General features: G+C 57.2%; 47 protein-coding genes (1 of these 47 only partly in view). 13 read left to right on the plus strand and 34 right to left on the minus strand.

Features of this window, described 5'->3' with window-relative positions:
* Positions 1 to 159 precede the first annotated feature (159 nt).
* The 5 genes from rimO (at position 160) to G8770_RS04890 (ending at position 6,018) form a co-directional block, all read left to right on the plus strand.
* Positions 160 to 1,605 carry a 30S ribosomal protein S12 methylthiotransferase RimO gene (gene rimO, locus G8770_RS04870; protein ID WP_167182548.1) on the plus strand — a complete coding sequence of 482 codons (1,446 nt, stop codon included), beginning with the start codon at positions 160 to 162 and terminating at the stop codon, positions 1,603 to 1,605.
* 21 nt (positions 1,606 to 1,626) lie between these two features.
* A complete protein-coding gene (locus G8770_RS04875) occupies positions 1,627 to 2,430 on the plus strand; it encodes a TatD family hydrolase (RefSeq protein ID WP_167182551.1) in 804 nt (267 codons plus the stop codon).
* A gap of 28 nt (positions 2,431 to 2,458) precedes the next feature.
* Positions 2,459 to 4,135 (plus strand): aminotransferase class V-fold PLP-dependent enzyme, encoded by a 1,677-nt coding sequence (locus G8770_RS04880; RefSeq protein ID WP_167182554.1) that lies wholly within the window; start codon positions 2,459 to 2,461, stop codon positions 4,133 to 4,135.
* Between the two features lie 297 nt (positions 4,136 to 4,432).
* Positions 4,433 to 5,497: a GGDEF domain-containing protein gene (locus G8770_RS04885; protein ID WP_167182557.1), complete on the plus strand. Its 1,065-nt coding sequence runs from the start codon at positions 4,433 to 4,435 to the stop codon at positions 5,495 to 5,497.
* A 176-nt stretch (positions 5,498 to 5,673) separates the two neighbouring features.
* Complete coding sequence (locus G8770_RS04890; RefSeq protein WP_167182560.1) at positions 5,674 to 6,018, plus strand: nuclear transport factor 2 family protein; 345 nt, start codon at positions 5,674 to 5,676, stop codon at positions 6,016 to 6,018.
* Positions 6,019 to 6,049: 31 nt separating this feature from the next.
* Here the strand turns inward: G8770_RS04890 and tcdA are convergent, their stop codons facing one another.
* On the minus strand, positions 6,050 to 6,934 hold the full coding sequence (tcdA, locus tag G8770_RS04895) for a tRNA cyclic N6-threonylcarbamoyladenosine(37) synthase TcdA (RefSeq protein WP_167182563.1): 885 nt from the start codon (positions 6,932 to 6,934) through the stop codon (positions 6,050 to 6,052).
* Positions 6,935 to 7,257: 323 nt separating this feature from the next.
* Between tcdA and G8770_RS04900 the strand changes: the two genes are divergently transcribed.
* Complete coding sequence (locus G8770_RS04900; protein WP_167182566.1) at positions 7,258 to 8,499, plus strand: hypothetical protein; 1,242 nt, start codon at positions 7,258 to 7,260, stop codon at positions 8,497 to 8,499.
* 114 nt (positions 8,500 to 8,613) lie between these two features.
* Here G8770_RS04900 and G8770_RS04905 read toward each other — a convergent pair whose 3' ends face one another.
* The 3 genes from G8770_RS04905 to G8770_RS04915 form a co-directional block, all read right to left on the minus strand.
* Positions 8,614 to 9,198: an HD domain-containing protein gene (locus G8770_RS04905; RefSeq protein WP_167182568.1), complete on the minus strand. Its 585-nt coding sequence runs from the start codon at positions 9,196 to 9,198 to the stop codon at positions 8,614 to 8,616.
* Between the two features lie 200 nt (positions 9,199 to 9,398).
* Positions 9,399 to 9,629, minus strand: coding sequence for a hypothetical protein (locus G8770_RS04910; protein ID WP_167182571.1), 231 nt, complete (start codon positions 9,627 to 9,629; stop codon positions 9,399 to 9,401).
* A gap of 334 nt (positions 9,630 to 9,963) precedes the next feature.
* Positions 9,964 to 10,335 carry a glutathione S-transferase N-terminal domain-containing protein gene (locus tag G8770_RS04915; RefSeq protein ID WP_167182574.1) on the minus strand — a complete coding sequence of 124 codons (372 nt, stop codon included), beginning with the start codon at positions 10,333 to 10,335 and terminating at the stop codon, positions 9,964 to 9,966.
* Between the two features lie 142 nt (positions 10,336 to 10,477).
* On the opposite strand from G8770_RS04915, the gene G8770_RS04920 reads away from it, so the two are divergent.
* Complete coding sequence (locus G8770_RS04920) at positions 10,478 to 10,756, plus strand: peptidylprolyl isomerase (RefSeq protein ID WP_167182577.1); 279 nt, start codon at positions 10,478 to 10,480, stop codon at positions 10,754 to 10,756.
* A 7-nt stretch (positions 10,757 to 10,763) separates the two neighbouring features.
* On the opposite strand, the gene G8770_RS04925 is transcribed toward G8770_RS04920, so the two are convergent.
* The 4 genes from G8770_RS04925 to G8770_RS04940 all read right to left on the minus strand — a co-directional run bounded on the left by G8770_RS04925 (position 10,764) and on the right by G8770_RS04940 (position 22,348).
* Positions 10,764 to 17,015, minus strand: a complete 6,252-nt coding sequence (locus G8770_RS04925; protein WP_167182593.1) for an alpha/beta fold hydrolase — start codon at positions 17,013 to 17,015, stop codon at positions 10,764 to 10,766.
* A 228-nt stretch (positions 17,016 to 17,243) separates the two neighbouring features.
* The gene (locus G8770_RS04930) at positions 17,244 to 19,004 is read right to left on the minus strand and encodes a hybrid sensor histidine kinase/response regulator (RefSeq protein ID WP_167182596.1); all 1,761 of its coding nucleotides are present in this window, start codon (positions 19,002 to 19,004) and stop codon (positions 17,244 to 17,246) included.
* A gap of 453 nt (positions 19,005 to 19,457) precedes the next feature.
* Positions 19,458 to 20,768 (minus strand): methyltransferase, encoded by a 1,311-nt coding sequence (locus tag G8770_RS24070; protein WP_167182599.1) that lies wholly within the window; start codon positions 20,766 to 20,768, stop codon positions 19,458 to 19,460.
* Positions 20,769 to 21,439: 671 nt separating this feature from the next.
* A complete protein-coding gene (locus tag G8770_RS04940; protein WP_167182602.1) occupies positions 21,440 to 22,348 on the minus strand; it encodes a LysR substrate-binding domain-containing protein in 909 nt (302 codons plus the stop codon).
* Between the two features lie 180 nt (positions 22,349 to 22,528).
* Here G8770_RS04940 and G8770_RS04945 point away from each other — a divergent pair, with 180 nt between their 5' ends.
* Both G8770_RS04945 and G8770_RS04950 read left to right on the plus strand, forming a co-directional pair.
* On the plus strand, positions 22,529 to 23,119 hold the full coding sequence (locus tag G8770_RS04945; RefSeq protein ID WP_167182605.1) for an FMN-dependent NADH-azoreductase: 591 nt from the start codon (positions 22,529 to 22,531) through the stop codon (positions 23,117 to 23,119).
* Positions 23,120 to 23,514: 395 nt separating this feature from the next.
* Complete coding sequence (locus tag G8770_RS04950) at positions 23,515 to 23,880, plus strand: hypothetical protein (protein WP_167182608.1); 366 nt, start codon at positions 23,515 to 23,517, stop codon at positions 23,878 to 23,880.
* 214 nt (positions 23,881 to 24,094) lie between these two features.
* Here the strand turns inward: G8770_RS04950 and G8770_RS04955 are convergent, their stop codons facing one another.
* Both G8770_RS04955 and G8770_RS04960 read right to left on the minus strand, forming a co-directional pair.
* The gene (locus tag G8770_RS04955; RefSeq protein WP_167182611.1) at positions 24,095 to 25,207 is read right to left on the minus strand and encodes an alpha/beta fold hydrolase; all 1,113 of its coding nucleotides are present in this window, start codon (positions 25,205 to 25,207) and stop codon (positions 24,095 to 24,097) included.
* Between the two features lie 12 nt (positions 25,208 to 25,219).
* Positions 25,220 to 26,308 (minus strand): DUF2817 domain-containing protein, encoded by a 1,089-nt coding sequence (locus tag G8770_RS04960; RefSeq protein ID WP_167182613.1) that lies wholly within the window; start codon positions 26,306 to 26,308, stop codon positions 25,220 to 25,222.
* A 238-nt stretch (positions 26,309 to 26,546) separates the two neighbouring features.
* Between G8770_RS04960 and G8770_RS04965 the strand changes: the two genes are divergently transcribed.
* The gene (locus tag G8770_RS04965) at positions 26,547 to 28,001 is read left to right on the plus strand and encodes a TrkH family potassium uptake protein (protein ID WP_208022063.1); all 1,455 of its coding nucleotides are present in this window, start codon (positions 26,547 to 26,549) and stop codon (positions 27,999 to 28,001) included.
* Between the two features lie 169 nt (positions 28,002 to 28,170).
* Here G8770_RS04965 and G8770_RS04970 read toward each other — a convergent pair whose 3' ends face one another.
* The 23 genes from G8770_RS04970 to G8770_RS05080 all read right to left on the minus strand — a co-directional run bounded on the left by G8770_RS04970 (position 28,171) and on the right by G8770_RS05080 (position 51,513).
* Positions 28,171 to 28,548 carry a YkvA family protein gene (locus tag G8770_RS04970; protein WP_167182616.1) on the minus strand — a complete coding sequence of 126 codons (378 nt, stop codon included), beginning with the start codon at positions 28,546 to 28,548 and terminating at the stop codon, positions 28,171 to 28,173.
* Between the two features lie 268 nt (positions 28,549 to 28,816).
* A complete protein-coding gene (locus tag G8770_RS04975) occupies positions 28,817 to 30,238 on the minus strand; it encodes an NAD(P)(+) transhydrogenase (Re/Si-specific) subunit beta (RefSeq protein WP_167182619.1) in 1,422 nt (473 codons plus the stop codon).
* Positions 30,239 to 30,250: 12 nt separating this feature from the next.
* Positions 30,251 to 30,535 carry an NAD(P) transhydrogenase subunit alpha part 2 gene (locus G8770_RS04980; protein WP_167182622.1) on the minus strand — a complete coding sequence of 95 codons (285 nt, stop codon included), beginning with the start codon at positions 30,533 to 30,535 and terminating at the stop codon, positions 30,251 to 30,253.
* An 11-nt stretch (positions 30,536 to 30,546) separates the two neighbouring features.
* Positions 30,547 to 31,809: a Re/Si-specific NAD(P)(+) transhydrogenase subunit alpha gene (locus tag G8770_RS04985; protein WP_341771079.1), complete on the minus strand. Its 1,263-nt coding sequence runs from the start codon at positions 31,807 to 31,809 to the stop codon at positions 30,547 to 30,549.
* 734 nt (positions 31,810 to 32,543) lie between these two features.
* A complete protein-coding gene (locus G8770_RS04990) occupies positions 32,544 to 33,326 on the minus strand; it encodes a hypothetical protein (protein WP_167182628.1) in 783 nt (260 codons plus the stop codon).
* A gap of 234 nt (positions 33,327 to 33,560) precedes the next feature.
* On the minus strand, positions 33,561 to 34,787 hold the full coding sequence (locus G8770_RS04995; protein ID WP_167182631.1) for a beta-ketoacyl-ACP synthase: 1,227 nt from the start codon (positions 34,785 to 34,787) through the stop codon (positions 33,561 to 33,563).
* Positions 34,787 to 35,512, minus strand: coding sequence for a 3-oxoacyl-ACP reductase FabG (gene fabG / locus G8770_RS05000; RefSeq protein WP_167182634.1), 726 nt, complete (start codon positions 35,510 to 35,512; stop codon positions 34,787 to 34,789). The genes G8770_RS04995 and fabG overlap by 1 nt, the downstream gene beginning before the upstream one ends.
* Positions 35,513 to 35,636: 124 nt before the next feature.
* The gene (locus G8770_RS05005) at positions 35,637 to 36,083 is read right to left on the minus strand and encodes a hotdog family protein (protein ID WP_167182637.1); all 447 of its coding nucleotides are present in this window, start codon (positions 36,081 to 36,083) and stop codon (positions 35,637 to 35,639) included.
* Positions 36,080 to 37,396, minus strand: a complete 1,317-nt coding sequence (locus G8770_RS05010; protein ID WP_167182640.1) for a beta-ketoacyl-ACP synthase — start codon at positions 37,394 to 37,396, stop codon at positions 36,080 to 36,082. The genes G8770_RS05005 and G8770_RS05010 overlap by 4 nt, the downstream gene beginning before the upstream one ends.
* A 38-nt stretch (positions 37,397 to 37,434) precedes the next feature.
* Complete coding sequence (locus G8770_RS05015; protein WP_167182643.1) at positions 37,435 to 38,265, minus strand: DUF3261 domain-containing protein; 831 nt, start codon at positions 38,263 to 38,265, stop codon at positions 37,435 to 37,437.
* A complete protein-coding gene (locus G8770_RS05020; protein WP_167182646.1) occupies positions 38,262 to 39,512 on the minus strand; it encodes an NAD(P)/FAD-dependent oxidoreductase in 1,251 nt (416 codons plus the stop codon). Before G8770_RS05020 ends, G8770_RS05015 begins: the two co-directional genes overlap by 4 nt.
* A gap of 28 nt (positions 39,513 to 39,540) precedes the next feature.
* Positions 39,541 to 42,129, minus strand: a complete 2,589-nt coding sequence (locus G8770_RS05025) for an MMPL family transporter (RefSeq protein WP_167182649.1) — start codon at positions 42,127 to 42,129, stop codon at positions 39,541 to 39,543.
* Positions 42,129 to 42,818 carry an outer membrane lipoprotein carrier protein LolA gene (locus tag G8770_RS05030; RefSeq protein ID WP_167182652.1) on the minus strand — a complete coding sequence of 230 codons (690 nt, stop codon included), beginning with the start codon at positions 42,816 to 42,818 and terminating at the stop codon, positions 42,129 to 42,131. The genes G8770_RS05025 and G8770_RS05030 overlap by 1 nt, the downstream gene beginning before the upstream one ends.
* Positions 42,815 to 43,276: an acyl-CoA thioesterase gene (locus tag G8770_RS05035; RefSeq protein WP_167182655.1), complete on the minus strand. Its 462-nt coding sequence runs from the start codon at positions 43,274 to 43,276 to the stop codon at positions 42,815 to 42,817. The genes G8770_RS05030 and G8770_RS05035 overlap by 4 nt, the downstream gene beginning before the upstream one ends.
* A 2-nt stretch (positions 43,277 to 43,278) precedes the next feature.
* Positions 43,279 to 44,814, minus strand: coding sequence for an HAL/PAL/TAL family ammonia-lyase (locus G8770_RS05040; protein WP_167182658.1), 1,536 nt, complete (start codon positions 44,812 to 44,814; stop codon positions 43,279 to 43,281).
* A 13-nt stretch (positions 44,815 to 44,827) separates the two neighbouring features.
* Positions 44,828 to 45,769 carry an LpxL/LpxP family acyltransferase gene (locus G8770_RS05045; RefSeq protein WP_167182661.1) on the minus strand — a complete coding sequence of 314 codons (942 nt, stop codon included), beginning with the start codon at positions 45,767 to 45,769 and terminating at the stop codon, positions 44,828 to 44,830.
* 11 nt (positions 45,770 to 45,780) lie between these two features.
* Entirely contained in the window at positions 45,781 to 46,617 is an 837-nt protein-coding gene (locus G8770_RS05050; RefSeq protein ID WP_167182663.1) for a glycosyltransferase family 2 protein, read from the minus strand.
* Positions 46,614 to 48,659: an ApeI family dehydratase gene (locus G8770_RS05055; protein WP_167182666.1), complete on the minus strand. Its 2,046-nt coding sequence runs from the start codon at positions 48,657 to 48,659 to the stop codon at positions 46,614 to 46,616. Before G8770_RS05055 ends, G8770_RS05050 begins: the two co-directional genes overlap by 4 nt.
* Entirely contained in the window at positions 48,652 to 49,245 is a 594-nt protein-coding gene (locus tag G8770_RS05060; RefSeq protein WP_243760292.1) for a COG4648 family protein, read from the minus strand. Before G8770_RS05060 ends, G8770_RS05055 begins: the two co-directional genes overlap by 8 nt.
* Before the next feature lie 130 nt (positions 49,246 to 49,375).
* Positions 49,376 to 49,627, minus strand: coding sequence for an acyl carrier protein (locus tag G8770_RS05065; protein WP_167182669.1), 252 nt, complete (start codon positions 49,625 to 49,627; stop codon positions 49,376 to 49,378).
* Between the two features lie 11 nt (positions 49,628 to 49,638).
* The gene (locus G8770_RS05070; RefSeq protein WP_167182672.1) at positions 49,639 to 49,899 is read right to left on the minus strand and encodes a phosphopantetheine-binding protein; all 261 of its coding nucleotides are present in this window, start codon (positions 49,897 to 49,899) and stop codon (positions 49,639 to 49,641) included.
* On the minus strand, positions 49,859 to 50,662 hold the full coding sequence (locus G8770_RS05075; protein WP_243760299.1) for a lysophospholipid acyltransferase family protein: 804 nt from the start codon (positions 50,660 to 50,662) through the stop codon (positions 49,859 to 49,861). The genes G8770_RS05070 and G8770_RS05075 overlap by 41 nt, the downstream gene beginning before the upstream one ends.
* 2 nt (positions 50,663 to 50,664) lie before the next feature.
* Complete coding sequence (locus tag G8770_RS05080) at positions 50,665 to 51,513, minus strand: beta-ketoacyl synthase chain length factor (RefSeq protein ID WP_167182675.1); 849 nt, start codon at positions 51,511 to 51,513, stop codon at positions 50,665 to 50,667.
* A 289-nt stretch (positions 51,514 to 51,802) separates the two neighbouring features.
* Here G8770_RS05080 and G8770_RS05085 point away from each other — a divergent pair, with 289 nt between their 5' ends.
* Together G8770_RS05085 and G8770_RS05090 are read left to right on the plus strand one after the other, a co-directional pair.
* Entirely contained in the window at positions 51,803 to 52,237 is a 435-nt protein-coding gene (locus tag G8770_RS05085) for an excinuclease ATPase subunit (protein ID WP_208022064.1), read from the plus strand.
* Positions 52,238 to 52,356: 119 nt separating this feature from the next.
* Positions 52,357 to 53,175: a 4'-phosphopantetheinyl transferase family protein gene (locus tag G8770_RS05090; RefSeq protein ID WP_167182679.1), complete on the plus strand. Its 819-nt coding sequence runs from the start codon at positions 52,357 to 52,359 to the stop codon at positions 53,173 to 53,175.
* 20 nt (positions 53,176 to 53,195) lie between these two features.
* On the opposite strand, the gene uvrA is transcribed toward G8770_RS05090, so the two are convergent.
* Positions 53,196 to 56,021, minus strand: a complete 2,826-nt coding sequence (uvrA, locus tag G8770_RS05095; protein WP_167182682.1) for an excinuclease ABC subunit UvrA — start codon at positions 56,019 to 56,021, stop codon at positions 53,196 to 53,198.
* A gap of 659 nt (positions 56,022 to 56,680) precedes the next feature.
* Between uvrA and G8770_RS05100 the strand changes: the two genes are divergently transcribed.
* Positions 56,681 to 57,671: the 5' portion of a PEP-CTERM sorting domain-containing protein gene (locus G8770_RS05100; RefSeq protein WP_167182685.1), read on the plus strand. The gene runs 113 nt beyond the window's last position; only the first 991 of its 1,104 coding nucleotides appear in the window; the start codon lies at positions 56,681 to 56,683; its stop codon lies off the right edge, out of view.

The following is a 57,671-nucleotide window of genomic DNA, read 5'->3' on the forward strand; positions in this document are numbered from 1 at the left end:
GGCTGGGCGATGCAATCAGCCGGACTGTGGCGTTTGCGTTCAACAGTGAGGTGTTTGGTTGATTTTTATACACTTTGGGCTGGGGTTTGCTGGCGCTTCGGGTATAATCCGCCGCTTAATGCCAATCCCTATTGTTCACCCCGAGATGTTGAGACCTCAATGAGTGTAGAAAGCTTTGATCCCAAACCGTCAGCAGACCTTAAGCAGGTTGCCGATACCCAGACCACCACTCTTGAGACATCAGTGAAAACCCTCGAGGCGAACCGGTCGGTTACTGCAACAGCGGGCTCCCGGGTGGGTTTTGTCAGTCTGGGCTGCCCCAAGGCGCTGGTGGACTCCGAGCGGATTCTGACCAAGCTCAAGCTGGACGGTTACGAGGTGGTGCCCAGCTACGAAGACGCCGATGTGGTGGTGGTGAATACTTGTGGCTTCATCGACAGCGCCAAGCAGGAATCCATGGACGCCATTGGCGAAGCGATGCGTGAAAATGGCAAGGTCATTGTCACCGGCTGTATGGGCAAGGGCAGTGATGCCGAGGCGATCAAGGCGGCCAACCCAGGGGTGCTCAGTGTCAGCGGACCGGCCGATTACGATCAGGTACTGGAATCGGTTCATAAAATCATTCCACCCTCCCCGGAGCAGCACAACCCGTTGCTGGACCTGGTGCCACCGCAAGGGGTTAAGTTAACCCCCAGACACTATTCCTACCTGAAGATATCCGAAGGTTGTAACCACCGCTGCAGCTTTTGCATCATTCCCGCCATGCGCGGCGATCTGGTCAGTCGTGCGTTGACGGACGTGGTCACCGAGGCGAAAAAGCTGGTGGCCGGCGGCACTCAGGAGTTGCTGGTGATTTCCCAGGACACCAGCGCCTATGGCATCGATGTGAAGTTCAAACTCGATTTGTCCGAAGGGCGGGAAACCCGCATGCAGGACCTGGCCGTGGCACTGGGGGAGTTGGGCGTCTGGGTGCGCATGCACTATGTCTATCCCTACCCGCATGTGGATAAAATGATACCGCTGATGGCGGCGGGCAAAATCCTGCCCTATCTGGACATTCCCTTTCAGCACGCCAGCCCGCGCATTCTTAAATTGATGAAACGCCCGGCGCACAGTGAAAAGGTGTTGGGTCGCATTAAGCAATGGCGTGAAATCTGTCCGGACCTGGCCATTCGTTCCACCTTTATTGTGGGCTTTCCCGGTGAGACCGAAGAGGAGTTCCAAATGCTGCTGGACTTCCTCGAAGAGGCACAATTGGATCGCGTCGGTTGTTTTAAATATTCACCGGTCGACGGCGCCAGCGCCAATGATCTGCCCGACCACATACCGGAAGAGATTCAGCAGCAGCGCTGGGAGCGCTTTATGGAGACCCAGCAGCGCATCAGTACCGCGCGCCTGCAGCAAAAGATTGGCCGTACCCTGGAAGTGCTGATTGATGACGTGGATGAGGAAGGGGCCATTGGCCGCACCTACGCCGACGCTCCGGAAATTGACGGTGTGGTGTACCTGAACGAAGAGTTTGACGTCAAGGTCGGCGACCGGGTGGCCGTGACCATTGAACACGCGGATGAATACGACCTGTGGGGTTCCGTCGTTCGCCCCTAAGCGCAAAGGCGAGGTGCAGATTTGATCGATAGCCATTGCCATTTTGATTTTGAGGTCTTCGATGAGGAGCGTGCTGCGACACTGTCGCAGTGTGCAGAAATCGGCGTCGATGGCATCATCGTTCCTGGTACCCACCCCAAACAGTGGCCACCGATGCTGGAGTTGGTGGTCGCGGCATCGACATCTGCCTGTGGCTTGTGGGCTGGGATAGGGTGTCATCCCTGGTGGGTGGCAGATGCCGCCATGGAAGAGGAACAGGAGTCAAAACTCACCGAACATCGTTTCAAAGAGCGGTTGTCGCACCACCTCAATCATCCTCGAGTGGTGGCGGTCGGGGAGTGCGGTCTGGATGGCAGTCGCGAGCTCTCTGTGCACGAACAAACGCCAGTCTTTGAATGGCAGCTGCAGTTGGCGGATGAGTATCGCCTGCCATTAATAGTGCACGCCCACAAAGCCCATAACGACGTGTTGCGCTTGTTGAGCCGTTATAACCTTCCCGCCGGTGGCGTAATTCACGGGTTTTCGGGCAGTCTGGAGCTGGCACAGCAGTATTGGCGGCTGGGGTTTTATCTGGGGGTTGGTGGTACCATCACCTATGAGCGGGCGCAAAAAACCCGCCGCGCTCTGGCGCAGATGCCACTGGACAGTCTGTTGCTGGAAACCGACGCGCCGGACATGCCATTGAGTGGTTTTCAGGGGCAGCCCAACTCCCCCTTGCAACTGCCTCGTGTGGCTGAATGTCTGGCGGCGTTGAGGGCTGAGTCTCTAACCCAGGTACAGAACCAAACCCGACACAATACGTGTCGGTTATTTGCGTTACCCTGATTCATACAGCGATTGAACAATACTTTTTATGAGCTTTGACAGCGCCGCGTTTAAACAGCAGTTCCCTTTATTTTCGCACCCTGAAAATGCTCAGTTGGTGTATCTGGATAATGCCGCCACTACCCAGCGGCCACAGTGTGTGATTGATGCCATGAGTGACTTTTACAGTCGCTACAATGCCAACACTCACCGCTCCAGTCACCGCCTCGCCCGCGCCGCCACCAGCATGGTGGAACTGGTGCGTGGGCAGGCGGCGGATTTTCTGAATGCCCGCAGCCGTGACGAAATCATCTTTACCCGCGGTGCGACGGAAGGCCTCAACCTGCTGGCGCAGAGCCTTGGTAAAACCCTCAACCCGGGTGATCAGATTGTGCTGTCAGCGGCGGAACACCACGCCAATCTGGTGCCATGGCAAATGGTGGCGGAGCAGTATCAGCTGCAGCTGCGCTTTTTGCCGGATGTGTTGGGCGAGCCGCAACTGGGCCAGTTGCCGCACATGCTGTCGGATAAAACCCGAGTGGTGGCCCTGTCAGCAGCGTCCAATGCGCTGGGTTTTCGGGTGGCGGTGGAATGGGTGAAACCACTCTTGCCCGAGCACTGCCTGCTGGTGGTGGATGCCTCCCAGCGTCTGGCCCATGAAGAGCTGGATGTGCAGGCGCTGCAGTGTGATTTTCTGGTGGGGTCGGCACACAAGTTTTATGGCCCCACCGGTATCGGTTTGCTGTATGGGCGTGCCGAGAGTCTGCACGGCTTGCCACCCTGGCAGGGCGGCGGCGAAATGATTGCAAATGTCAGCCTGACGGGCAGTGACTACGCGCTGGCGCCACATCGGTTTGAAGCGGGCACGTCATCGCTGGCGGCGATTGCCGGGCTGGGGGCCTGCCTGACGTTTTTGCAATCGCAGGATCGCCAGGCCATGGCCACTTACGAATCCCATTTAACTCGTTATTTGCACAGTGAATTGACGCGGCTGACCGAAACCATGCCGCTTAAATTGCTCACCACTCATCGCAATAATGTCGGCATTGCGGCGCTGGTGTGTCGGCCGGAGAGTTCGCTGTCAGTGAGCGATATGGCTCACTGGTTGGATGAGCATGATATTGCTGTGCGCGTAGGGCACCATTGTGCCCAGCCCTTGATGGAGGGCCTGGGGCTGTCCGGCAGTTTGAGAATTTCCCTGGCCGCGTACAATGATCGTGCGGATGTGGATGCGTTGATTCAGGCTTTGGAAAAGCTGCCCTTTGACGCGGATGCTCTGGCAAGGCCGCCGAGCGCAGAGGGGGAGTGGGTCGGTGATGACCTGAGCAGCGTGTCCCTGTCCGATCTCGCCGATCAGCCCAGCTGGCAGAAACGCTATCGTCAATTGACCCGTTGGGCCAATCTGCTGCAGCCCAAACCGCAAATCCGCCAGACTGAAAACCGGGTTCACGGTTGCGAGACAGAAGTGTGGCTGGTGCATCAGCAGCGAGGCGAGCGACACTGTTTTGCTGTGGATACCGACTCCCGCGTCATTCAGGGGCTCTCCGTGCTGTTGCTGGTGTTGCTGGATAACAAAACCACCGAGCAGATCCTGGCTCTGGATGTGAATCAGGTGTTTATGGACCTGGGCCTGGAAAAGTATCTCAGCGAATCCCGCAGTAACGGCTTTCGGGCCCTGTTAGAGCAGATGCACGACCTGGTGCGGTCTTCCGTTCGCCCTGATTGAGGGGCCGTTTTTCCTGCTGGATAAGCCCCTCTCCCCCATTGGCAGGCCTGTTGGTCTGCTGTCACCTTTTTCCAAATGTGGAGAACTGTGTAAAAAAGCGTCTATACTTGCCTTGAGTCATTACAGATGTTGTTTTTATACGCTTTTTGACATAACGGAAAGCCGATCCCGGAACCCTGTATATAATTGTAGGGTGCATGAGGTTTATGACCATGCCGGGTGACATCAGAGGCTTTTTGAATGATTAACCTAGAGTCCGTTGGTATGCGTTCTTTTTGGGGTGTTTTTGTTCGGTGGATGACACCAGATCTGCAGGATAGAGAAGTGGATGAGGTGTCGAACAAAATCTATCTGATCAACCTGTTCGGCTGGGTGGGGGCTGGCATCACATTGGTGCTGGGGGTGAATGCAATATTCCATCAAAACCTGTTTTTAGCGGGATGCCTGTTACTGGTCTCCTTTGCTTATTTGATGGTGTATGTGTTGTTGAAAGTCTTCAACCCCGAAAACACTTACGTTTATTCTGCTTCTCTGATCTTGTCTGTGCTGTGCATTCTGATGGTGTACTTGGTCTACACCGGCGGGGTTGCCAATACCGGCCCGCTGTGGATCTATCTGCTGCCGCCGGTGGCGATGTTTTTTACCGGCATGAAGCGGGGGCTGGTGGTGGTCGGCGTATTTACCGTCGTTGTCTGGTTTATGCTGTTGTACCGGGATGGGGCACTGTTGAAGGCGTCGTATCCGGTTGAGTTCAAGTTGCGTCTGCTCTACTCCTTTTTGACCGTGGCGTTTCTGTCTGCAAGCTATGAGTTCTCCCGTCAGGTGGCTCTGCGACATTTTCAACGTCTCAATGACCAGTTTCAACGTCAGGCGCAAAAAGATTTTTTAACCGATTTGTTGAACCGCCGCGGCATGATGGAAGCGATTGAGCGTGAATACCACCGCTCTCGCCGTTTCGATCACGACATGTCGCTGGTGTTGTGTGACGTCGATTATTTTAAGCGGGTGAATGATCAATACGGGCATGAAGCAGGTGATTATGTGCTGAAAAGACTGGCGTCAGTGTTGTTGGAAGAGTTGCGGGGCCAGGATCAGGTCTCCCGCTGGGGCGGCGAGGAGTTCATGATTTTGTTGCCGGAAACCGATGCCAGCAATGCCGAGTATCTGGCTGAGCGGTTAAGGTTGAGAGTGCAGCAAACGATTTTTGAATACAATGGGCAGCGCATTCCGGTCAGTATCAGTTTAGGGGTGTGCAAAGCGGATACCAATGAAAGCGTTGCGGATGTGATTAGAGAAGCCGATAAACATCTTTATATGGCAAAAGACAGCGGTAGAAACAAAGTGGTCACCAAACGACGTTAAGAGCCGAGGTGTTTTAAAAATATTTTCCAGCAAATATTATTAAACACAGGAACTTTGAACGCGCCTGCCGTGTTGGATTGATGTTGTAACAGGGTTTTGTAATGACCTTAGCATGAACACCTTTAGCGTTGCCGTGCGAGGTGTTTGCCGGGGCGCAGCCGAAAGGATGGGACAATATGACAACAGCGTTCACCAGTGAGCATCGCAAGGCCGTGGTTGAAGACTATTTTCAGTGCCTGCTGCACGGAAACATATCCGCGCTGCCCGTCACCAGTGATTATGTGACACAGAGTCCGATGTCCGGCAGGCTCAGTGGCAAGGCGGCCCTGGATTACCTCGAAGAGATCGGTCGCGAGATGAGCGACATTCGCATCGTTCGATGCATTGCGGAAGGCGATACCCTGGCGGTGCAGTACGATGAAATCAGTGAGGATCTGGTGCTGCCGGTGTGTGCTTTCATTGACTTTCGCGGTGATAAAATCTGTTCTACCCAGGTTTTCTTTGACAGTGCGGCGCTGTAATCGCCGGACGTGCCTTATGGCTCGCAGACCTTTACGCCGGTTCTGGCGGTTGCGACTTTCTTGCCTGCTTGTGTAAAAAACGCTCCAGTGCCCGCGACACAGCGACAAACCCAAACGTGGCAGTGACCATCGTGGCGGCGCCAAAGCCGCCGCTGCAATCGAGTTTGGTGCCGGCTTGCAGGCCGGATTTTGCCTGGCAGGTGCCGCCGTCTTCTGCGGGGTAGGTCATTTGTTCGGTGGAATACACGGCCTCAATGGAAAATACCCGTTTCGGGTTGCGGGAAAAGTTATGCCAGCGGCGCAGGGTGTTGCGGGTTTTCGCCAACAGTGGGTCGTTGGTGGTGCGACTGAGATCGCCGCTGATGATTTGGCGGGGGTCCAGTTTGCCTCCGGCAGAGCCGACGGTCAGAATGATTTTTTTGTGGCGTTTGCAGTAATTGATCAGGGCCGCCTTTACATAGGCGGCGTCAATGGCGTCAATAACCACAGATGCATCGCGGGGGATCAGCTCATCCAGATTGTCGGTTTCTAAAAATTCGTCAACCGCATTGACCTTGATGTCGGGGTTGATGTCTTTCAGGCGCTCCGCCATGACGGCGATCTTTTGCTGGCCGACCGTGCTGTTCAGGGCGTGGATCTGACGATTGGTGTTGGTGATGCAGATGTCGTCCATATCAATCAGGGTGATTTCACCGATGCCGGAGCGCGCCAGGCCTTCGGCTATCCAGGTGCCCACACCGCCAATACCGACCACCACAAAGTGGCTGCCGTGGAATGCGGTCAATGCAGCGTTGCCGTACAGACGGGCTATACCGCCAAAACGCTGACGGTAACCTTCAGACAGCCCCTCTGCAGAGGGGCTGTCTGCGGCGGCCAGAGGGGCAGAAGGGGCTTGGTTGGGCTCAGGGTGGTTCATAGCGAATTTCAGGGTCGGTCTCTGTGGCGATGGCCATTGGTATCGGTTGCGCGCGAATTTTATCAAAGTCGCTGCAAAACCCCTAATACCTGTAACGGTAAGGGCTGCAATGACGTTGACCCCCCGCGTTTCACGCTGAGCATGGTCGCGGGCTCCGTTGAACCAAGGTGATGACTTTGTGGTCATAGTAGGAATTCGCCTTCTGGATCGGCATGTTTGAACGGATTTTCTTGTTTTTCAGTGGTCTGGCGATATCATTGTGACCCAACAAGCAGTGAATGTTTGAAACCGCTGGCAGATGAATATCAGGAAAACAGAAGCACATGACGAACCACCGCAATAATCCCGCGCCCTTGTTTAATCGTATCCGGGATGTTTTTAAACACGGCTTTACCATCGATTGGGTGACGGCCAGCTTTATCTCCATTACCCACGTTATTTGCCTGATCGCCACGCCGATTGCCTACGTGTACGCCCCCGAAGGTTTTTGGAAAATCATGTTGGCCTGGACTCTGATTCACGCGTTTGTTGGTTGTATCTCTACCACGGTCTACTCCCATCGACTGGTATCGCACGGTGCGGCTAAATACGTCAGTTGGCCGGTACATATTGTGTTTGGGTTTATTGGCCAGGTGATGGCGATTCAGGGCAGTGTGCGTCGCTGGGCGGCGATGCACGTGATCCATCACGGTGTTGATCGCAGTGGCCATCATCAACTGGACCCTTACAGCGCCACCTGGTTTAACAGTGGCTGGCGCAATTTTCTCTGGTCTCACGTGTTGACCTACTTCTTTCACCACCCGAATACGGTGGCACAGGAAAAGGCTTTTCAGGCCAAAAACGCCACCCCCCTGGTGTGGCAGGATAAGCTGTACCTCCCGTTACTGGTGGTTTTGAACTTTCTGTTGCCGCTGATTCTCGGTTACGTCCTGACCGATTCGGTGGTGGGCGCGCTCTGCCTGATGGTCGCTTCCATTGGCGGTTTTATTCTGGCGCAACACAATACCTGGACCGTCAACAGCGTGACCCATATGTGTGGGTTTACCAAGGGGGCCTTCAGCTCGGCCAAGAACAACTATGTGTGGATGGGGCCCATGGGGGAGGGGAATCACCATGCGGACCACCACGACTTTGCCCGCGATTACCGCAATGGCTTTGGCTGGAGTGGTTGGCTGCTGGACCCGACCCGTTATGTGATCTTGATGCTGCGGGGATTGGGCCTGGTAAAAGGCTTGCAGCGGGCGACCAAGCGCCAGGAAGCCGAAATTATTGCCCGGCGTGAATTGTACAATGCCCAGGTCAGAACTCAGCCCACCCGCTGGGAGACCTGGGAAGCCAAGCTGGAAGCGCGCAAGGCCGAGTGGTTGGAAGCGACGCACCAGTGGGAGGCGTTCAAGGCTCAGCGTATGACCCTCAAACGTATGTCCCTGCCCAAGTTTGAGTTGCAGCAGAAGCTGGATGCGCTGAAGCTGGAGATGGAGGTCGCCCGACGGGCCATGCGGGCGCGCAAACAAGCGTTTTTTGATGCCATCTACGAAATGCGGGTGATGCAGTACGCGAGCTAGACCGGTGAGAGGTGCAGTGGCACCGAACGGATAAAAAAGAGCGGCCGGTGCCGCTCTTTTGGGTTTTGAGGCTGTCGTCAGTCTGCCCTGTGTGGGTAACCTGCGACGGGTGAATCAAGCGGCATCTTCGGCGCTGTTGTAGATCGATTTGCGGACCTTGCTAAACACCTTTTCCACCATCGGCACAAAGTATGCCAGCGGTTCGCTGGCATACTCGGGATCAAAGCTGTTTTGATCGTAGCGGTGACAGAAATCCACACAGGCCTGAAAATACGGCTCATCTTTAAACTGGTCGCGCAGGTTGCGGTCCAGGCCGAGAAAGTCAAAGAAATAATAACCCTGAAAGATGCCGTGGTGCTTGACGATCCAGTGGTTCTCTTCGGACACATAGGGCTCCAGTAATACGGCGGCGACGTCGGCGTGATTGGCGGGCCCCAGGGTGTCGCCAATGTCGTGCAACAGGGCGCAGACAACGTATTCATCATCGCGGCCATCGCGGTGGGCGCGGGTGGCGGTTTGCAGGCAGTGCTCGAGGCGATCGATCGGAAAGCCTCCGTAGTCGCCGCGTAAAATTTCCAGGTGCGTCAGGATCCGCTGCGGCAGTTGTCTGGAAAACCCCTCCAGGTGCTCGGCAATAATTTGCCAGTCTTCGGCAGTGCCTTCTGTCATGGCTGTGAATTTGGCTTGTTTCTCGGTCATTCTCAGTCTTCCTGTCACGTTGAAGGTTGATCTCTGTCACTGAGTCTATTGCAGGTTGCTGGTTTTCAACAGTCGCAGACGTGACCGTTTTGGGGTGTTGTTCGGCGGGACATAGAGGGCAGGTCGACCCCGCCGGCCTTTAAAGCACTGCGGCTTAACAGGCGGCGGTCATCTCAAGGGCAGGACACGGAGCTCAGGCTCTAATGCTCAACGATGTGTATTTCCTTGAAGCCGATGTCATGGGCGGCTTCTGAGGCGGCGTCCAGGGAGGTAAAATGACAGGCGTCGCCGGTGGTGGTGGTCAGGTGCAGGGTTCTGCCCCAGAGGTCGTGACAGTCAATGTGCCAGCTGCCGTCTTTATTGTCCGCGACGGCCATGACGTCGGTGATGCGGCCGATTTCATAGAGGGTGCGCATGTGTGACAGGTCCATAGTTCTCTCCTAAGCCCGAATAGGTTGTCAGATTGCTGTTTATTATGAGTGCGTTTTAAGTATAGAAAGGATTTCTGAATGTACAGCAAGCAATTTAGGCGAAAATGACCAGAAACAGACGACACCCCAGGGTACCCTCTCTTGCTGCGCAATTCACCGTGCAGGGAGGTGACAATAGAACAATAGGCAGGTGACAGGTGACAGGTGACAGTTTACAGGAGATAGGAATCCCCCAATGTGCCTGCGCAATTCACCTTGCAGGGGGCAGCTGACAGGGGGCTCCGCTCAGGCCTGAGCGGCCGGGAGCGGAAGTGGGTAGCCGGATCGGGGTGCTTCAGGCGAAGCGTTGTTCCAGGTAGCTGATGATGTCGCTGGATTCGTACATCCAGCGGACGTTACCCGCTTCTTCAATGCGTAGGCAGGGTACTTTCACGGCGCCGCCTTCGGTTGCCAGTTCCTGGCGGAAAGGGCTGCCAGGCTTGGCATTGCGGGTATCAATGGGCAGGTTCAGGCGGTGGATGGCGCGTCGGGTCTTGACGCAAAACGGGCAGGCGTAAAATTGATAGAGCGACAGGCCCTGGGTTGCCTGAGCGACCTGAGCCTGTGCCTCCGGACTGCGCTTCAGTTTGCGGGGGCGGGTGATCCAGTCGATCAGGATAATCAGTCGGCCAAGGCCTTCGCGGATCAGTGTGACAAGCAACTTCATGGGATTCCTCTAATCTTTACGCCAGAGCTGTCTGGATTCAACGAAACGGCGCGCAGTATAATGCAAACCCGAGTGTGACGCAGTCCTTGTCTGGCGAAAGGACTGTGAAGCCGACGCCATTAATTCTTGAGGTTTAGCCGTTATGCCCATTGCCTGTGCCCGACATATTTTGGTGAAGTCCAAAGCCGAGGCCGAAAAGCTGAAGCAACAATTGGCACAGGGGGCGGATTTTGGCCAGTTGGCCAAAAAGCACTCACAGTGCAATTCGGCCAGGCAGGGCGGTAACCTGGGCGAGTTTCGCCCCGGCCAGATGGTCAAGGCGTTTGACAACGTGGTGTTTAAAAAGCCGGTGTTGACAGTCCATGGCCCCATTAAAACCCAGTTTGGTTTCCACCTGATTGAGACGATCTATCGGGATTGACCCGGGGTTAAGAGGTGCTCAGGCTCTGCTCCCTGACCATCTCCCAGCGCTGTCGCAATCGGTTTTCGCCGCTCGCCGCTTCGGTCGTGGACGCCTCGTCGGCGCGGTCCGGTACCCGGTCAAACTCACACTGCAGTACCCAGCGTTGATTTTCCTGTGCCACGGTCAGCAGCGCAAAGCCATCACCGGGGTAGAAGCGTGTCTTCACCTCGCACTGAAGGTCACTGTCACCGGGGACCTGGAAGGATTCGTGGCCGGCAAACAGGTCCGGTGTGGAATTCACAAAGGTAAACGGTGAGTAGAGCCCCGAGCTGTGGATTGAGTGCACGCGCGTGCGGGTATTGTGGCCGGCGTGGGTCAGGTCAATGTCGACGGTGCTCGACAGGTGCTCGTCTCCGGACAGGAACACCAGATTGGTGAGGTTGTGTTCGGCAATGAAATGCAGCAAGTCGTGCAGCGTGCTGGGGTACCCGTCCCAGGCATCTGAGTGAATGCTGCCCGGGTGAGCGCCTGAAGCGGTTGTGCCGGCGGTTGACCGCAAGCGTCTGGGCAACAGCATGGAAGGGGACAGGATAAACCGTGGCCGTCCATCGCCGGGTGCGTTTAACAGCCAGTCTTTCAGTGCGCGCAATTGCTCATCGGACATCAGCTGGGCGCTATTCAGGTCGGCGATGGCCTTTTCAGGGCGCTCATTGTCCCGTGCAGAAATCTTTCGGCCTTGCCGCTCGGTGCGGCTGTCGACCATGAAAAAATCCAGCCCTTGTTGGGTGAAGGTGTACCAGAGGGGCGTTTTCTCCAGGTCCTGGATGTTCGGTGTCTGGTGCAGATTGCGTTGAAAGTTGAGATACGCCCGTTTGCCATCCGCCAACAGCGCTTTTTCACCCAGCTCGCTTTCACTTTGATCCCAATCGTTTTTCAGCTCGTGGTCGTCCAGCATCATAAAGCTTGGCAGGCGGCGCAGGACAGACTTTACCGGTCGCTGATGCAGCCATTTGTGATAGGTGGCGGTAAAGCGATCGTAGCGGTCGATGGGGTCAAACAGTCCCGCACTGGCATCGGTGTAGACCTGATCGCCGGCCAGCACGATAAACTGGGGTTTGAGCTCTGTGCTCGTCCCAGAAGCTGTCACTTGCGACTGCGGGGTTTGAGCGGTCGCAGAAGCGCCGCAGGCATCGAGTCTCGCGCTCAAGCGCCGATAGGCGCGGTACGCCACTTTGCGGTCGAGCATGCCTGGCGCGTACTGGCACGCGGCCAGTACAAATTGCGTGGTCGGGGTCTGCTCGCCTAGTCCGGGTCCAGCGGGGGGGGACGGCAGTTCCACGATGGCATTTTCCAGCTCTGTCAGCGGCTGCTGCAGAACGTTGTTCAGAGCTCGGGCAAAGTTGTCGCTGAGCAAATGCTGTTGCAGGTAATCGGACAGCGCTCTGTGCTGGGGGTCACTGGCGATGCTCGGCAGGTCGATAATGTCGAGCAGGTTGTCTGGCAGCACCGCGTCGTAGAGCTGTCCATACAGGGCCTGGTTGGAGTCCAGGTCCAGGTCGTCGAGCAACAGTGACAGTATGCCGTCGGCCTGCTCAAAGGTGGGCGTCACCGGCAGCTCGGTTTTCAGCCAGCGATCCTGGTGCGGTGAGGCGAATTTCACACACAGGTTTTCGCGCATCAAGTTCAGGCTTAAGGTCGGACCGTGAACACTGCTGGCCAGGCGCAGGCCTTGCCGGTGGTATTTCACGGCAATAAACAAGACAAATTCCGGATTCATTTTCTGCGAGCTGAAGCCCAGGCTGACGGGCAGCGTGTTGCTCTCGCCGGCTTGGATGGCACCGATCACCGGGCCGGAGAAGGGCAGGTGTAGCTGATAGTGTTGGGCCTCTGGTTCGTGTGGGGCTGGGGCTGTCGATGGCGGCGGGCCCTGCTGTAAAAAGCGATGTATTTTGTCAAAGTTGGCGCGCACCCCTTTGCCGATGAGGGCATCCTGATGGCCAAAACCGGCGAGGACTTCAGTGCGGTAATCGCAACCGGCTTTGTGCATGGTCTCGGTCATGCGGCCCAGGGTCGAAATGTCGGCCAGGCCATTCTCATCGCCGTGGACACTCAGCGTGGGAAAGGTCCAAAATTGTTTCAGGCGCTCATGGGTGACGAATTCATTTTCACCGTGCTTGTTGGTCACGCGTTCGTGAATGGCAAAGCGGATGACTTGCGAGAGGGTCACCATGCTCAGCGGGCCAAACAGGTCGTCGATGCTGTCCAGAGTTTTGCGCGACAGGTTGGCGAGGCTGAAGGTGCGGCCATAGAGTCCGTCCATGCGATGACGGGTGCCCACGAAAGGTGTTTTGGCCCAGGGTAGCCCGGGGTTTTCCAGGTCAAATTCTCCATCGGGGTAGGGCAGGGCAGACAGTAAACGGTCGAGCAGTTGCTCGGCGGTACCGGGTGCGTCTGAGCGTTTAAAGGCATAAAACACAAACGGCATCAGCTGTTGTACGTAGCTCAGCCCGTAAGCGCGGAAAATATTTTCCGGACTGAAGACCACTCGCGGCCCCACCTGTGATAGCACGGCCTTGCCAATGCGTTGCGGCAGCAGTTGGCGTTCGCGAAAGAACGGCGCGTCGTTTTCCGGCGGTGCCAGTACCGCCATGCTGAACATGGCCGAGCCCATGCAGTGTGCCACCACATCCACTTTTTCCTGTTGGGTTGTCTGGCAGATGTGATCAATGGCAACCGGTATGTCGGCGAAGGCAACGTCTTCAAACGACCAGGGCAACATGGCGGTGGGCATACCACTGCTGGTGCGCAGATCAACGACCCAGACATCGCGGCCTTTCATCCACAGGTAGTGTGTCAGGTTCGGGTCGATGGAGGGATGAGTGTAGGTGTTGCCGCTGGCACTGTAGCCATGAATCAACAGCACCGGTGGCGCGCTGCTGTGGGGTTGGGGGTAGCGCGTCAAGCGCACCTTGACGGGCAGTTCGACGGCCAGTCCGGTGTCGTGCTGGCCGACCGGCAGTTCAATAATGTCTGGCTGGGCGATGCCTCGGATGCGGCCGGGCAGGCGCGTGGGGGTACCGGGTCGCTGGGTGTCGGGCTTGCGGAAACTCCACAGGTGAATGTTGATCAGCACCCGGGCAAAGTAGGCCATGAACGCCGCCATGTCCGCCAGGGCCGTGACTTGATCCTGCTGTTCTGTAATGCGGATCAGGGGTTTGTTGTAATGGGACAAAAAGCGGGAATCGAAGCGCAGATAGGGCGTTCTTTTTTTCGGTTGCCGGCGCCGGGGTTGCAGTCCGGGGAAGACATGGATGTACATGTCTTCAAACTGGCGCATGGGGTTCGCCGCGCGGGTGTAACTGATGGTTTTGCAGCCCTGAATGTTGACCCTGCTGGCCTGTTTATCAAACCCGGCCAGAGCGTCTGGCCAGCCCTGTGCCGGCCGCTCGACGCTGAGTTGATAGTCAAACAGGCGCACCTCGCCGCCGTGAGATGCGAGCGCCTTGATTTCGTGATATTTGCCGTTGGCGGTCTTTTTCAGGTTCTTCAGCGCCCGGCTGGCGGCGCGCAGCGGGTTGCGGGTATTGGCCGCTGCCGGTTTGATTTTCACGGGCAGGCGTTTTTGCCTTAACCATTCTTCCAGCGCTTGCCAGGCGTCGCGCAGCCCGCGGTTTCTGAGCCAGGGCCACAGGGTTCTCCGGATGCGTTGTGGGGCGCTGGAAGCTTGCCGTCCCATGATTTCCAGGGTGCCTTGTACGGGCGCCACAAACAGTGCGTGTTGAGTGAAGCGTTCGTCGCTGGCACCTTCGCGGATCAGGGTCTGCCACTGCCGGCGTTCAAAAATGCGCAGCTGGCTGACGGGCTCGTCGGGCTCGAGGGCGTTATTGACTCTGAGTGTGCGGTCGGTGCCGTGGACAAAGTCGAGCACCGGTTTGGGGGTGAAGCGCAGGGTAATGTCCACCATGCAATCGAGAGGTTGTGCGTGGTGGTCGGTGAGTGTCACGCGCCCGCTGATGCGCTCCGTAATTTCGACGGTTGTGGCTTTGGTCGGGGGGACAAACGACTTATCCGCAAACCGCGGGCGCGTGAAGGGCGGGGAAAGTGGCTCTGGTGAGTCTATCGCGGTTTTCGGTGCTGCCTTTGATGCTCGGATTGCGGGCTGCTGAGGATGGTCGGAGGACGGGGCGGCGTGGTGTGAGCGCTGGGCTGCAGCCTGTTGAGCAAGGTTGTCAGCGCCCTGCTCCGCCGTTCGGTCCGGCGCGGCTGTGACAAACCCCCAGTGGCGGCCAAGTTCACGCAAGGCGCGCAGGGATATCGCGGCAATGGTCAGCGCCGGATTAGCGCCTAACGCGCAGGGAATCATGGCGCCGTCGAGAACCACAAGGTTGTCGTACACCGCCCCCGGCTGGCTGAGATTGGCGGGGTTAAACACCCGGCCGAATTGATCCACTACTCCGCAGTCGGCGCTGTCGGCCATGCCGCAGCCACCGAGCGGATGCACGGTCAGTTGCGGTCCCTTGCCACCCCCCAATAAGTGCGCCATTGACTCTGGCAAAGGTCGCCAGGCGGGATTGCCCTGCGCCCGGCCGCCGATGGCCGACTTTTCGACCAGTGACTCCAGAACCTGGACTTGCTCGACGAACAGCGGGTTGTCCGGCAGCCCGGACCAGCGTACCCGGATGCTGCCGTCACCGCTCATGTCCCGGGCGCCCTCGGATACCTGGTGGTTGATATTGTCTGAAGAACCTGTGCGGCTCGGCGGTTGGTCGGTGACCAGCTCCAGTGACCCCTGGCTGCCGTCGTCTCCCATGATGGCGTAGATGGCGGTACGATCGATTTTTTGGGCGTCCACATTGTAAGGGTCGTTCTCCGGCTGACCTTGCTGATGGGGCGAGGTATCCGTCGTCATCAGTGAGGCCAGGCTATCGGTGGTGGTGACCAGCTCTTCATACAGGCGCCGCAGGGCTCCGGGAACTGCCATTTCTTCAATCAGCAACGATTGCGGCGTGTCCCTCAGATCGATCACCCCGGTGATGGTGGGTCCGATATGACGGTTGCCCGGCTGATCATTTTCGTTGGCGATGGCGTGCACGGGGTTGTGCTGATGGAACACCGTGGCCAGCATGTCGCCGTTAGACGAAAAGCTTTGTCCCAGTCGCCGGGACAGCGGAAATTGTGCCGACTGTGAGCGCAGCAGAATTTCGGTTGAGCCTAAACTGCCCGCGGCCAAAATCACTTTGGCGGCGGTGAGTTTGAGCGGCTTGCCCTGTTGTTTGCGCAACTTGGCTTTGGTGTGTGCCACCAGCAGAGTCCAGCCTGCCGGACTGTGATTTTGTGGCAGTGCTTGCGGGTTAGGTTCGCAAGGCAACAGCTTGAGCACCGTTGCCCCGGTATACAGTTCTACCCCTTGCTGCCAGGCCTGAACCAGCAAGTTGGTGTCCAGAGAATCCTTGGCATTGTGGTTGCAGCCGGTGGCGCAATCGCCGCACAGGTTACAGGCGTTCAGTTGAACCCCGCCGCTGTTGATTTTATCTTCCATCGCCACGGTGATGGCGGCGTCATAACTTGAAGTCGGGCACGTTGAGCAACCGCTGGGGGAGGTTTTTTTTCCGTGCGTGGTTCGGTCCGTGGCGAGCAGGTGCAATTGACGGTGCTTGGCGAGCGGCTGTTGCTGGTGGGCCTGGTGGCGGGCGATGGTGTTGTCGCCGCTATCATCACTAGCCCCAAGCAAACGTTTGGCTTGCGGGTAATACCGGGCGAACAGTTCCTGTTCGGGGTGGTTCCTGAGTGCTGTTGGCCAGCGGTCATTGAAAACCTCAGGTTTGGGCTCAATCATCACCCCCGCATTAATCAGGGAGCCACCGCCCAGACCGTTGGCCAACACCGTATTGAGGTGAGGGCTGATGCGGATGTCGAACAGCCCGTCGCGATTGCCGGAAGGGGTGGCTTTATCGGGGGTGCTGAAGCGAACGTGTTCCGGCAGATCTGCCATGCGTGAAGGAAACATGCCGGCTAAATACTCATTGCCCCGCTCCAGGACACAGATTTTTAAGGGCCGGTTTGGTTTTGCCTGCTGTTGCCGTGCCTGCTGGAGGTCGTTGGCGGTTTGCCGCAATCCCGCCAGTTGCGACGCGGCAATGGCGCCGCCATAGCCACTGCCGACGATGACGATGTCGAAGTGAAACGGGTCATCCTGAGCGGACGGGCTTGCGGTTTTTATTTTGGAGACAAGTGTCTCAAATCCTTGCGATATCCAGTCACTGGCACGGCGTTGCATGCGATAATCATCCCTAACTAATGTGATGGTGTTTTATGGCGACAGCGTTACCCTACGCGCTGTCTTGTCGTTGTGAAACATGGCAACACAATCCCGCTGCGTTGTGAGTCTCCAGATGTTTTGTCGGACATGCTCTGAGCAACGTCCACGTCATTCGGTTCCGGTTGAGCCCGCTATTGCACCCGGCCGTTTAAAGCCACAGCTTGTGTTAACGGCAGACAAACTCGATTAACGCGGTTCCAGCAGCGCCTCAAGCTCGCAGGCTTCCGCAATGGCGGCTTCCAGGTCATCCACCAGAACCGGCTTGTGCAAGAGTGGAATGCTGGCATCCTCGGCTTCCCTTAAACGTTCCGGGGCGGTATCGCCGCTGATGAGAATGGCCGGTATGTTTCGATAGAGCTCGCGAATCGTACGAATGGTCAAAATGCCGTTATCCTCGCCACGCAAGCGGAAGTCGGCCAGCACAATGTCCGGACGTTCGGCTTTGGCCTGACTCAAGGCATCGAGTGTGCCTTCGGCAAGCAAGACCTTGCAGCCCATGCTTTCCAGTAGGGCTTTCATTCCCAGGCCCACTTCATGTTCATCGTCGATCACGAGGGCACACAGGCTATCCCAGGAGAGGTTGTTGACGGTGGGTCGCTGGGTTTGCGGCATGACACTGGAAGCGGGCAGGCACATGGTGAAAACGGTACCGGAACCAATCATTGAATCCATGGACAGGTCCAGCTCGAGCAGGTCGGCGAGGCGTTTCACAATGGCCAGTCCTAAACCCAGGCCTTTGGTGTGGTCGCGCTCGGGGTTGTGGAGTTGATAAAACTCCTCAAACACGTGGTCCTGCTCTTCAAGCGGTATGCCGCGGCCGGAATCTTTGATGGTCAATACCACCTTGTTGTACTTGTGTTCAACGCACAATTCAATGCGGCCCCGCTCGGTGTACTTGATGGCGTTGGCCAGCAGGTTGCGGACAATACGTTCCAGCAAGATTTCATCGGTGTTGACGAAAGCATCGGCGGCACAGTCGAGCCAGACTTTGAGTCCTTTGTTAATGGCGGCGGGCATAAACTCGTCCTGCAGACGCTCGACCATTAAGCGCAGATTAAAAGGCGCCTTGGTGGCCTGAACGATGCCGGCGTCCAATTTGGAAATATCGAGTAAGGAGTCCAGTCGCGACGCGAGGGACTGTAATGCGATGTCCATGTGACCCGCGATCTCACGGCTCTGCTCATCCAGTGGGCGCTTGGTCAGGGCACCGCCAAACAGCGACAGCGCATGAATCGGCTGGCGCAGATCGTGGCTGGCGGAGGCGAGGAAACGGGTTTTGGCCCGACTGGCGCTCTCAGCTTCCTGCAAGGCCCCCTTCAGCTTTTCGTTCATGTCGGTCTGACGTTGCCGTATCGCAAAGGATTCTTCAAACAGGCCGTAGGTGTCGCGGGATAAAACGACCATGATGGCCGATGACCAAAACACCATGACGGCCACGGCAAAGCCGATAAAGTTACTGCTGTCGTCGAGGGTATAAAATGTCCACAGACCCACCGTCGGCAACAAGGTCGGGATTAAATACGCCAGGGATATGGGCAAAAAGCCGGCGGTGGTCACCACGCTGATGGAGCCAATGCCGGTGAGAATCATGGTTTGTACCGCACGTTCCAGATCTGTGAGGTAAGGAAACGCCACCAGCGAGAGCCCGTGGACGATACCATTGACGATGCTCAGTGAAATCGCAGCGCGCATGCGCACACTTTCAGGGTACTGCGTGAGTGTGGGGAGCTTGATTAGAATGGCGGAGCGCCCAAACAGTACGAAGGCGCACAGGCAAAGCCATCCCCCCCAGATCCAGGGCGACATGTGGGAGGATGCAAAAAAAGCAATGACCCCAAGCGAAGCCAGTGTCGGCACTGGCCCCATCCAGCCTTGGCGGGCGAGCAGCTTGAGTAACTCGGACTCAATGCTCGCGGAAGGGGATAGTGTATGTTTCAAGGCAGCCATTGCTCTACGTCCATGTTGTCGCGTTTGTTGTGGGGTCTCACCCATGAGATCCGTGGCCAAATTGTCAGCTCCGGGGTTCCGGAACCACCGGTAAAAAGATAAACGCCTAGTGTTCAACCTTTCGGCTGAAATTGCAATGGGCGTTACCCGATCCAAATAGGTTCTGATCACATTTCGGCTCGGGATCTGACCGTGTCCTGACGATCGATGGTCACTGGCGATTACCGGTCTGGTCGCATCGGGGCGGGCGTGTCATAAAAATGCTTTCTATGCTAATCAGCGTCGGCACGGTGTCGTGATTTTTTTGCAGCAACTCATTCATCGTTGTAACTGGTTGAAATCTGTACGTTTTTCTTGAGGCGACGGCTGGCGTGAGTCACAGGGAGTTATCCACACTTTGTTAGACCAGTGATCCAAGTTATCTGTGGGTATAACCACCGAGGACTCCGCCGGTTATCGTTTCACACTTCGCAGGACGACAAACTTTCGATTGGACGCAACGGTCTGACAGTGTCCGAACAGTCGCTTGAGCTTGAGATGGTAGTCCAGATGCCGATTGCCGATGACCCAAAACTCCCCGCCCCGTCGCAACACCCGGCGAGCATCGTTGAACATTTGCCAGGCGATGTGATCGCCCACCACAGACTGTTGGTGAAAAGGCGGGTTGTTCAGTATCAGGTCGGCGCTGCCATCGCTGCGGTGATGCAGGCTGTTGCCCACGGTAAACTGCAGATCACCACTGCCGGGCTGTGTGGGTTGGTCGGTCGCGGTGCATTCGGGTGTGGATAAGGGACACTCGGGTGTGGATAAAACCGTCTTCTGTGGGGGTAAATAGCCGCAGGCCTGCGCAGCCGCAACATTCAGGCGGGCGCTTTCGATGGCCATGAACGACTCATCCACAAAGTCAATGTTTGCTTCGGCGTTCACATGCTTGGCCGTGATGCCCAGTACGCCATTGCCGCAGCCCAGGTCAATAATGTCGACAGCGTTGCCGGCCAGCGCTGCGGGCAAGTGTTGCAAAAAGAAGCGGCTGCCAATGTCGAGGCTACTGCGGGAAAACACGTTGGCGTGGTTGAGGATCGCAAACGGAAATTCCTCGGTGGAAAACTCGCTGGGGTAAGGGGATTTGCCCTGCCAGTGCTGTGGTTGAGGCTGACAGAAAATCAGCCGTGCTTTCTTTTGGGCCAGGGACGTGGTGGTGGTGCCGAGGATCTTTTCAAACAGTGCCAGCGTACTGTTGTGAATGTTTTTGGTCATTGCCGCGCCCACAATGGTGGTGCCGGGGCCAATCACTTGCCGCAGGTGATAGAGCTGGTCTTCCAGCAGCGCCAGGGTTTTGGGGATTTTAATCACCACCAGATCCATCACACGGTCAGGCCATTGCAGGCTGGTCAGCGGCTGCCAGTGGCCGTCAACGGGTGGCTGTTCGCGCTCAGCCGGGGATAATTGATGAGTCAGGTGGGCGCTGTCATTGTGCAAACGGTTTTGCGAGCAGCCTTGCTGGGCGAGGTAGGAATCCGTTTGGGACCAGCGTGGCCACGGCGTTAAGGCGATGGATAGGGCCCCAAAGCTGTCGTTTAAGATCAGTGTGGCGGGGGGCTGGTGACGCTCTTTCTGCCAGTCAAACAGCCATTGCAGCAGATATTCGTCAGCGGCGTCCCAGGCGCGCAGCGGTTGCTGCTTGCCTTTCGGGGTGGCGGGCTTGGGGTAACGTTCCAGACGGAAGCTGCCAAAGGGCGTCTTGAGCTGTGTGTGACTGGGCATTGAATGATCCGTGTGTCGCGGTGAAAGGAGGCCGGCGGTTGGCGCCGCTATTATACGGCTCGCGGCGCACTTTGTCGGTTAAGGTCTTACCAATGTCGGTTAAGGTCTTACCAATGTCGGTTAAGGTCGTAAAAATGTCGATTTGGGTGATGAAAATGCCGGTGTAGCTGGCAAGTGCAGGGGGCAGCTGGCGCTGCAGCCATGATCATTCCCCGGGACCGCGCCCCTCCGGACCGCCCTGAGTCCGTGAGGTGAGGGGGATGCGCGCCATGGCGCTCAATATTTTACCTTATTTTTCAGTTGGTTACAGATTGCACAGTTTTCGCCAGCCCCCGACAACCGTGACTGCCAGGGGCTTATCCACAGCTTGTGCGCGGGCTTGCTCAGGATAACTGTGGGTTAATATCGGTTAGCGCCTGGGTTCCTTGATGTGGCCGGCACCGGTGGCTTGCTGTGGATTAAAAGCGCGCACGGTGGATGAACCGGGTGACTTCGCAGAGAGCTGTGGATTAAAGCCCTGCCTGTGGATTAAAAATACGGCTGTGGATCAAAACCCAGCTGTGGATTAAACCCCCCGCGGGGGTTGGCGTCTGAGGTTGGTGGGCTGTGAGTAAAGCCGATGCAACCCCGCGAAGAAAAACAGTGGCCAGGATTCCCGTGTGGGTAAAGGCTTAAGGTTGGGGCAGGGCCTGCTGCAGCAGATCGGTTAAGGCTTTTAAGGCTTTGCCTTTATGGCTGACTTTCCAGGCCAGAAAGGATTCGTTGGCGGGGTGGGGCTCCGGATAAAGCCGCAGTTCAACCAGTTTGCCGGCTTTCAACAGCGGGGCGATGCGACTGAGAGGCAGATGGCCAATGCCGATACCGCTGCAAATCGCGGCTTGTTTTTGATCCATGTTCTGAACATACAGTCGCTGTTTGCCATCTGCCAGTCCGGCTGTGCGGGCCACGTTGGTCGCGGTGGTGTCGTGTGTGATGACTCGGCGGGCGGTGTGGATAACTTGCTTGAGTGTCTCCGGGTCAGAGGCAGACGCGGCTAAGGGGTGCGTGTTGGCGACCACCGGAATCATGTCGTTCAGCCCCAGGGGGACGGTGCGAAACCCTTTTTGGGTGGGCGCCGGGCCTGGGGAGCCAATGATCAAGTCTGCCCGCCCGTGTTCCAGAGCGTCCCAGCCACCCCCCAGGACACATTCGGTGATGTCCAGTTCAATGCCGGGGTGACGCAGCAGAAACTCGTTGAGCTGCGCAAATAATTTGGGGTAATCCATGATGGATTCAATGGCGATGGCCAGCCGGGGCTCCCAGCCGGTAGCAAGTTCCTTGGTGCGGTCGGCGAGGATGGCGGTAGCATTGAGGATATCCCGGCCTTCGGTCAGCAGCAGTTCCCCTGCCGGGGTGAGCACGGAGCGCCGGCCCTGGCGTTGAAACAACGTAACCTCCAGCTGCTCCTCCAGCTTTTGTACGGTGTAAGACAGGGCTGACGTCGCTTTGTTGAGCTCCTCGGCGGCTTTGGCAAAGCTGCCGCGGCGCTCAATGGCATCCAGCACGTCCAGGGCTTCCAGGGTAATGGGGTTTCTGCTCATAATCCCTCAAATCGATTGTGTGGGTAACTGTTCAGTTTTTTTGAAGACTCCGGACAGTATACAAGGCTTTTTAGTCATCCCCCGTTTGTTAAGATGGCACCATCAAGCAGCCTTCTCCGCTTTGCGCATCCAGCGCTATGGGGGATACCTGTTATCGCATTGTACTATGGAGATACCTCAATGACCGTTCTGAAAATTGATACCAGCGCACGCCTAGAAGGCTCAAACAGCCGTGTTTTGTCAGATTACCTGGTGAGCCAGTTGGGGGATCAGGATCTGATTGTCCGGGATTTGGTGCGCGAGGCGTTGCCAGAGGTGAGCGCTGAAGATCTGATCGGTGTCCATGGATCGTCTGGCGAAGACCGCCACAGCCTGCAACAACACCTGGGACTTTCTGAACAGCTGATTGGGGAGCTTAACGCCGCCGACACCGTCGTTTTTGGCGTGAGTATGTACAACTTCACCGTACCGGCGGCCCTCAAGCGCTGGATTGATTATGTTTGCCGGGCGGGCGTTACCTTCAAATACGGAGCCAATGGCCCACAAGGTCTGACGGGTATCAAGCGGGCTTTTATTGTCACCGCCACCGGTGGCACTCCCGTGGGCAGTCCCGTTGACTTTGCCAGTGGCTACCTGGAGCACATTTGTAAATTCATTGGAGTGGAAACCGTGCATCACATTGACGCCAGTGGCTCCAAAGGCACGCCCGAAAAGGTGATTGAGTCCGCTAAAGCGCAAATTGATGCGTTGCTGCAGCTTGAAACCGCTTAGTGGTTCACTCACGGCAAGAGCGCCGATGCGCTCTTGCTGCGGGTTTCCGGCTTGCCTGAGCCGTCTTCCTGTTTGTCGCGTATGCCCGGTTTTATTACCGAGGCATCGCCAACCCCCCCCCCCCCCCTTCTGTTGATAAGTGAAGCCTATCAGTGCAGATAGGAGAATACTTGCATTGGGCGCTCTGTATTGGTGCGTAAAATAGCTATTAGAAATAAAAAAATAGTTATTTAATTTCAAAATATTGTTAAAAGTCATGGGAATCGTTATAAAAGCCCACTTTTTAATGGCCTTTGAGTGATTTGGGCATGTTATGTGCTGTAGAAGGATTCAGGTGAAGCAGTAAACACCTACTGATCCATCTACGTTCCTGTGAGACACAGGTAAGGACCCCCATGAACTTCAATAAACAGATGATCGATCTGGTCAGAGAAATACGGCGTCGTGCCCCGAGCACTGACAAGCCGGGCATTAAGCTGGCAAACCCTGATTTGCTAGTGGATTTGATGCCGATGTATGAGTCCTGCTCTGATACGGTTACCAAGGCGCTGATCAAAGAGCTCTTCGCTGTTGCAGGAGAGGATTGGTTGGACCGTTTAACCCGTGACGCCCCGAAGTCCCCGGAAACGGAGCGGGCCCCGGATAAAGTTTATGTGACCAAAGTCTATCGCGGCCAAACCCAATTGGTGGAGGTTCCGGCTAAAGGCCCGCAATCGCCCTCAACCCAACGTATTTATCGTGGTCAGATTGTGCAGTCTTAACAGCGCTGCGCCCGCCCTTCACCGGGCCAGTGAATGAACACAAGTTGTTGCAGCATTTTGAAGCAAGGATGTCAGCTTCAGTTCACGGAAGACGCTGCCGGTTCATGGCGCGCTGCTTATGGTGACTTCATGCCGCCTGTTCATCGATCAAGCCGTCCACTCACACAGGACACCATCTTCTATTCGCAACGTCGTCGCCTCCTCAATACCGGCGTCAGAACTTTTGAGTTTGCGCTGCGGAACCCGTCGCTGATGCGATTACCGGCCTTTTGACCACCCAGGATTGCAACTGAGACAAAATCCACTCGCTGTCATCCAGTGGGATATCGTGTCCCGCGCTTTTGTGAATGCGCAAATCCGCATGCCAGAACTTCGCCAACGACTCTGAACATTTTGGATTGACCACCCGGTCCTGGCGGGAAGCCAGGAGCAGCAACGGTTGGCACAAGGTTGGCGGCGTGAATCGGGAGGCGGCAAACATCTGCTTAAGGATTGTGCTTTTAGCGACGGGCTGCTGTTGTTGATAAATGCTCCAGCGCTTGGTCAGGTCCATGCGGCTGGGGTGGTGGTTGCTGGTGCGCTGCACAATCGTTCGCTCTCTGCGTTTCATCGACGTTAACAGTGTGCTGCACAGTAATCCCAACGTGCCCAGGTACATGCGTTCATAAATGGGGTTGAGACGACTGCTGGTGTTGATCATCACCCCGGCAGCCACCTCCCCGGGAAACCGGTGCATCCAGTCGGCCGTGATCATCCCCCCCATGGAAATTGAGAGCAGATGGATCGGCTGGGTGAGGCTACTGGCGTAGTGTTGACGCAACCAGTCGACAATCGCCCCGATGGTGGCCGGGCTGCTGAGTTGATGATGGGTGCCTGTTCCGGGCAAGTTCAAACAGGTGACACGATCTTGCGGAAATAACCGTTGCAGTTGTTCGGGAAAGGTTTCCCAGTGACGACCGTCACGGCTGAGGCCCCGCAGCAAGACCCAGTGGCGGGGCCGAGGTTCAGCGTCAACCTGACCCGGGGTTGCCGTGTTGCCGCAGGCCGGCTCGGTGTTTTTGACGCTGGCCGTATCGGGTGTCTCTTGAGGGACAGGCGCTTCTCTGGTTTTAGGGACAGGCACTTCTGTGGTTTTAGGGACAGTCACTTCTGTGGTTTTGAACGGCGCCTCTGAGGTCGCCAGAGAGGCGCGCGCGACGTCACCGGTGAATGCCGTCTTCTGACCTGAGTCTGCCGCGTGCGCAGGCCCTGACGTCGCTAAGGACGTTTCGCTTGGCGTGTTCGTGACCTGATCGTGAGCCTGCGTGTCTGTTTCCGTATCATTCATATTTGGGGGTTCTTAATCGGTTTTGCCGCTGTGCAGCGCGTGTTTTTGGTGGCCATACCAGTGTTGTATCGCTTGCTGGTAGAGCCTCTGTTGTTCGATGCCCGTCGGCAGCCATTGTTCCCAGGCCCGGGTGGCGCGAATCAAAAATTCCATCAACACAATGTGACGGAGCAGGACGCGCTGCAGTCGGTGTGGCATCACGGGGTTAAACAGACCGCTCATGGAGGTGAGTTGACGCGGGTTTTTTTTGATCCATCGCCAGGAACCCATTTCCATGGTCATGGGTAAGAAGATGGAGGGTGTCTCAAGCGATTCCAGGTAGAGGTAATCCCACAGGTCCCCATGTGCAGTATAGCTGTTGGATTGCGGTTCAAACTGATAGTCCAGGTGCGGATAAGTGTTGTTGAGCAGTTGTTTCAGGGCATAGGCTTCACCGAGATGCTCCATCGGCTTGCGACTGTAGGCATAGGGGAACCAGAGTCGGTCCTTAAAGCCAAAGCCGGAATGGCAATCCAGCACCAGACTGAAAGGCCGTTGAAAACATTCGCGACGGATGAGTTGAATTAACGCCTGCGACTCGGTTTCCATCGGGGTACCTTTTTTCCCCCGGTACCAGGGCAGGGCTGAGTGCAGCCGGTGCCCGCCGGCCAGCCAGGGCGGGCGAGACTCGGCATCGATGGGCGCGTTGCGCATTAAGTCGACGCCGTTGCCATTGCCGCGAGTGTTGCGAAGTAAACCTACAGGGTTGAGCGCCGGTACGAAAATCAAGGTCAGATGTTCCAGCCCACTGGACAGTGATTGATCCCATTTCAACCTTTGAATCAAGGTATTTAAAAAAGTCAGCACCACTTCGGTGCCGATACGCTCCAGTCCATGAACCCCGCCGGTGTAAATCAAACAGGGGGCCTGAGGGTTGCGACTGCCGAGCGTGATGCTGTGCACGGGCAAAAACTGATTTTCAAAGGGAACCTCTACCAGGCGGGTGACACGAAGAAGCTCGTGGCTCTGCGCTTCAAGGCGGCTGAGTTGTTGCAGAAAAGACCAATCGTTTATACCGCGACTCCTTGGGCGTGAGTGGGCTGAGGCGGAAGTTGACTTCAATATATCAAAATCAAGAGGCGGTAAGCAGAGCGTCTTGTTAAATTCACGAAGAGTTCACAAACATGGCGAGCCGACTCGAATGTTTAGGGATTAAGAAAGTTTCGTCATATCACCCTGGCGTCAGACCCTGTCAACGTTATAATTTTCATCGGGTATGGCCGCTGGTGCTCCCGGCAGGGGGCTGACGGATTCATCTTATGCATGAAAGCAGGCACAGACAGCAAAATGGAAAGGCGAGATGATTAACAGTAGGGCAACGGTGTACTTGCTGGCTTTCCCGATTGGCCTGATGGGTGTCGTGCAGGGTGGGTTTGCGCTGCTGTCGCTGATTGTGTTCCACGATCATCAGGAAGTCCCTTTTCTGGAGCCGTCGGTGGCCATGATGGTGACGTCGGTGATGTTGTTTGCCAGCGCACGGGGCACTGACAACACCAAAATCGGATTTCGCGACGCGCTGTTGTTCGCCACGTCCACCTGGATCATTTGTGGCATTCTTGGGGGGGTGCCGATTATTCTCACCACCGGCGTGTCCTTTACGGACGGTGTCTTTGAATCCATCAGTGCCCTCACCACCACCGGCGCAACGATCCTGACCGGCCTGGACGACATGCCCCGCTCTTTTCTTTTGTACCGCCAATTTCTGCAGTGGCTGGGCGGGTTGGGGGTGGTAATTTTTGTCGTCGCGGTTTTGCCCATGCTGAACGTGGGTGGCATGCGGTTGTTAAAAGCCGAAACGCCCGGTCCGATTAAGGATGACAAGCTCTCGCCGAGAATTGCCAATACCGCGCACTACTTATGGCTGGTCTATGTGACCATCACCCTGATGTGCACGGTCAGTTATTACGCCGCCGGTATGACTGCCTACGACGCCCTGGCTCACAGCCTGAGCACGGTGTCGACAGGCGGTTTCTCTACGCACGATGCCAGCATGGGTTTTTTTGACAGCAGCCTGATCCTGGCCATTGCCAATGTCTTTATGGTGCTGGGGGCCATCAGTTTCGCCATGCATTTCAGAGTGGGGCGTGCGAGTGCTCCGCGACTCTATTGGCAAGATGAAGAGACCCGCAGTTTTCTGCTGATTGTGCTGTGTATGGGACTGCTGATCACACTGCTGCTGTTGGCTACGCAACAGTACGAGGATGTGGTGACGGCTTTCAGCGACGGGGTGTTTATGTTGATCTCCTTTATTACCAGCACGGGGTTTGGGGTGCCGGGCTTCACGGACTGGCCGCAGGAAATTGCCTTGCTATTGGTGATTGCCGGCTATCTTGGCGGGTGCGCGGGCTCAACCGCCGGGGGCAACAAAATTATCCGCAATATACTCAGCGCCAAACTCATTCTGATTGAGATGCGGCGCCTGATTCACCCCAGCGGGGTTTTCAGTTTGAAGTACCAGGGTCGCACGGTGGAGCCCAGTGTCTTGAGTGCGACGCTGGCCTTCATGGCCATCACCGCCATCAGTACACTGTGCATTGCCATTGCGCTGATGATCACCGGGCTTGATTTTTGGTCCGCGTTTACGGCGGTGGCGGCCTGTTTGAATGTGCTGGGGCCGGCTTTTGGCGAATTGGGTAACAATTTTCAGCCGGTTTCGGATGCGGGCACCTGGATGTTGTCGGGAGCGATGATTTTGGGGCGACTGGAATATTTCACCGTGTTGGCCTTACTGCTGCCGGGCTTCTGGACGCGTTAAAGGGGCTCTCTTTGGTCCGACCTGCGGCTGTCGCGCCGCGCTGGCTGCCATCTTGGCGCTTGCTTGTGGGGGGCGCGCACATGAAAACCTCAGTCACAAAACAGCCTCATACTCAGGACCGCCTCATCCCCAAGACAACCTCAGCCGCAAGAGAGAGCGGCCCGGGGCGTCAATCAAACCACCGCGCCAGCTTGTCCCGGGCTTTTTCGGCATGCTCTTTTTTAATGTGCTTGGCGATGGCTGCGGTGGCCGCCACCAATACTCCCAGGTCGTCGGAGTAACCGATAAACGGGGATAAATCCGGAATGGCATCAAGGGGGGCAATAAAATACCCCAGCGAGGCGTAGACGGTGGTTCTCGCCCAGGCGGGTGTGTCGGGGTCCTGTGACGCATAGTAGAGCTTGAGCGCCGGCTCCAGCACACCCTCGCCGGCGATGCGGGCGTACTTTTTGGTTTTACGCCAGAAGCCGGTATCGGAGTATTCGTTTTCGAAAGGGTTTGCGGTGGTGGTCTCGTCAGTGCCTTTGCGCGCTGTCTGTTTGGTCATGGGAGCTCCCGTATCGTGACTGCCTGCAGTCGCTGACCTGCAACAATATCTACAGTGTAGCTTGTGGGGGTGGCTGAGGGGACGGTTTTAGAGGGGACAGTTTAGAGGTGACAGGTGAGAGGGACAGTTTAGAAGTGACAGTTAAGGGGTGGCAATTAAGAGGTGGCAATTAAGAGGGGGCGGGTGTCTGTGCCAAAAAAAACGGGGGAGCCGCACGCTGCGGTTCCCCCCGTTGGTTGAGTGGCTAATGCCTTGGGTTAACCGTCACTCAGTCACTCAGGGACTTGGTCAGCTCAAGGATAGCCGTCTTGCCGTCGCCAAACAGCATCAGGGTGTTGTCTTTGGCGAACAGCGGGTTAGGCAAGCCGGCAAAGCCTGCCGACAGCGAACGTTTCACCACAACCACCGTTTTGGCTTTGTCGACGTTCAGAATGGGCATGCCATAGATTGGACTGCCTTTGTCTTCACGGGCCATCGGGTTGGTGACGTCGTTGGCACCAATGACGATAACCACATCGGTTTGCTCAAAGGTCGGGTTGATATCATCCATTTCCTTGAGTTTGTCGTAAGGAACTTCGGCCTCCGCCAGCAGCACGTTCATGTGACCTGGCATACGACCGGCCACCGGGTGAATGGCGTACTCCACTTCGATGCCTCTCGCTTCCAGCGAGTCACCGAGATCGCGCACGGCGTGTTGTGCCTGCGCCATGGCCAGGCCAAAGCCGGGCACGATGACCACCCGCCGAGCGGTTTCCAGCAGCATGGCCACTTCTTCCGGCGAACTGGCTTTGACCTTGCCGGCATAGACTTCGTCGGCATCCATGGCTTCGCCCGCTTCCGCCATCACACCAAACAGCACGTTGGTCAGGGAGCGGTTCATGGCTTTACACATGATTTGCGTCAGGATAATACCGGATGCGCCCACCAGCGAGCCGGCGATGATCAGTACGCTGTTGCCCATCACAAAACCGGCCGCCGCCGCTGCAATCCCGGAGTAGGAGTTCAGCAGGGCAATCACCACGGGCATGTCTGCGCCCCCGATAGGCATAACCAGCAGGATGCCCATGATGAAGGCAGCCGCCACCATGACCCAGAACAGCTGGGTTTGGGTCGGATCGACGGTGAGATAGCCAATGATACTGATGGAGCCGATCAGCAGGATCGCGGTCACCGCTTTCATGCCCGGAAAGCCTTTCGGCTGTCCGCCAATCAGTTCCTGCAGTTTGGCAAAAGCGACAAAGGAACCCGTCAACGTCACGGCACCGATAAACACGGCGGCACCGGTGGCGATCATGGCAAACGTTCCCATGCCGCCGCCGACAGCGTGGTCGGTGAGTTGAGCCAAAGTACCGCTGGCGGGCTGACTTTTTATAAACTCGGCGGCAGCGACGGCCAATGACGCACCACCACCAAAGCCGTTTAATGCCGCAATCAATTGTGGCATGGCCGTCATCTGGATTTTAACCGCCAGCGTGGCACCGATGATGGCGCCGACAATCGCACCGGCGACAATCCATTCATAGCTCACCACGGAGCTGTTCAGCAGGGTGACGACAATCGCCACCAACATGCCGGAGGCGGCCAGTTGATTGCCGCGCACGGCGGTTTTCGGTTTGCTTAAGCCTTTGATGCCGAGGATAAACAGCGCGGCGGCAACAATGTAGGCGATTTCAATAATGTTCGGATTCACTGTGCAGCCTCCTTAATCTTTGCGCTTGAACATGGCAAGCATACGGTTGGTCACCATAAAGCCGCCAACGACGTTGATGGTGGCCAAAGCGACAGCCATAAATCCCAGAACGTTGATCAGGGTTTCGTTGCCGCCGTGACCCGCTGCCAGGATGGCGCCCACCAGGGTGACCCCGGAAATGGCGTTAGAGCCTGACATCAATGGCGTGTGCAAAGTCGGGGGAACTTTGGTAATCAGTTCAATGCCCAGGAAAATTGCCAGCACAAACAGTGTGACGTGAATGATCGAAATATCCATTTGGGGTCTCCTTAGGCTGTAGTTGATGAATCGGTTGATGAATCGGTTGAGGAATCAGTCGCCGGCAGTGCGGGCAGCCCCAGCAGGTCACGCATGCGGGGGTGAGGCACGTCACCATTTATGGAAACCACGGTCTCACGGATGATCTCGTCTTCGAAATCGAGGTTCAGTTTGCCATCCTCGGTGATCAGATGATTGAGCAGGTTTTCGATATTTTTGCCGTACATCTGACTCGCGTGAGTGGCAACGGTCGAGGCCAGGTTGTTCGGGCCGATGATTTTTACACCGTTTTCAATCACCACTTCACCCAGTTGAGTGAGTTCGCAATTGCCGCCTTTTTCGGCCGCCAGATCGATAATCACAGCACCAGGCTTCATGCTTTTAACCATCTCGGCGGTGACCAGAATCGGGGACTTTTTACCCGGTACGGCCGCGGTAGTGATGACCACATCCTGTTGTGCCAAAACGTCAGCCATGGCCGCTTGCTGGGCTTTAATGAACTCGGCGGACTGTTCCTTGGCGTAGCCACCCGCGCTCTCGGTGTCTTCGGCCTGGATGTTCAGTTCGACGGGTTTGGCGCCCACCGACAAGATCTGCTCGCGCGCCGCAGGACGTACATCGTACGCCTCTACCACAGCACCTAAACGTTTGGCGGTGGCACAGGCCTGAAGACCGGCGACACCCACGCCCATGATGAAGACCCGAGCGGGATTCAGTGTTCCTGCCGCGGTCATGTTCATGGGGAACATGGAGGCCAGTTCACTGGCGCCGATCAGCACGGCTTTATAGCCGACAATCATGGCATTGGAAGACAGCACGTCCATCGCTTGCGCACGGGTAATACGAGGAATTAATTCCATCGCGACACCGGTAACCTGCTTGGCCGCCAGCGTTTGCGCAAACTCCGGATTGGCCAGTGGGTCCATCATGCCGACCAGAATTTTGTTGCTCGGCAATTCGGCCAGATCACTGTCGCCGGTTTTTAAATTCAGCCCGGGGGTTTGAACCTGCACGATAATATCGGCTTGTTCAAACACGGCGGAGCGATCTGCCAGCGTTGCTCCGGCAGCTGCGTAGGCATCGTCACTGTGACCCGCCGCAAGACCTGCGCCGCGCTCAATCATTACCGAGCGGCCTTTTTTTACTAGCGCGCTGACGTTCTGTGGTACTAGACCAACCCGGCATTCACCGGGGCATGTTTCTTTGGGTATTCCAATGATCACTGGGTGCCCTCCGTTCTCTGTTAAAAGCTGTTCTGCTTTGAATATCCACACACCGGCCCTTTGCTGTGTGTGATCGTCGCAAAGGGGAGTCTCAGGTGTGGCGGTTAATTAATTCAATTAATTAATTATTAACACGATCCCTGTCCTGACAAATCTTTGTTTGTTATTCAGTGTTTGTCCGTGAAGCCAATCAGAGCTTATGACTGCCCTGTAAATTTTGGCGGGAGATTAATGTAAAGCAATTCAGCGTCATTGTCTGCTATAGAAAAGTGTTATTCCTGCCATTTCATGTGCAAACGAGCCATTTTTTCTCAGGAATACTGCAAATTGGTGCTCTGGCAACGAGTTAATGGGGTTGCGTTGCTCGCTTGTAGTGCTTGTAAAAAAGTAACGTGTAAAACCGCCGTCACGTCTTAGGCAGAGAGGTTTGTTATCAGCTATCAGGGCACGCTTATGGAAGGGATAAGTTGCTACTGATGGTGCGGTTCATTTTTAGGATTCAATCTTCAGAAAATTTTATTGAGTTAAATCACGCGCATTCGGAGTGGTTTATTGGCGGGCGGGAATAACTTGACTGCCGCGGCTGGCGCAATTGCCTTTAGGGGTTGAACGTCAGTCAGCAGTTTGGCGTGTCGTTTGTTTTTTCAATGACTTCGGTCGCGGCTTTTTGAATGCTGCGAGAGGGCGTGTGGCAGGCGTTCCGTCTGTGGGCGGAGAGTGTGTTCGGGGACCGTTGGATTTGCAGCATGCCGGCAGCCAATGCCGGCATGTCTGGTGATCGACGGTTACAGCGGTTTGTCGAAATAGCGCAGATATTTTTGGGCGTACTTTTTCAGCTTTTTGTCGGCCGCATTGTTGGCGACGGCGGTGACGGTCGCTTTATATTGTTGCTGGCGAGAGCCGGCTAATGCCTTGCAAACCCATGCCCAGGTGTCGGTGAACAAGGCGTTCTTTGGATTGAGTTTGTAATTCTGCTCCAGTGCCTGTTGGAAGCGATTGAGAATCTCCGGGTTGTAATTGTGGGAGTAATGAACCCGTTTGGCCGCCAGGCGTTTTAACTCCAGATCCTGACTGTTGAACATCGCCGCGATACGGTTTGTCTCGAGATCCCATTGCTCGTTCCAGTGTGAACTGTTGAGGATTTGCGGAGTGAGACGTGATTGTAAGGGCAAAAGTTCAACGGCCTGTTGGGAATATTTTCTCAGCTTTTTGGACTTTGCCTCATCGGCGACCAGCGTCAGCGTTTTGCGGTATTTTTCGTTGCCTGAAAAAGCCAGGGCTTTGCTCAGCCAGGATAAGTGGTCGACATCGGTTTTATGGGTGGCGCTGCTGAAGTCAGCCAGCAGTTTGGTTTCGATGATGTCAAACAAACGGGGCTGGTTGTACCCCGCCCATTCCAGTTGCTGGGCTATTTGTATTTGTGCGGTTTTATTGTTGCCTTCAAATGTTTTGATGTACGTGTTGAGTTGTTGTTCTGCGCTGGCGGGTAAAGCCTGAGCGTTCAGTGATAAAAAACTCAAGCAGGCGATCACACTGAGTAATTTAGCGAGAGTGAATGTCCTTACCATGTTATTGCTCCTTAGTGAGTAACCGGGGTGGTTTTTTAGCTCGGGGTTCCGTTGCATTTTAGTGCGGGGATTCAGTTGTATTGAGTATATCGTTTGTGGCGTGAGACCTGAAGATGACGTGTTCGGAGAGGGGGCGACGTCGAGGCTGACGCTGTTGCTAATGTGATGAGTGGATACCGACTTCGGTGCATTCATTAACGAAGTCGGTACCGGGTTGCTATTAATCCAGTCGATTTAGCGCCAGCGTTTAAAAATCAACGAGGTGTTGATGCCGCCAAAGGCAAAGTTGTTGCTCATGACATATTCAGTGTCGAGGCTGCGATGCTCTCCCATGATGTAATCCAGATCGGCACATTCCGGGTCGATGTGGTCGAGGTTGGCGGTGGCGTGTGCCCAGTTTTCATTCATCATGTTGATGCTGGTCCAGGCCTCTAGCGCGCCACAGGCGCCGAGGGTATGTCCGGTGAAGCTTTTCATGCTGCTGATGGGCGTGCGGTTGCCGAAAATGTTGTAGGTGGCAGCAGACTCGGCGATGTCGCCGCGATCGGTGGCGGTGCCGTGGGCACTGATGTAACCAATCTCGGAGGGCGCAAGCTTGGCGTCATTGAGGGCCAGTTGCATGGCCGCCTGCATGGTGGAAGCTTGAGGCTGGGTCACGTGGGTGCCGTCACAGTTGGTGCCAAAGCCGACAATTTCGGCGTAGATGGTCGCCCCCCGAGCGAGGGCCGAGTCGAGGTCTTCCAGAATCAAACTGCCGGCACCTTCGCCAATCACCAGGCCATCGCGCTCTTGATCGAACGGACGCGGTGATGAGGCCGGCTGGTCGTTACGGGTGCTGGTGGCATAGAGGGTATCGAACACGGCAGCTTCTGTGGGGCACAACTCTTCGGCGCCGCCGGCAATCATGTATTGCTGTTGGCCATAGCGAATCGCTTCGTAGGCGTAGCCGATGCCCTGGCTGCCAGACGTACAGGCACTGGAGGTGGTGTGGACTCGCCCTTTGAGGCTGAAGAACACGCTGATGTTCACCGGTGCGGTGTGCGCCATCATCTTGATGTAGGAGTTGGCGTTGAGGCCGTCGGTGCTGTGATTCAGCAGCATGCGGCCGAAATCGGTAAAGGCGTGGGTTGAGCCCGCCGAAGAGCCAAAGGCAACCCCCATGCGGCCGTCTTTAATGGACTCGTCTTCCAGCAGCCCCGCATTTTCCAGGGCCAGCTCCGAGGCCCGGGTGGCCAGCAGGGCAATGCGACCCATGCTGCGTATGGCTTTGCGGCTGTAATGGGCGGGACGCTCAAAGTCCAGAATGGGCGCTGCCAGGCGGGTGTTCAGTCCGTCGTAAACGTCCCAGTCTTCCATATACCGAATACCGGTTTGCAGCTGTTTTAAATTGTTGGCGACGCTGCTCCAGTCCAGACCAATAGGGGACAAGCCTGCCATTCCGGTGATAACCACTCGTTTCATTAGCACATACCACCGTTCACAGAGATGACCTGGCGGGTGATGTAGCCGGCATCTTCCGACATCAAAAAGCTGATGGTTGCCGCCACTTCTTCGGGTTTGCCCATGCGGCGGGCCGGAATCAGTTTCATGGCTTCTGCCACCGGGGCTTCGCTCACCATATCCGTTTCTATCAGGCCGGGCGCCACGCAATTCACGGTAATGGAACGTTTGGCCAGTTCCAGCGCGAGCGCTTTACAGGCGCCAATCAAGCCCGCTTTGGAAGCGCTGTAATTGACCTGGCCGCGATTGCCCATGACGCCGGAGACTGAGGACAGCACGACAATACGACCCGGTTTACGGCGGCGTACCATGGGCATCGTCAGTGGATTGAGGACATTGAAAAAACCGTCCAGGTTGGTGTGCACCACCAGATCCCAGTCCTCACCGCTCATGGCGGGAAAGGCGTTGTCGCGGGCAATGCCGGCGTTGCAGACGACACCGTAGTAGGCGCCGTGCTCTTCCACATCATTGAGCAGCGCTTTGGCGGACGCCTCGCGATCGGCAATGTCGAACTGCAGAATGCGCACCTGACGGCCAAGGTTTTCGATGCCTGCTTTGACCTGTTGCGCTTCGTCCATGCCGGAGCGGCAGTGTAAGACGATGTGGTAACCGTCCCGGGCCAGGCGCAAGGCAGCGGCTTTGCCGATACCGCGACTGGAGCCCGTTACAAAAATGGTTTTGTCCATAATCTAGCCTTCAATTCGGTTGTTTCTTATCTCGTGTTTCTTAACGTCACCAGCGATTCAGCCGGCATGTGTTGCTTAACCCGGTCGCGAGTCTGTGAGCGGTCAGGGCCTGAGCGGTTAAAGCTCACGCGTTTTCCAAAAAATCGTTCACGTTGTCGGGCTGGAACACATTGAGGCTCGCCTCTGCAGTGATCTTGCCTGCGGCAATGTGGCAGACAAAGACTGCCAACCCATTGTCGGCTTGCAGTTCCTGCGTCACCGTCACGGTCAAGGTGCAGCCCAGGGGAAAGTAGGGCGCATTGCAGGTGTATTTTCGCGAGCCGACCAAAAAGCCAATGCGGATTTCCCGGCCTGCGGCTTTGGCTTCGACCCCGGCAAAGGCCGCAATGGCCTGGGCCATATACTCAATCCCGATCCATGCGGGCACCCCTTGTTCGGTGGCAAACAAACTGTCTCGGTGCAACCTGACTTCAGCGGTCAGACTGTCGCCGGTTTGATCGGTCACGGCATCCAGCAGAGACATTGTACCGGAGTGCGGCACCAGTTCGAGAATCTCGTAAGGGGGCTTCACTGTGTACGCTCCAGAATCAACGAAATGTTGTTGCCGCCAAAGGCGAATGAGTTGCTCATGGCGGCCCTGATAGGGTGGTGAGGTTGCGATTGAGGGGGCGACGGTTGATGCCGCCGTTGCTCTGTCTGCCGGACGGCCTGCGTGACCAGATTCAAGGGGGCAATGTCCCCGTCCGCGTGCCCATCCCAGCGATGTACAGGCAGTTGGCCGCTGTGGTCGGTGAGGGTCAGCCAGCAAAAAGCGGCTTCGATGGCTCCTGCCGCCCCCAATGTGTGGCCGGTACAGGGTTTGGTCGAGCTGCAAGGCACGTCAGTGCCCAATACGAGCTGTACGGCCAGGCTCTCCATGCTGTCGTTTTGCGCGGTGGCGGTGCCATGCAGATTCAGGTAATCAATGTCCCGTGGCTGTAAATCGGCATCCGCCAGTGCCAGCTGCATGGCCCTGGCCGCACCTTCACCCTGGGGGTGTGGCGCTGAAATATGGTGGGCATCGGAACCCTCGCCGACACCGCTCAAACACACCGGGCCGGGCTGGCGGCTGACCAGAAATAAGGCCGCACCCTCACCAATGTTGATGCCATTGCGGTTGGCGCTGAAGGGGTTGCAGGGCTGTTCACTGACCGATTCCAGCGCAGAGAAGCCGTTCACGGTCAGCTGGCACAGGGAATCCACACCGCCGGCGATGACCAGGTCGCAGACGCCCATGCGCAGCAGGCGACGGGCGCTGGCCAGGGCTTTGGCACTGGAGGAACAGGCGGTCGACACCACGTAGGCAGGCCCCTGGATATTGAGCCAGGAGGCGAGAGTGATTGCCGGGTTGGCGATTTCCTGTTGCTGATAGGCAAAGTCATGCGGTGGCGCGGATTTATCATCGCGCTGAGCGCTGGCTGCCGCCGGTTTGTCGCCAGGGGCGGAGGCTGCCTGGCGGGTAATGGCCGCTTCGCCTTCGGCAATACCGCTGGTGCTGGTTCCCAGGATGACCCCGATACGCAGCGGGTCAATGCCCTGGCGGGTTTCGTCGAAAGCGGCTTGCAGCTGTTGCATGGCGGCCGCCATCAAGCGATTGGTGCGGGTTTGTTCCAGGATGGAGCTGCCGGCAAGGGCGGGCAGCTCACGCTCAACCACGCCCAGTGGCAGAGGGCGACCGGGACTGTATTGGTCGGTGACCGTGAGAGGGCTTTCCTTCACCGCGGCTGCCGGAGTGCCGAACAGCTGTTGTTTGATGCGGTGCGGCTCATCCCCGAGGGCACAGACTAACCCCAGATGGTTGAGGTAGACCTTGGCGGGGGCAGCCGTGTCTGAAGGGTGGTTCATGCAGTGCTCTCTGTCTCGGTTGCTGCGCGGGCGCAGGCTCAGTCGGCAACCCCGGTCTTGTGGGGTGGGCTTGCCGGGCTTGGTATGGCCCGTGTTTGTTTCGCCGGAATGTGTGGTGTCGAAGTTTGTCCCGCTGAAGGGTGCGCAGACAAGGTCTCTCTGGAGATGGTCTGGATCTTCAGTTGGTAGCCTCTCAACGGGTGGGTAATGATAATGGATTCGAGGGGCTGCCCAGAAGGGCCTGTCGGAGAAATTTGCAGGTCCAGAGTCAATTGCCCGTTCAGCCAAAGTTCACGGCGCCCCGGATTGACCTGCCGGAGAGACCAGGGGCTGCCGCTGAGGGCCTGCTGGATACTGTGGAGCGGCCAGTAGGCCAGTTGCAGTTGAGCCAGAATGTCACGGCCCGACACTTCTTTGGGCAGCAGGGGGGAGGTTGTCCCTGTGAGCTGTTGGCCGTCGTAGCTGAGGGTCAGCAGTGTTTGCCCGGTGGGCGTCAGCCCGGCAAAGTCGAGTCGGGCTGGTGACACCGACCAGGCGGCCAGCAGGGTTTGGCCGCTGCGGTGGGGGGCGCGGTCATCGCGGGCGAGAGGTTGCAGCGTCACGCTTTGGGTCACTTGCCACTGTTGGCCGAAGGTCGCGGGCGACAGCAGTGGCAGTTCCGGCGGCCGCGCTGGCGTGATCCAGCTGCAGGCTGTCAGCCCGAAGGCCAGCAGGGCAAAGACTGCCCGTCGGGCCCGCTGCAGTGAAAACGTTAGGGCGCTTTCCCCCACGGGCCTGCGCCAACCGGTATGGTCCATAAACGGGCTTTGCAAACAAAAGCGTGTCAAATAACCGCGGCAAAACGAGACGGCAATGGCTGGCTTGCTCATGACAGCCGGCAGAGCTCGGCCAGCACATTGATGCGATGTTCGCTGTCCTTCACATAAGGGTTGTTGGTATCCCAGGCGTAACCGGCCAGGATGGAGCTGATCATCGCCCGCACTTCCTTGGACTGCTGGCTGGCGAAGATGATGTCCTGAAAGCGGCCGTCATACCAGGCTTCGACGAAAGCCCGGAAGGTGTCGACACCTGCGCGCAAGGGCTGTGCGTATTCGGCCTCCCAGTCTACAGCCTGTCCACGCAACTGCCGGTCCAGCACGTCAGCCGCCAGGCTGGCGGACTTCATGGCGATGGTGACTCCGGAGGAAAACACCGGATCGAGGAATTCACCGGCGTTACCCAGCAGCGCGAAGTTGGGTCCCCACAGCTGCGAGACATCGCTTGCGTAACCGGTGATTTCACGAGCGGGGGTGTCAAACCTGGCATTGGCCAGCAGTGTTTTCAGGCTGGGCTCGTCGGCAATGATGTCCGCCAGTCGGCGATTCAGGTCCTCATCGCGACCGTCAAAAAATTCACTGCGGGCAACCACACCGATGGAGCAGCGGCCGTGAGCGAAGGGGATCAACCAAAACCACACGTCCTTATGCTGGTAGTGAACGGTCACCCGAATTTTTTCACGATCAAAGCCGTCGTCGCTAATGTTGTCCTCAATGTGCGTAAACAGCGACGTTCTTGAGGGAAAATTGCTGGGGCGGTCCAGTTGTAACAGGCGGGGCAATACGCGGCCAAAACCACTGGCATCGAGGACGAATTGTGCGCTGATGGTATAGGTCTGATGGTGCTCATCTTCCACGGTTAACCGGGCAGGTGAAGTATCCTGGTCGATATTTACCAGCGTGTGTCCCCAGATAATCTCAACGCCCTGACGCTCGGTTTCCTGCGCGAGGATGTGATCAAACGGAGCGCGCTGTACCTGGTAGGTGGTGCCATGCCCGTCTGAAAACTTCTGACGAAAGTCAAACTCGGAATAACGCCCGGCATGGACAAAAGCCGCGCCGTTTTTGTGCTGGAAGTGGTGCTGGTCGGCGTGGCGGTGGACCGCATCAAGCAGGTTGGCCTGTGCCAGAAATTCCATGCACTGGGGCAATAAGCTTTCGCCGATGGAAAAGCGGGGAAAGTGCTGACGCTCGATCACCAGCACGTTATGCCCTTTTGCGTTGAGCAGCGATGCGGCCACTGCGCCTGCGGGCCCTGCGCCGATCACCACAATATCTATTTGTCTGTCGAGCTCACTCATGGATTGTTTATTCCTTTAAAAGGGGTCGCTAGGCGTCAGGTCGCAACGCGAGATTGTTGTGAGATGCGGGTTTTGGAGCCGCGAAGGCGGGGGCTAAAAACCAGACGCAAATGATGCCGATCAGTACCGTCTGTCCAAAAAAGTGCAACACCGGCGTGGCGCTTAAGGTTAATAAACCGAATGCCAGCAAGGTGGTTAAGGACGAGAGGGTCACCGCCAGCCAGGTGTGCGCGCTGTTGCGGCTGTCGTACAAAAAGATGCTGGCGTCGAGGCCGATGCCCAGCACCAACAGCAGGGCCAGGCCGTGAAAGATGGTGACCGGAACATGGCATAGCTGCAGTGCGCTGAGGGTAATCAGGCTGGCCAGTGCCGGGGCGGCGATGATGCGCCAGACCTGGGTGCGATAGCGCAACGCCAGCACCAGTGTGACAGCTGCGTAGGCCAATAACAGCCACTGACTCAAGTGCTGGCGATAATTTTTCAACACTTCAGAAATGCTACCGACGCGGTCGATGAAGCTGACGCCCTCAGTGCTGTTTGCCAGTGCTTGCAAGTGGGTGATGGCATGGCTGCCCTGTATGCCGGATACGGTAATCAGGGAGTAAAAGTGCCCCTGATGGGGCCCCAGCCACAGATGCCGGGCGAGTTCACTGACCGGTTGCAGTTGCCAGCTGTTGAGGGACAGTTCCGTAGCGCCAGGTGGGTGTTCGGTGTGAGCACGTGACTGATTAAAAAGAGCCCGGGCCCGATCAGCAACCGGTTGCAGTTGTCCCTTGCTGGCCCACTGGGTGAGCAAGCCGTCCTCGGCGAAAACCTGAGTTTGATACAGGCTGTGGCTTAACTGCTGTTTTTCGTTGGAGGGAACAAATTGTGCGGTGGATTGATAGCCGCTGATCCAGTGTTGCTGTCGCCCCTGATCCAGTTGCCGGGTAAATTGCTCTTCGGCTTGCAGCAGCGCCTGTTCGCTGTCGGCCTGCAGAATAAAATAATGACTGGGGTCAGGGCCGGCCAACAGGGCTTGTACGGTCGCGTCTTGCTGCAACAGTTCCGCTGGCGAGGTCTGCAGTAAGCGCAGGTCGTCATTGCCTTCAATGCGGCTGACGATGGCGATCAACAGGGCCAACACACACAGCAGAAAAACCTGGCTGCGGCGGCTGTGGCAGGTGGGCCAAACCCTGCGCCAGCGAACCAATTGGCGCAGCAACATCGGTTGGAGACCTTGCGATGGCTGCTGAGATGTTTGAGGGGCAACTTTTTGAGCCGTTGTCAGGAGTGTTGTCTGAGACACTGCCGGCTGCCAGGCCGACAGCAGCGGTAGCCAGCACACCACGGTCATCCACGCCCCCACTAACCCCAGCACTGAAAATACCGCCATTTGTTGCAGGCCGGGAAAGGGCGCGGCGGCCTGGGCGGCGTAAGCGAGAACGCTGGAGAGCAGTCCCAGGCTGAGCCCTGGAAGAATTCGGCGCAGGGGTGACGCGTTACCACAAGCTCTGGTCGGCGTCGAAGCCATTGCCCTGTTGGGGGGTTCCCGCTCTTCCCGGGCACACAAATAATGCAGGGAGTAATCGATGGCCACCCCGATCAAGCTGGCACCGAAGGCCAGAGTGATCAGATGCAGTCGCTCGAACAGCAACATACTCAGGGACAAGGCCACCACGCAGCCGACGATGAGGGGCAAAAATGCCAGCAGCACGCGGGACCAGCGACGGAAGCAGGTAAACAGCAGCAGCAGGATGCCCACGGCCGAGCCGACCCCAATGGTCGAAATTTCGCGTTTGGCTTGCTGGGCTCCAAAGGCCGCGTGAATGATCAGGCCGCTGGTGGCCAGTTGGGTATTGCCCGGCAAGCGTTGCCGGGCATGGTTGAGGGTGGACATGACCGCCTGTTGGTAGGGCATGTCATAGGCGTTGCCGGACAGGGTGGCGGTCACCAGCCGGTAAGTCAGACCCTGGTGTTGTAGCGTGAGCCAGTCGTCCTGCAGGCGGAACGGGGTGCGCGGCAAAACTTCGGTCTGCCACTGCATAAACAACTGCAACGGATCTTCCGTGAGGGTAGGGCCGATTGCGGCGGCCAGCGGGCTGAACAGCTTGGCCAGACTTTCATCCACCAGACCGGTGTCGAACTTTTGCAACCTATCCAAGCTGTGTTGAGTCAGCAGTCGGTAACGCCAGGGTTTATAGAACGCCTGCCACTGATGATGACTGTCTTGGCTGACGGCGCCCTGGACATTGGCAAAGTGCTGGCTGCTGGTCAGGGTTTTGGCAAAGGTCTCCGCCGCGCTGCGACTCAGGGACGGGTCTTCAGCGGCAATTAAAAACACCAGCCGGTCATCCGCAGCATCCATCAAACGCTGTTGCGCCAGAGCCTCGGCATCGCTGCGGTGGGTGTCGGGCAACAGGGCCATAATGCTGCTGTCGAAGGTCTGCCCCTGATGCAGTTCGAGCGCGATGATCACCCCGCAGATCGCCACCACCACAGACCACAGGGAAAAACGCCAGACATCCGCGTTGCTGCTTGGAGGGTGGCCGTGATGATTTACGACGTGCCGGTCCCTGTGTGCGGGGTCGGAGCTGGCGTCAGCATCGCGGTTTGAATGGGGGGGAGAGACAGGCATTATTGGAAATCGATTTCGGTGCGATCGTTGTTGGGTTCAAACAGCGTCATGTGGCGCAGCTGATGGTCGCCGGACAGCAGGATGTGGCTCATCGCCTGTTGCAGAGACACTTGCGTCGGCGTCAACTTCAGTGACCAGGAGTTGGGGGTAATTGGGGAATTGTCGGCGGTGCCACTGGCCGACGGAGCGGCTGGTGGCAGCACTTCAATTCGGAAAAACTCTTGTAGCGTGTGCCAGTCACTGGTGAAGATGGCGGCCATAATTTGCCCGATGGCGGCAATACCCGGTTGGTCAGCACGCGCCAGCCACACCTGCTGTCCATTCTGTTCCTGTTGGATGCCGGCGGCACTGAAGGTGAGTTTGCTGGGTAAAGGTTGTAGCACTTGCCACTCCAGGCCGGTGTCCTGTTGAAACGCATAGTGACCACGGGAAACCAGTGGCTGCGGGAGGATGCTCAGGTATTTCCTTTGCACAAACTGTCCCTGCTGCTCCTGCGGATGTTGGCCCAGTTGCAGGCTCTGGGTGATGGTTTGCAGTGTCTGCAACTGGGGCTGGCTCGAAGCTTGAGTCGGTGACGGAGATTGAGCGATGGCTGTCGATGCCGTACCGGCAAGCAGGCAAGCAGCCAGTAATGCGGTGCGCAGCATAAAAGCCTTCACCGCGTCAGCTTTCACAATGTCAGCCGTCATCGGGTCAGCCCCAACTTTTCCAGCAGGATAACGGGCGATTCCATCAACATTTCCCGCTGGTTCATGTCCACCGCCACCTGAATCGTGTGCCCGCGGGTGAGGCGTTTGCCGGAGACTTTGTCGCGGATTTCGTAACTGATTTTGAGGCGGTTTTCCCATTCTGTTATGCGCGCCCGGACGATCACTTTTTGATTAAAGGTGGTGGGCTGCGGATAGCGGATGTGCAGATCAACCACCGGCCAGGCATAGCCCGACGCTTTCATTTGCAGATAGTTGTAGTCGATCTGGTCCAGCAGTTCACAGCGTGCCAATTCAAAATATTTCACGTAGTGGCCATGCCAGGCCACTTCCATCATATCGACGTCGTGAAAGGGGATGGTGAGTTCGACTTCTGCTGTGTGCAGGTTCGTAGCTTTGTGCCGCTCTGAGGTTTTATCTGCATCAGTGGTGGTATGCATCGTTACTGCGCTCCGTAGAGAGGCCAGGTTTCAGTTTGTATGGCGGTGACAGTGTGGCGCAACTCAGCGTCCAAAGCACGGTCTTCCTCCAGGAACGGGCTGTAGCTTCGGACCTGGTCAATGATGTCCGCAATGGCCGGTGACAGAGTCTCTGCCGACAGCTCACGTTGGCGAATTCTCAATTCAACCCCCTGGCAGGAGGCCAGCAGGGCGGCACTGGCCACCTGCTCTGTCAATTGCAGCACCCGCAGGCAATCGCGGGCGGCAATGGTGCCCATGCTGACCTTGTCCTGATTGTGGCATTCGGTGGAGCGGGAAAACACGCTGGCGGGCATGGTTTGCTTGAGGGCTTCTGCGGTCCAGGCGGAGGTGCCAATCTGCACGGCTTTGAAGCCGTGATTGATGGCCTGGCGCTCACCTTGGGCGCCGGATAAATTGGCGGGCAGACCGTGGTTGAATTTGGTATCCATCATCTGTGCCATCTGCCGGTCCAGCAGGTCAGCCAGATTGGCCACGGTATTTTTCAGTGTGTCCATGGCGAGAGCAATGTGCCCGCCGTAAAAATGCCCACCATGCAGAACGTGTTCACCGCTGCCGTCGATGATGGGGTTGTCGTTGCTGCTGTTAAGTTCGTTCTCGATCAGCTGTCGCAACCAGGGCAGGGCATCCTCCTGCACACCGATCACATGAGGGGCGCAGCGTAACGAGTAGCGATCCTGCAAGCGCCGGGAGTTTCTGGGTGGCTCGCCCACATGCAGGTCTTGCCGCAACCAGGCGGCCACACGTTGCTGTCCCGGGTGCGGTTTGACACTGAACAGCAGCTCATCGAAATGATGAGCGTTGCCTTTGATCGCCAGGGAGCACATGGCGGTAATCCGTGTGGTTAATTTCGACAGGTACTGGGCGCGGGCGTAAGCCATGCAGGCCAGCCCCGTCATCACCGCGGTGCCATTCATGATGGCGAGGCCTTCTTTGGGGCGCAGGGTAATCGGGTCAATGCCGAGTTCCAGGAACACCTCGGCGGTGGGGCGAATGTCTCCCTGATAATAGACCTCACGCTCGCCACACAGGACCGCTGCAACGTAGGACAACGGGGTTAGGTCGCCGCTCGCTCCGACCGAGCCCTCTTCGGGAATCACGGGCATGATGTCGTGTTGCAAAAGCCGTTCGAACTGCAGCAGCAGTTGCGGGCTGACGCCGGAAAATCCCTGGCACAAGGACGACAGACGCGCGGCCAGCACCGCGCGCACCATGGTTGGGCTCAGCATGGCGCCCAGGCCACAGCCGTGAAAGGTGTACAGATGTTTGGGCAGGTCAGGTACCAGATGCGATGGGATTGTCACCGTACAGGAGTCCCCATAGCCGGTGGTGACGCCGTAGATTTCGCCGTCTTCTACCAGCAGTTTGTCAAGGAAATCACTGCCCTCGGCAATACGCTGCTGAAACTCAGCGGCTTGACTCAATTGCACGGGCTGCTGTTGCAGGGCTATGGCGACAATGTCTTCAATGGTTAACGGGGTGCTATCAAAGGTGATCATACTTGCAAAGGTCTTATAGAGGGGTTGAGGGCGACGTGGCGGGAGCCACCCAAAACGGGTAAAAGTTATTCCACTGTAACGGGTGCAGCAGCGTGTAATGGGCAAGTCGATCCGCAAATTTCTGTACCCAAAATGCCAATTCTTGCTCTCTGTTTTTGCGTGACAGACGGATACTGTCGGCAAAGGCTTCAAAGGAAATTTCGTAACCTTGTTCGCCGCGCACACAGAACATCAGGTACACCGGACAGCGCAACACCGAAGCCAGGATGTAAGGCCCCTGGGGGAAGAGGGCTGCGGCACCGAGAAAGTCGGCAGCACTTTGTCGGCCACCACTCACCGGCGTGCGATCGCCGGCAATGACGACCACTTCACCGTTGCGGAGTTTTTCCTGCAGCAGTATGGCCGTCGCGGGTGTTACCTCGGTCACCTGAATCAGGTTGAGATGGTTGTCGCCGTCCAGGTTGTTCATGAGGCGGTTAAAGTTTTCTGCGTGTTTGGTGTGCACCATCACGTTTAACTTGATGCGCTGGCTGGCGTCGGCCAGCGCGCGACACACTTCCAGATTGCCCAGGTGAGAGACGATCACCAGGGCGCCGTCCCCCTGATCCACCATGTTAAGAAAATCGTCGCGATTGCGAAACTGGACGTTGTGGTAATTGAACGCGCCGCACCAGGCGGCCAGCTTATCCAGCAGTCCGCGGCCAAAGTGCAGAAAATGACGGAAGCTTTGTTGCCGCAAAGAGGCGTTATTGGGAAGTGCGTTGAAAGCGCGAATACGGGTTAAATATTCTTGCGAAGCCTGGCGGGCAGTTTTTTTGGTCAGATAAAAGTACGCAATCACCGGGTACAGCAACAGGCCGAATGCCCAGCGGCCGAACCAGCGGTAGATGAAAAACATAAAGCGAATCCCGATCAGCGCTCCGGATTCCTGTATCTGTGACCAATGAGTTGCCATGAAGTAGAAAATTACCTTGAAGTGCGAGCAGTTGACGATGTTGGTTGAGCGATTTTTTTGCGCCCGGCCAGTCTCCGCTGGAGTCGTTGCGACACGATTCTGGGCGAGCGCAGCAGCATGCCAAAGAACAGTTTTGCGTGCATTTTGCTGATTAAATAATTGTCCCGCCACGGCGCAAAATGCGAAATGCCGTCCAGCGGGTAAGACACGGCCGTGGGCAGGTTAACCACCTGGCCGTGCCGCCACACCCAGCGCACCATGATTTCGGAATCAAAATCCATGCGGTTGCCGGTGGCTTCGGCATTCAACAGCGCGATGCTCTTGTGCAGCGGGTAGAGTCGATAGCCGCACATGGAATCTTTAATCGAAAACGACAGGCTGTTGATCCATATCCACACATGGGTCAGGTAGCGGGCGTAATAACGCAGTGCGGGTACGCTGTCATCGTAGATTGGGCAGCCACAAATGATCGCCTCGGGCTGCTGTTGTCCGGCACTCATGAAGCGTTCGACATCAGCGGGTCGGTGTTGTCCGTCGGCATCAATCTGTAAGGCGTGAGAAAACCCCCGCTGATATGCGTAGTGCAATCCAGCTTTGACCGCGGCCCCTTTGCCGCGGTTGACCGGCAGCTGCAGGAGATCCACGTTTGCGTGGCTGGCTGCCAGGGATTCCAGCGTCACCTGGCAAGAGGGTCGACTGCCATCATTGACCAGCAGCACCGGGTAGCCGAAGGGCAGAAGCTGCAGCAGAATCTTGCCCACCGCTTCTTCGTGGTTGTACACCGGGATGATGATGCAAGGCGTGAAGGCCGGCGCCGCCGTGGCGGCAACAGGGTTGTCGATGGTCATGTCGCCTCGCCCAGAACGATTCGGCCACTGGCGTGTTGGCCGGCGTCCGAATGGTAAACAAAGGCGATTTTTTGCTTGTCGGCCTGGTACGACAGATCCAGCGTGACGTCTTGTCCGGGGGTGACCACCTTTTGAAATTTGATCACTTCCATGCGCAAAAATACTCCCGAAGGGGAAAAGGCCTCGCGGGCGTAGTGTTCAGCCCAGTGAACCTGAACCACGCCGGGCAAAATGGGGGCGGCTGCGAAGTGGCCATCAAAGTACAGCAAATCGGCGGGTATCTGCAATTGCAGGCTGATGGCATCGGGCGCGGATGCATACTGTCCCAACACCCGAGGCAGCGTCGGGCGGTGTGCCATTGGCGGTTGGGTTGTCTTGGGCGGTGGTGTGTTTGGCATGGTTGCGGCGCTGTCAGGGGTCGGTTGGGGCCCGGCGGTTGGCTGGGCGGTTTCAGGGTGGTGGGGAGCCTGAAACAGCTCCAGCAGCGACTGGCGCAATAATTTTCCCTGTGAGTTGACGGGCAATTGACTCACATAGCGCCATTTTCTCGGCAAGAGCGGGCGCTCAAAGTACGGCAGCAAATGGGCTTTCAGCAGCGTGTTGAGTGCCCGTTTGCCGTCGCGGCGAAGCCGCGCTTGTCCCTGTTCCGACAGCGCAATGGCCGCCGCCAATTCGGTGCGTTGACGTTGCGCGGCGGCGGTGTGGTCGAGCAGCAGCAGACGGGCCAGGCTCACCAGCGGGCTGTGCAACAGTTGCTGTTCCATTTCATCCAGGGACAGGCGTTTACCTTCCAGTTTAACGATGCGGTCGGCGCGCCCCAGCAAGCTGAAGTGACCCTGTGCGTCAAAGCGTATGCGGTCGGAGGTGCTGTACCAGTGGTCATCTGGCAGGTGAGAAGAGCGTACCTCCAGACACTGGGTGTGTTCGTTTTGCCGCAGCTCAATACCGGGCAGAGGCTGCCATTGCGCTTCATGCCCAGGCGCTTCAAGTTGCTCAGGGGCTTCAAGTTGTTCAGGGGTTGCAGGTTGATCAGGTGGCCGGGGAACATCCTGTACCCGCCAGGCAATTCCTCCGGTTTCCGAGCTGCCAAAAACTTCACGCACCCCGGTATTGAAGTGAGTTCGGGTGTTGAGGCTGGCCTCCCGCGCCAGGGGCGCGCCGGAACTGAACACGGCACAGACGTTGGCGCAGGCCTGCGCGGCCAACTCATTCGGGATACGCGATAAATGCGTCGGGCTGGAGATCAGCAGTCGCGGCAGAGAGTCCAGATGGCGCTTGGCGAGCTCTTCCAGATAGCTGCAGGCGTGAGTGTCGGAGCACCAGCCGGCTGCCAGAGGCCAGAGCACCCGGTACAAGAGTCCGTAAATGTGCTGGTGACTGACCGTGCTGACGATCAGTGCGCCGCGGTTAAGCGCGCCGCCAGCTTGCCAGTGTTGGCCCCAGCGCTGGTGCAGGTGGCTAACCTCTGCGCCGAGCTGGTTGAGGGATTTCGGGATTGCCTGCGGTTCACCGGAGGAGCCTGAGGTAAAGATCTCCAACAGAGGCTGGCGGTGATTCAGGGGGCTGCTGGTCAGCAGGCTCAGTGACTCCTGGGGGGGCAGCGCGTGCCCAGCCTGACCGCCAGCGGTGGTGATGGGGGCTACCTTTAACGTCGGCACCGGATCGTCAGTGGCCTGTGGGTGACGATCACGGGAGCGAAAGTCCCCCGCAAATCCGTCCACCCGAGCGGCCAGTTGTTGCACAACCGCTGGCTGGTTGCTGCCGGGCAGGCACACGGTTTTGTTCAGCGACAGCAGGGCAAACAAACAGGCCGAGAATTCAGCGGCATTGGGGTGGTAGAGCGCCCAGCGCTGTTGGGCAAGAGGTTGCAAAGCGTGTCGCCAGCGCGATACCTGGGACAGCCAGTCCTGCCAGGTGATTACGGCCTTCGCCGGGGTCAGGTAAAGCGGTAAATTCAGGGGACGGTCGGCCTTGAAGATGTGTTCCAGTGGAACAAAGCCGGGTGCCCACGCCAATGTCGGGCTGGGGTTGGTGTCACTCATGGCGGGCCTCCCCCTGCGGGCTCTTGAGGATGGACTGTCGAACCAGCCATTCACCGGCAAACAAGGCGCCCATGGCGATGTAGGCGATCAGGCCGTTGTACAGTGCCCAGACTTCGGTGGAGCCAAACAGGGTCGTGAGCAGCGCGCACAACCCGTTGAGCAAAAAAAATACACACCACACCTGCGTTACCCGGCGGGTATAGCGGATGCCCTGATCGGACAGCTGGGGGTCTGAGATGCGGGCGAACCGTTCAATCATGGAGGGGGGGAATTTGAGGGACCAGAGGAACAGCAGCAGCAGGCTGGCATTGATCATCACCGGGTAGAATTTAAGCCCCACGGCGCTGTTGGTGGCCCAGGACCACAGTCCCAACAGGGCAATGGCCGGCAGCCACAGCCAGTGGTTCAGTGGTGATCGATCCAGGGTCAGCAGGCGGATGCCGGCCAGAGCCACAAGCAGAATGACTAAACTACGGGCGTCAAACGCTTGCAGGCCAAAATAGACGGCGAGTGGGTAAAGGAGGGTCATACAACCCAGGACAATGCGTATCAACATCTGCAGTGGCTTAAATGGTCCGCGGTGCATCAGGGACAGGGTCCCGGGAAGGCCTGCGCAATATCAGGCCCGTTTCAGTATTATGCGTTCGTTGTGTGCCGGTCAGTTGTGTGACCCAATTGTATTGCCAACCTGGTGTTGCCGGCTTCGCTTGCCGGGCTCAGCTTGAGGCCATCAGCTCCTCGACGGCCGCGATGATGTCACCGACACTGCGCACGTTTTTAAAGTCTTCGGGCTTGATTTTTTTACCGGTCAGCTTTTTCAGCTCAACCACCAGATCAACGGCGTCAATGCTGTCGATGTCCAGGTCTTCGTAAAGCTGGGCTTCGGTCGTGATCTGTGCCGCGTCCAGTTCAAACAGTTCGACCAGAATGTCTCTGACCTTGTTTTCAATCTCGATTGTTGAAACCATGTTTTCCACCCTTATGCGGTTGTGTAGCTGCTGACCAGCTGAGCCAGATTGTGAACACTGGAGAAGTGTTTTTTGGTCTCTTCGGCATCAGCGTCTACCTTGACGCCGTAGCGTTTTTGCAAGGCTAATCCCAGTTCCAGGGCATCAATCGAGTCCAGACCCAGCCCTTCCACAAACAAGGCTTCCTCACTGTCGATGTCCTCAACCGTGATATCTTCAAGATCCAATGTGTCAATGATGAGCTGCTTCAATTCCTGTTCTAGTGCCTTCATGGGTACCAAGTTCCTGGGTGAAATAATGTTCAAAATAACGGGTTAGTTGTCGAGCGGCCACGGTGGGTATTTGCTCTTGCTGAAGCTCATCCAGCGCCATCACGGGCTGGGGTTGCAGCGAAATATGGAAAGGTCTGTCGGGTATTTGATACCACTTTAACTCCTTGGTCAGTGTACTGGGTTCGCAGCGGATAATCACCGGTCTGACCTGGCAATCACAGCGCAGGGCAATGTTGGCGGCTCCCCGTTGCATTTTCAGGTCCTGCCCCTGGGTGGTGCGTGTTCCCTCGGGAAAGACAATGACGCTGTTGCCCCGCTGAAAGGAGTGTTTGGCCAGCTCGATCACGGCTTCGGAGCTGTCATTGGCGATATAGTTGGCGACACTGATGGGGCCGCGGGTAAAAGGGTTGCGCAGCAGGCTGCTTTTCACCACGCAATCGGCCTGTTTGATGAAGGCGATGAGGAACACGATGTCGATCAGTGTCGGGTGGTTGGCGATGATCAGCTGCCCGGGGCGATTGAGAGCCTCCTGCTGTGCAACGGTGTAGGTCAAAATGCCGAGACCGCGCATCATTTCCATAAAGCCACGAAAGGCATAATGGATCAGGGCTTTGGCCCGGCGCTCCTTGAGTTGGGCGCTGCCGGGCATCAGGTAAAAGGCCGGCAAGGCCAGCAGCGTCAGCACGACGCCCCCCAGGCCAAACATCAGAAAGCTGAAGCCGGTAGCCAGCACGCGCCAGTATTTAAACAGGGTGCACAGCATGGTCACGACTGCACTTGTGACCATTGCCAGGTATTGCGGGTCCCGGGCAACAGCAATTCGGAGGGGGGGTGAGCGGTTAACATCCAGCGCAACAGGCTAATCGCCTGGGGCTCGTTGATCGGCGGGGCTGCTCTTTCAGAGGGGCTCAGCGCCGGGGAGTCCGCCGCGGGTGGCAGCACTTGCAAATGATAGCGGCGTGAGTCGGTGGCGCCCTGGGTCAGCAAAAAAGCCACGGCGTAGGGGTAGTGCGGCAGTATAGGCTGATTGCTTTCCCGGGTGTGGGCATAGACCGCGGGCACCGGTTCGTCATAGATGACGCAGAGGACTTCATTGGTCGCCGGCTCGCGGCTCTCGTCATTGCCGGTGGGGAGCAGCCCTCTCTGTCTCAGTGACGCTTGTTCCTGCAAAATGGCCTGGGCTTCCATTAGGCCCGTGGAGACATCTTCTAGCCCGCAGGCCAGGGCCGTCACGTTACTGGGGTCTTTGCGAGTGATCGACAGCAGGCCGCCAATGGCGTTGTGTACAGACAGGCTGAAATGGGTTGGTGACAACTCTTGCTGGTGGGCCAGGTCGTTGAGCAGGCCCAGGGTGCGGGTTAAATCGCCGTGTCGACTGACCAGCACACAGGGGGTGTCGGCCCTGGAAGCCAGCAGGGGCATGGCGGTTGCCAGGGCCATCTTGCCCAGGGGGCTCAACCGACGTCTTAGCATGGCCGGAATCTCAGCCACTGACGGCTTTTCCTCGCCGCCGATGGCGCGCTGTCCCGCCGCCCACTGTTGCCAGTGTTCCGGGGTGTTGAGGCCGGGCGCCCAAGCAGACCATGCTGTTACAGATATTGTCAGGGAACTCATGGCGCCTCGTTATTAACCCGGTATTACCGCTGCAGTGGCAATTGTGCGTAGTTCTTGGGGAAGTTGGTTCAAAAAAGGCATGTATTTTAACGTTTCGTGAAGGCGAGGCAAGCGCGGAGTGGTAATCTGTCGGAGGTGAGATTTTTTTGCCCTTACTGGTTTAAACTGCAGGAGGTTTAAACTGCGGCTGGTTAACACGGGCTGCAACCGGCCGGGGCCCGCAGGTATTGACTGGTCGGCCTGAGCGGCCAAAACTCTTAACTCAATAAAACAATCAAAGGACACGGACATGTTGTTACGACTGATGGTAGTGGCTCTCTCTCTGACGGTGTTTTCTGAGGCGTCGATGGCGAGAGACGATAAGCTGTTTTTCTCTTTGGAAAGTGCGATGAACTCGGATTTGGCCAAAATGAAGCTGGATCAAGAGGTGACGTTCTCGTTTGGCGAGCAGGCGCCAGCCTTCACCGACAAGAAAGGGACCTTTGTTTCCAATAAAAAGACCAATGCGTTCAACAAATCGGACCAGGCCGCCTGTGAGCGGGCTTTTATCTCGGCCATGCTGTCATTGCGCGACCGCGCTTTGAAAGAAGGTGGCAATGCGGTGGTCAATATTCACAGCTTTTACAATCAAGACGCGTATTTCAGCGATACCGATTATGAATGTCACGCCGGTGCAGTGATGGCCGGGGTGGCTCTGAAAGGTACTGTGGTGACCGTGAAGTGAGTTGCAGGTGGCGGTTTATGGGGGGCTGGCTGGCGGGCCTGAGCCCTGGCGATGAACGGAACACTGCCTGTGCCCCCGGGTCCCGGTGTTTGCTGTAACCCGGCCGCCAGAGGTTAGTTTTGCTCAAGACTGAGTCTTCCCCGCCGCTGGCATTGCTGCTTTGGCATACCCCCTCGCTGTCGCCTTCGACGGCAGCGAGGTTATTGCCCGTGCTCAGTGCGGCTGAGCAGCAACGCTACGGCCGCATCCGTGCGCCGCGTCGCCAGCGGGAGTATCTGGCGGGCCATTTTCTGGTGCGAGAAGCGCTTACCTGTCTGTTGCCGGGTTGGCGGGCCAGCCATCGTCTTGAGCTTGATGGACAGCAGCTGCGCGTACACGGACCGCAGGCGTCGGCAGTGGATGTGAACCTGTCTCACAGTGGAGACTGGGTCGCCTGCCTCGCCGGAGTGAATACCCGGGTCGGGGTAGATGTTGAAATGCCCCGGCGGCCGCGCAATTGTCTGGAGCTGGCGTCAGAATTCTTCGCCGAGGGTGAATTTCAGCAGTTGCAAGCCTTGCCCGCCGAGCAGCGAGCGTCGGCGTTTTACCGGCTGTGGACGTTAAAAGAGAGTCACCTCAAGGCCCGCCGCTCGGGCATTTCTGCCGTCGAGCTGGCGCGGGAGTTTGTGCCGCTTGACGGTGAGCCCGGGTTTAAACCGCCGTTCAAAAAACCGGGTTTGTTGCAGGGAGTAACCGACTGGTTCAGTTACAGCTTCAGTGTGGCTTCGGCGGGCAGGGCGCAGGCGTCAGGGTGCGCGGCCACCCTGTTTGGCGCGATCACCCTGTCCGCGCCACTGTCGGTACCGCTGGCGGTGCAGGAATATACCCTGAGAGACGCTGGACAATCACCGCGCTCCCCGCTGACCTCCATTGCTCCCCGGGCATTCAGGGCGCGGTAATCCATGACGTCCTCAAGCGATTATTTTTTCAGCAGCGGCTTCAAAAAGTGCCCGGTGTGGGACTGCTTGTTTTTGGCTACGGTTTCCGGGGTGCCGGTGGCAATGATCTGGCCGCCGCCACTGCCCCCTTCCGGTCCCAGATCGATCAGCCAGTCGGCGGTTTTAATCACATCCAGGTTATGCTCGATGACCACCACCGTGTTGCCGTGGTCGCGCAGGCGGTGGAGTACGTTCAGCAGTTGCTGGATGTCGTGGAAGTGCAGGCCGGTGGTGGGCTCGTCCAGAATGTACAGGGTCTGGCCGGTATCCCGCTTGGACAGCTCTTTGGCCAGTTTGACCCGTTGGGCTTCCCCGCCCGACAGGGTGGTGGCAGCCTGGCCGAGACGAATGTAGGACAGGCCGACGTCAATCAGGGTCTGCAATTTCTTGGCGATCGACGGAATGGCATCAAAGAATTCACGCGCGTCTTCAACCGTCAGGTCGAGCGCTTCGTGAATGTTCTTGCCTTTGTATTGGATTTCCAGCGTTTCACGGTTGTAGCGTTTGCCCTTGCACACGTCGCAGGGTACGTAGACGTCTGGCAGGAAGTGCATTTCGACCTTGACCACACCGTCGCCCTGGCAAGCTTCGCAGCGACCGCCTTTGACGTTAAAGCTGAAACGGCCGGGTTTGTAACCGCGGGAACGGGCTTCCTGGGTGCCGGCAAACAGCTCCCGCACCGGGGTGAAAATGCCCGTGTAGGTAGCCGGGTTGGAGCGTGGTGTTCGTCCAATGGGGCTCTGGTCGATGTCCACGCACTTGTCGAACAGATCCATGTTGTGGATGGCTGTGTGGGGCGCAGCGGTGAGGGTGGTCGCGCCATTCAGTGCCGTGGCCGCCAGCGGGTAGAGCGTGGCGTTGATCAGGGTGGATTTGCCGGAGCCGGAAACGCCCGTGACGCAGGTCATCAGGCCGGCTGGAATCTTCAGCGTGACATCTTGCAGATTGTTGCCGGTGGCCCCTTCAAGGATCAACTCCTTGCCCTCGGGGTAGGGTGTTCGCGTCGGGGGCACGGCAATTTTAACCTTGCCGGACAGGTATTTTCCGGTGAGGGAATTCGGGTTGCTGGTGATTTGCTTGAGTGTGCCCTGGGCAATCACTTCGCCGCCGTGGACGCCGGCTCCGGGGCCAATGTCCACAATGTGATCGGCCTGACGGATGGCATCTTCGTCGTGTTCGACGACGATGACGGTGTTGCCGATGTCGCGCAGGTGCACCAGAGTTTTCAGCAGGCGGTCGTTGTCCCGCTGGTGCAGGCCAATGGAGGGCTCGTCCAGAATGTACATCACGCCCACCAGCCCGGCACCGATCTGGCTGGCCAGGCGGATGCGCTGGGCCTCGCCCCCGGAGAGGGTCTCGGCGCTGCGGCTCAGGGTCAGGTAATTCAGCCCCACGTCCACCAGAAAGCGGAAGCGGTCGCGCAATTCCTTGAGGATCTTCTCGGCAATCTGACCGCGTGCACCAGGCAAGGCCAGGGTGTTGAAGTAGTCGTAGGCTTCCCCAACCGGCAGCTCCGTCAGCTGGGGCAGGGTCCGCTCGTCGATGAACACGTTACGGGCATCGCGGCGCAGTCGGGTGCCCTCACATTCGGGACAATTCTGGCTGGAGACGTATTTGGACAGCTCATCGCGCACGCTCTGGGATTCGGTCTCCTTGTAGCGGCGGCTCATGTTGTTAATCACCCCTTCAAAGGTGTGATTGCGCTGGTACAAATCCCCCTTGTCGTTGGTGTAGCTGAAATTGATCACGTCCTTGCCGGAGCCAAACAGGATCGCGTTCTGGTGTTTTTTGCTCAATTTCTGCCAGGGGGTATCAATGGAGAAGCCATAGTGCTCCGACAGTGAATTGAGCAGGTGGAAATAGTAAAAGTTGCGTCGGTCCCAGCCGCGAATCGCCCCTTCCGCCAGGGACGCTTCGGGGAATTGAATCACTTTGCTGATGTCGAAAAACTGGCTGACGCCCAGGCCATCACAGCTGGGGCAGGCTCCGGCGGGGTTGTTGAAGGAAAACAGGCGCGGTTCCAGTTCGGTCAGTGAATAGTCGCACACCGGGCAGGCGTGTTTGGCCGAAAAGGTGCGGTCAGCTTCCTCGCCATCCATAAAACTGATGGCCGCGGTGCCATCGGTCAGCCGCAGGGCGGTTTCAAAGGATTCGGCCAGCCGAACCTGCAGGTCATCGCGCACCTTGAAGCGGTCTACAACCACCTCAATGGTGTGTTTTTTCTTCTTGTCGAGATCCGGAGTGTCGTCCAGATCGACCACCACACCGTCTATGCGGGCGCGGATAAAACCGTCGCGGCGCAGCTGGTCAAACACGTGCAAGTGCTCGCCTTTGCGATCCCTCACCACCGGCGCCAGCAGCATGATTTTGGTGCCTTCCGGCAGGGATAACACATGGTCAACCATTTCGCTGACGGTCTGGGCGCTTAACGGCTCGCCATGGATCGGGCAGCGGGGTTCACCGACCCGGGCAAACAGCAGCCGCAGGTAATCGTAGATCTCGGTAATGGTACCGACGGTGGAACGCGGGTTGTGGGATGTGGACTTCTGCTCAATGGAAATGGCCGGGCTCAGGCCCTCGACGTGATCCACATCGGGTTTTTCCATCATCGACAGAAACTGGCGTGCGTAGGTCGACAGCGACTCGACGTAGCGACGCTGGCCCTCCGCGTAGAGGGTGTCGAACGCCAGCGAGGATTTGCCCGAGCCAGACAATCCGGTGATGACAATCAATTTGTCCCGGGGCAGGTCTATATCCAGGTTCTTCAGGTTGTGAGTGCGCGCACCGCGAACGTAAATCGTATCCACAGAAAGTCCAGTCCAGAATCAGGGTTTAAAACGACAAACGAGCAAGTATACGCGCTTTTGACGGTATTGGACCATGTGTCTTTGGCGTTGGATCATGTTTGGGCGGTGGGGGATGTTGCATGGGGCCCCGCGCCAGGCAGGTGTTGGCGGCGTCAGGTGTCAGCAAAGTGTAAAGAAAATCGACATTAATCGCGTCAGCCCTGCGCTGGCAAGATGACCCTGTGACGGGCGGGAGAGCGGCTGTGGTTTACGGCGCGCTGGGTGGGGCGCTTAAGAAGCAAAGGTTATTTGTGAGGTAGTTAGTACTTGCTAGCGCTATAAAAAGGGACATGGCGTTGAGGTTGCTGCCATTTAGAGGGACGTCCTGTGTGACATCCGCCCCGTGGGGTGCTGCTGTCGAAGTGTCAAAGTGCTTTACAGTGGGGTGCTGATGACGGACGAGGTGTTTTCCAGGTCCTTGATCGGTAATGACTTTTTGTGCTTGGCACCTTCCTTGCTGCAAGCACAGGTGTGATGCAGTCCAGGGCAAATGGATCGCTGAGTAGGGTGAAATGGATGGCTGAGCAGGCTGAAGGGACGGCATAAAGGATGACAAGGGTAAAAAGAATGGAAGGGATGACAAATTGAAACAATCGTGACTTACACAAAGGGTAATTATCATGATAAAGACAATAAAAAACCATTGGAGGAAAGCGCTGAAAACGTCGGTCGGCACCGCGTCAGCGCTTGCCCTGAGTTCCATGGCCTGGGCGGCACCGGAATTCTTCCTGCCGGGCGCGGGAGATGACATCGGCGGTTTGACGGTGCAAACCTGTACGGCGACGGATGCCGGTGGCGCTCCCCGCGATGCGCTCTGCGTGGACGGTACCAACCCCGATGGTGATGCCGGGATCGTTATCGCTTTCGCCTACGAAGGCTACTATTCCTATTCCATGAAATTCCTGAAAGCGATTCAGGACGCCGGCTACCTCGATGCCAATGTGTGGGGTGATTATGATCAGTCCACCGGCACCGGCGGGCTGGATGTCCTGCTGTATACCCGTTCTGCGGGTCAAAACAACCAGGATGTGGGGCCTACGGGCGACCAGAATTACGACTTTGAAGACCCGGTTGTTAACCCCAATGTTGAGGCGGTTGAAGGCTATTGGGGACAGAACGATGCCGACAACGACGGCACCAAGGACGACCTCGTGCCGGAAAACGGCAGCGAAGTGACGCTGCAGGCGGTGCAGGATTATCTGCACGCGTTTGATCCGGACAACGAAACCCCGGTGTTCTTCTTCGACCAAAACCAAACTGGTACCGAGCCATCGCTGGAGTTGAGTTTCGTGGTGAGAATCATTGACCCCACTACGGGCACTATTCTGGCAGAGTTTCCCCTCGACGCCCTCAACAATGGCACCTGGGATCAAACTGAACGTGCGCTGGCCTTCGGTGAGGCCACTTTCACTGGGGAAACCCTGGGCGAGATCACTGTCGATCACAACCTCGGTTCCGGTAAGGTGGATTTTGCCGCGGTCAACGCCGACATCATTCTGCAGGAGTTGATTGATGCCTACGGCGCGGACGCCTGGTTCGTCACGGGGCTGGATATGGCGGGTCTGAACGACGGTGGTGAAGAGCTGTTCCTGTCCGGTCGTGTGGCACTCA

The sequence above is a fragment of the Pseudomaricurvus hydrocarbonicus genome, from assembly GCF_011602365.1.
Taxonomy (GTDB): domain Bacteria; phylum Pseudomonadota; class Gammaproteobacteria; order Pseudomonadales; family Cellvibrionaceae; genus Pseudomaricurvus; species Pseudomaricurvus hydrocarbonicus.

Bases quoted from the DNA above. Each gene is read 5' to 3' on its own strand.
- rimO (WP_167182548.1), top strand. From the start codon at position 160: ATGAGTGTAGAAAGCTTTGATCCCAAACCGTCAGCAGACCTTAAGCAG.
- G8770_RS04880 (WP_167182554.1), top strand. From the start codon at position 2,459: ATGAGCTTTGACAGCGCCGCGTTTAAACAGCAGTTCCCTTTATTTTCG.
- G8770_RS04885 (WP_167182557.1), top strand. From the start codon at position 4,433: ATGACACCAGATCTGCAGGATAGAGAAGTGGATGAGGTGTCGAACAAA.
- G8770_RS04890 (WP_167182560.1), top strand. From the start codon at position 5,674: ATGACAACAGCGTTCACCAGTGAGCATCGCAAGGCCGTGGTTGAAGAC.
- tcdA (WP_167182563.1), bottom strand. From the start codon at position 6,934: ATGAACCACCCTGAGCCCAACCAAGCCCCTTCTGCCCCTCTGGCCGCC.
- G8770_RS04900 (WP_167182566.1), top strand. From the start codon at position 7,258: ATGACGAACCACCGCAATAATCCCGCGCCCTTGTTTAATCGTATCCGG.
- G8770_RS04905 (WP_167182568.1), bottom strand. From the start codon at position 9,198: ATGACCGAGAAACAAGCCAAATTCACAGCCATGACAGAAGGCACTGCC.
- G8770_RS04910 (WP_167182571.1), bottom strand. From the start codon at position 9,629: ATGGACCTGTCACACATGCGCACCCTCTATGAAATCGGCCGCATCACC.
- G8770_RS04915 (WP_167182574.1), bottom strand. From the start codon at position 10,335: ATGAAGTTGCTTGTCACACTGATCCGCGAAGGCCTTGGCCGACTGATT.
- G8770_RS04920 (WP_167182577.1), top strand. From the start codon at position 10,478: ATGCCCATTGCCTGTGCCCGACATATTTTGGTGAAGTCCAAAGCCGAG.
- G8770_RS04925 (WP_167182593.1), bottom strand. From the start codon at position 17,015: ATGCAACGCCGTGCCAGTGACTGGATATCGCAAGGATTTGAGACACTT.
- G8770_RS04930 (WP_167182596.1), bottom strand. From the start codon at position 19,004: ATGGCTGCCTTGAAACATACACTATCCCCTTCCGCGAGCATTGAGTCC.
- G8770_RS24070 (WP_167182599.1), bottom strand. From the start codon at position 20,768: ATGCCCAGTCACACACAGCTCAAGACGCCCTTTGGCAGCTTCCGTCTG.
- G8770_RS04940 (WP_167182602.1), bottom strand. From the start codon at position 22,348: ATGAGCAGAAACCCCATTACCCTGGAAGCCCTGGACGTGCTGGATGCC.
- G8770_RS04945 (WP_167182605.1), top strand. From the start codon at position 22,529: ATGACCGTTCTGAAAATTGATACCAGCGCACGCCTAGAAGGCTCAAAC.
- G8770_RS04950 (WP_167182608.1), top strand. From the start codon at position 23,515: ATGAACTTCAATAAACAGATGATCGATCTGGTCAGAGAAATACGGCGT.
- G8770_RS04955 (WP_167182611.1), bottom strand. From the start codon at position 25,207: ATGAATGATACGGAAACAGACACGCAGGCTCACGATCAGGTCACGAAC.
- G8770_RS04965 (WP_208022063.1), top strand. From the start codon at position 26,547: ATGATTAACAGTAGGGCAACGGTGTACTTGCTGGCTTTCCCGATTGGC.
- G8770_RS04970 (WP_167182616.1), bottom strand. From the start codon at position 28,548: ATGACCAAACAGACAGCGCGCAAAGGCACTGACGAGACCACCACCGCA.
- G8770_RS04980 (WP_167182622.1), bottom strand. From the start codon at position 30,535: ATGGATATTTCGATCATTCACGTCACACTGTTTGTGCTGGCAATTTTC.
- G8770_RS04990 (WP_167182628.1), bottom strand. From the start codon at position 33,326: ATGGTAAGGACATTCACTCTCGCTAAATTACTCAGTGTGATCGCCTGC.
- G8770_RS04995 (WP_167182631.1), bottom strand. From the start codon at position 34,787: ATGAAACGAGTGGTTATCACCGGAATGGCAGGCTTGTCCCCTATTGGT.
- fabG (WP_167182634.1), bottom strand. From the start codon at position 35,512: ATGGACAAAACCATTTTTGTAACGGGCTCCAGTCGCGGTATCGGCAAA.
- G8770_RS05010 (WP_167182640.1), bottom strand. From the start codon at position 37,396: ATGAACCACCCTTCAGACACGGCTGCCCCCGCCAAGGTCTACCTCAAC.
- G8770_RS05015 (WP_167182643.1), bottom strand. From the start codon at position 38,265: ATGAGCAAGCCAGCCATTGCCGTCTCGTTTTGCCGCGGTTATTTGACA.
- G8770_RS05020 (WP_167182646.1), bottom strand. From the start codon at position 39,512: ATGAGTGAGCTCGACAGACAAATAGATATTGTGGTGATCGGCGCAGGG.
- G8770_RS05025 (WP_167182649.1), bottom strand. From the start codon at position 42,129: ATGCCTGTCTCTCCCCCCCATTCAAACCGCGATGCTGACGCCAGCTCC.
- G8770_RS05030 (WP_167182652.1), bottom strand. From the start codon at position 42,818: ATGACGGCTGACATTGTGAAAGCTGACGCGGTGAAGGCTTTTATGCTG.
- G8770_RS05035 (WP_167182655.1), bottom strand. From the start codon at position 43,276: ATGCATACCACCACTGATGCAGATAAAACCTCAGAGCGGCACAAAGCT.
- G8770_RS05040 (WP_167182658.1), bottom strand. From the start codon at position 44,814: ATGATCACCTTTGATAGCACCCCGTTAACCATTGAAGACATTGTCGCC.
- G8770_RS05045 (WP_167182661.1), bottom strand. From the start codon at position 45,769: ATGGCAACTCATTGGTCACAGATACAGGAATCCGGAGCGCTGATCGGG.
- G8770_RS05050 (WP_167182663.1), bottom strand. From the start codon at position 46,617: ATGACCATCGACAACCCTGTTGCCGCCACGGCGGCGCCGGCCTTCACG.
- G8770_RS05055 (WP_167182666.1), bottom strand. From the start codon at position 48,659: ATGAGTGACACCAACCCCAGCCCGACATTGGCGTGGGCACCCGGCTTT.
- G8770_RS05060 (WP_243760292.1), bottom strand. From the start codon at position 49,245: ATGCACCGCGGACCATTTAAGCCACTGCAGATGTTGATACGCATTGTC.
- G8770_RS05065 (WP_167182669.1), bottom strand. From the start codon at position 49,627: ATGGTTTCAACAATCGAGATTGAAAACAAGGTCAGAGACATTCTGGTC.
- G8770_RS05070 (WP_167182672.1), bottom strand. From the start codon at position 49,899: ATGAAGGCACTAGAACAGGAATTGAAGCAGCTCATCATTGACACATTG.
- G8770_RS05075 (WP_243760299.1), bottom strand. From the start codon at position 50,662: ATGCTGTGCACCCTGTTTAAATACTGGCGCGTGCTGGCTACCGGCTTC.
- G8770_RS05080 (WP_167182675.1), bottom strand. From the start codon at position 51,513: ATGAGTTCCCTGACAATATCTGTAACAGCATGGTCTGCTTGGGCGCCC.
- G8770_RS05085 (WP_208022064.1), top strand. From the start codon at position 51,803: ATGTTGTTACGACTGATGGTAGTGGCTCTCTCTCTGACGGTGTTTTCT.